Raw genomic sequence first — 57,671 nt, 5'->3', positions numbered from 1 at the left:
CTGTAGCCATTAGATCCCAGAAAACCGGCAGAAGCGCCTCGTTCTTTCTGTAATTCATGCACCAACAAGCTACTCACAGCGGAGAATTCAACGAATTCCAATGCTCGCTTTGCGTCAGTGGTTTGATTACTTAAATCAACAATTTTTGAAATAGCAAAGTACAATACTACGGTGAGAGTTGGCACCATTACCATCAGCATTTTTTGCTTAACACTCAGCTTCATGACAATCGACCGTTGCGCTAAATGGAAAATTTAATGAATTATCGAAGGGACAATCTCTTATAGAATAGACTATAAAAAATTGTTAGAAACTGAACCAAACACGGAATTGATAATAATAGCTTCGGCTAATAAACCGTAAATTACCTAAGAAATTCAGCACACAAATACATTGTTTAAAGTGCGTAGGTAATCCGACTCTAACGTGTTGCTCCAGAGAATATCATGGCTAACACCAATCCCTTTAGCGTTAGTAAAGTCAATAATGGTGCAGTGATCATTGCTCGCTAAAGAACTGTTTCCCAGGCGAGTTCGAGCTTGGCTGTACTTGAATCGATTGTTGCATAATCCTGAAAAATACAGCGCGTAATCGTTTCTATTGATGGTAATGTACTTTTGTTTTACCAGCTTACAGCTTGAGATCCATTCAGCTCCTTCATTAAACTCAATATCACCTTGATGAAATAATCCGTTATCGAACTGAAAACCCGCATATTTTTCTTTGGGCGCAAATGTCTGCGTCAATAAATAGTGACCTAAGCTGTGCACCAATAAGTTACAAGATACGGATTTTTTCTCTAACTTTGAAAATAAATGATTAACTAATAACTGGTAGGCGTCTGTTAGCTGTTGAGTCGTTTTTATGGCTAACTTTCTGGCAACTCTGTATTGGCGATAGCGCTCATAAACCGCTTTGATTAATGACATCCGAGACAATATTCTCGTTGCCGGATGCACCATAGTGATGGCGGAAAATAACAGATGTGCAAGCGATTTTGGATTATAAGACCGAGAAGGCCAGGCAAAAAGAACAATGTTAACGGGAAACGTTTTTTGAAAGGTAAAGCAAGTTTCTAGGCTAGCTTCCAAAGTTTGGTTATTTCCGTGAATCCAAAACAGCCAAGAAAGCCCATTTGCGTCTTGCTCATCAATTACTTGAGACAGATACTGTTGATGATTTTCAGTTTCAATAATGTCGACTTCAAAATCATCTATCTTTTTTACGGCTTTTACATAACGAGAATTTTTTAACGATTGGTAATAACGATTAATTTCACGTTTAAAAGACTTGCTCTCTTTATCGTCATTATTATTCGTTATCGACTCTAGCTCAGGGTCTAGCGCTTTGTTATCGAACACTTCCGCCAGTTGTAATTCAGGACTGATTTCTTCACCAAGCTTAGATCTTTTTTTATTTTTTTCAGGCAACAGAACTCTGTTCGAAACGAGTATGATTCTAGGCAAATCAACACGGTTCAAACTTTTTGATTGCTTTGGGTAATTGCTATCTAAGTGGGAATCTGACTCCATAAACGACTCAATGTTACTCGGATTAATTGTTGCGATTAATAGTCGAGTTTATTGATACCAGTTTTTGGCCAATTCAGATGATTAGAACATTTACAGAACTGAATGATAAACCCATTGTTACTGCGAAAGGAGTTTTTTCACCGGACCATAAGACGTTCGATGAATAGGACAAATACCCAAATCAGTGATGGCTTGCAGATGCTTTTTGGTAGGGTAACCTTTGTGTCCAGCAAAACCATAACCCGGATAGACCTTATCAAACTCGACCATTTCTCGATCGCGGGTAACTTTCGCAATAATTGAAGCCGCAGCAATACATTCAACTCGGGCATCGCCACTCACTACAGCTTCGCTGGAATAGTTCCATTTCGGAATTTTATTGCCATCCACCAAGACATGCTCAGGTCGTACGGACAATCCATCAACGGCTCTGTGCATTGCGACTAAACTGGCTTGCAAGATATTCAGCTCATCAATTTCATCAATGCTGGCACGCGCGATACTGACGGATTTGGCTTTTGCCATAATTTCATCAAACAACAGCTCGCGTTTTTTCTCGCTTAATTTTTTGGAATCGGCCAAGCCAGCAATTGGGTTATTAGCATCTAAAATCACGGCCGCAGTTACTACGTCTCCCGCCAGAGGCCCTCGACCTACTTCATCAACCCCTGCCAACAATTCACCGCGATAACTTGATACAAAAGGTTCATGCTTCATGATTTTGCCTCAATTAAATCAAACACTGCGTTGGCGGCCTGTAAGCTGGCGTTTTGTCTGAGTTGTGAAGAAAGCTCTGAGAACTCTTTTTTTATAGATGCGCAGTAGGCATCATCGTCCAAGATTTTTAAGACTGCTTCGGCCAGATCATCAGCAATGAGTTTGTCTTGGATGAATTCCGGCATAAGTGCTTTGTTAGCCAGCAAATTCGGCAAACCGATGTACTTAATCTTTGCTAGCGATGACATAATTTTAAAACTTAACCATGCCATTTTGTAACCAATGATGGTTGGCTTTCCAAGCAGCATGGCTTCTAAACTGGTTGTACCAGAAGCAATCAGAAGAATATCTGATGCGGTCATTACCGTCTTAGAATCACCCAAAACCAAGGTGATTGGTAGATTTGGGTAATTTTTTAGTAACTCGGTAAGTTGTTTGTAGCGCTTTTCGTTTGCCGCAGGAACAATAAATTGTAGATCTGATCGCTGCTCAGCAAGTGTTTGCGCACAATCAAGAAATGCCGGAGCAATTAACCTAACTTCGCTCTCGCGGCTGCCCGGCATAATCGCCAGTGTTTGTTTGTTGGGGTCTAAACCGAGAAGAGAACACGCTGCTTTCGTGTCCTGGTCGTCAGATAATTCGTTAGCTAACGGGTGCCCAACAAACTTTACGGCAACATTATGTTCACGGTAAAAATCCGCTTCGAACGGAAATAACGTCAGCATTAAATCGCAAGCTCGAACAATCTTTTTAATTCGACCTTGTCGCCAAGCCCACACAGAAGGACTGACGTAATGCACGGTTTTAATACCAGATGATTTTAATTTTTCTTCAATGGTGAGATTAAAATCGGGAGAATCAATACCAATAAAAACATCCGGTGGATCAGCTTGAAATCGCTCAATAATGCTTTTGCGGATATTCAACAATTCAGGCAGGCGCTTAAATGGTTCAACAAACCCCATTACCGCCAAACGTTCTTGGTCGAAATGACTGTTGAATCCCTTGGCAATCATCTTAGGGCCGCCAATACCTTCAAAAGTCGCATTCGGATTTCTAAGCTTTATCTCGCGCATTAATCCTGCACCGAGAATATCGCCAGATGCCTCGCCAACCACCATTCCAATCCGTAAAGGTCTGGACATGATTAACGCAGAATTCCTCTGCTGGAGGTTTTCAAGGATTCAATGAGAGGATTGATAACAGAAAAGGATTCGGCCAAAACTGATAGTTCTTTCAGAGACTCATCAACAGTGAGACCTCTTCGATAAATCAATTTAAAGCCTTTATTGATTGCGGCAATTTCTTCTTTGCTGAAACCACGGCGCTTAAGGCCTTCTGCATTGATACTTTTAGCACCCGCTGGATTACCGTTAGCCATGACGTAAGCTGGAAGGTCTTTACCAATGGCGCTGCCCATACCAGTAAAGCAGTGAGAACCAATGGTGCAAAATTGATGAACCAGGGTAAACCCACCCAGAATTGCCCAGTCTTCAATCACTACGTGACCGGCAAGGGCTGCGTTATTCACCAAAATACAGTGATTGCCAATCACGCTGTCATGACCGATATGGGCATAAGCCATGATCAGGTTGTTGTTGCCAATACGGGTATCACCACGATCTTGAACAGTACCACGGTGAATGGTCACGCCCTCACGGATGATGTTGTTATCACCAATGGTTAGCGTGGTCGGTTCGCCTTTGTATTTTAAATCTGGCGTATCTTCACCGAGGGTTGAGAATTGGTAGACCCGATTGTTCTTACCAATGGTGGTCGGGCCTTTAATAATGACATGCGATTCGATAATGGTCCCGGTTCCAAGCACAACATCGGGTCCAATGATGGACCAAGGACCTATCGTAACGTTTTCGCCAATTACTGCACGAGGATCAATAATGGCTCGTGGGTCGATTAAACTCACAGGAATTTCCGAATAATAACTATGGTTTATGAAACTCTACGATCAGCACACATGATAACGCATGAACACGCAAGTTCATTATCGACAGTTGCCTGACAATCAAATTTCCAAATCCCACGTTTAACCGAAACAACTTTTGATTCAAGCTGTAAGCGATCACCTGGTGTTACTTGGCGACGGAAGCGCACGTTATCAACACCAGCAAACAAGTAGAGGGAGCCATCATCTGGGGTTTTTTCCAATGATTTAAAACCCAACACACCAGAAGCTTGAGCGAGCGCTTCGATGATCATGACGCCAGGAAAGATTGGTAATTGAGGGAAGTGGCCATTAAAAATATCTTCATTGGCAGAAATATTTTTATAAGCGATGATCGACTCGTTAGGTACCAATTCTACCACTCGGTCAACGAGCAAGAATGGGTAGCGGTGCGGCAAGTATTTACGAATTTCAATTACGTCCATCATCTCTTTTTGGCCTTACTGTTTTAACAATGGTGATTACCATTGGTTGTATCTTTAATCGTTTAATTTTTTCGCTAATCGATTTAGCACTCGAACGTACTCATCCAGCTTGCCTAAGCGAATGGCATTTTTTCGCCAAACATTAGCCGGTTGAAGCGGTACACCGGAAGAATAGACACCTGGTTCTAAAACGTCTGATGAAACCATGGTTTTTCCAGTAAAGTGGACGTTATCCACAATAGTCAGATGCCCGGCGAAGCCAACCATCCCCGCAACCGTACAATTAGCACCAATTTTTGTACTTCCTGCAACGCCTGACATTGCCGCAAATGCAGTATTTTTCCCAATAGAAACATTGTGAGCAATATGCACGTGGTTATCGAGTTTTACCCCGTCTTCTAAAACGGTGTCTCCTAAGGCGCCACGATCAACCGCAGTTGCTGATCCGATTTCTACATCATCTCCAATGCTCACGCCACCGAGTTGATGTATTTTCACCCAACCCTCTGAGCTGGGAGCAAAGCCGAATCCGTCAGCACCGATAACCGCAAAACTGTGTAATATGACTCGATCACCAATATCAACGTCATGGTAAACACTGACATTAGAATGGAGTAAACAATTTTTTCCAAGGGTTGTTCCTTGACCAATAAAACAACCCGAACCAATTTGAGTTTCGTCACCGACGACAACATGGTCCTCAATGACGGTATTCGCACCGATATAAACACGCTCACCAATGGTTGCGTTTGGTGCAACCGTTGCACTAGGGTGAATAAACGCTTCGGCTTTGGATGGAAAAGGATCAAAAAAACGCGTTGCTTTAGCGTAAGCCAAATAAGGATTATCGCTAATCAGTTTATTACCTACGTATTGCGAACTGTCAGCGACTTCTCTGGTTAAGATGACAGCCGCTGCCGATGTTGTAGATAACTGATCGATAAACGCTTTACGAGCAATGAATGCGATCTGCGTTTTATTGGCTGTTGCTAAAGGCGCGATCCCGGTGATCTCTATATTGTCATCACCTTCAACTGCCGCGCCGATAGACTGCGCAAGTTTACCAAGTAACATTAATCGTATTTGACCCAATCAATACAACAGCTTTTAGTTCGACTTATTTAATTTATCAGTCACTTTAGCTGTAATATCTGCATTAGCATCTGCGTAATACGCTTGAGATGCGTTAAGAACGATTGAAATACCTTCAGATGCGATAACTTCGTTCAAAGCAGCTTTTGTTTTTTCTTCAAATTCTTGCAGTAAACCGCGTACCGCAGCGTTTTGCTCAGCTTGTAATTTCTTTTGAGCAAGCTCTAAATCCGCACGCTTGTATTCTACTTGTTTGCGATGCTCGGTTTGTTGCTCTGCATTCCAAGTAATTCCTTTGGTTTGTTGCTCTTCGCGCAAACCTTGCAGCTCAGCCACTAAACCTTCGTAGCGCGCTTGCAAAGCGGCAAATTCAGGATCCGCGTTTAATGCAGCGCTCGCTTTTTTAGCAGCTTCAGTACTTAAAATGGCTCTTTCAAAGTTAAATACAGCCACTTTATCTTGGGCATTTACCCAAGCAGACATGAATGCACAAATGACAAAAGCAGAAACAGTTTTCAAATTCAACACAAGTAAAGCTCCTAGTTTTACGCCAGTTAAAAGTTATAGTAAAAACTCTTAACGCCAGTATTTATCTGATTCTTTTCTTACGACAGCGTTCAACCTTTCTCAGATACCTTCCATTGTTTGGCATCTTATTAAACAAAGATTTTACAAGCTGATTACCAACTTACGAGCACAGCGTCGATTACACATTAGGAGTAATCTTGTCATGCAACAAAACTGTTGGATTGAGCGTGTATTGGAATGCCGTATTCAAAGGCATAAAGCCGGGCGGCATTATGACCTTTGAAGCATGCAAGTTTCCACTCTTTATTGAAATTTATTCATAAAATTTCGAATAACGAGTGGTTTTGCTATGAAGACCACCTATTTTTAAAACAACTGCGTGACCGCTACTGTTCAAAACCCAGTGATTACCAGGCTTTGAATTCGGTAGAAGCCACAAAGGCTTTTAGAACGTGTTACCCAAAGAGAACTGGAAGAACTCGGTTTCATCGCCTTCTTGTTCTTGAATAGGCTTGGCGATACTGAACGTTAACGGACCAAAGCCTGTAATCCAAGTTAGGCCTATACCTACAGAAGCACTCAACTTGTCTAGGTCAACGTTGGAGCAGTTTTCTTGCAGTGGACCACAATCGGTATCAAAGATGTTACCGGCATCAACAAAGAACGCAGATTGCAAGGTTCTCTGATCTTTAATGAAAGGCAGTGGGAATAAGATTTCCGCGCCGAACTCAACTTTTACGTTACCACCGAAGGCATCGTCATCACGGGTGATTTGGGTATTTGCTAATTGCCCGGTTTCTTCATCGAGGATGTAAGCAAAATTATCGAGATCATCTGCGTCGCCATCACCGTCTAGATCAACACCAGTTAGAGCAACTGTGTCGTATCGGAAGGCAGGCGAACTTCGCGGTCCTAAGCTGTTGCGTTCGAATCCACGAACGGAGCCAAAACCACCGGCAAAGAAGTGCTCAAAAAACGGCAAATCTGAGGTATTGCCATAGGCATCGCCATAGCCTAATTCGGTGCGTAAACGCAGGGTTAAATCACGCGTTAGTGGTTTGAAGTATTGGGCGTTATAGGTGAGTTTAAAAAACTCTAGATCACTGCCCGGCGCAGTAACTTCAAACGAGAGTTGTTGAGAAGCACCACGAGTCGCCAATCGGCCTCGGTTAAGGGTTGATTGTCTCCAGCCCAACGTGAACGAAAACATATTGAAGTCATCGCCGTTTTGATCGACAAAACCCTCTGGGCTATCAACAAGAACATCGTCGCCCAATTGGAAGCTGATGGCTTCACCGAGATAGTCGTAGGGATCGACAACCCCGTTGGTTGTTTCACTGCCTGAATCAAACGCCGCTTGCTCACTGGCATCAATGATTCCGTCACCGTTTAAATCATCGACGAGGTCATCTTGAATATCGTTAATTTGGTCGAGCTGTTCTTGCGTGATGTAGGCTTGAACAAAGTCATCGTTTTCAAACAATCGAGGGCTTGCCTGAATCTCCTGAACCGCGAAGCTTCCGGTTTCGATGGAAATATTACTGAAACCAAAGCCATAGCTGATGCGAGAAATTTCAGAGGTTGGATAACCAAAGTTGACGGTTGCACCGTAGGAATCGGTGGTGAAGCTCGAAACGTTGAACTCGTTAAAGTCACGCTCACGCAAAAAGATACTGAAACCACGGCTAACACCGTCGGCGGTGAAGTATGGATCGTTGTAGTTAAAGCTGTATAACGTTTGGAACGTGCTTCGACTTAGAGAGAAGCCAACGGATTTACCCGATCCAAACCAGTTGTCTTGTTGCACATTGGCACCGAGCGTTAAACCTGTGCCTTGAGCAAAACCGAGGCTTGCACCAACGCTGCCTGAAGGCTGTTCTTCAACGGTGTATTCAACATCAACCAAATCAGCGCTGCCCGGAACCTCTTGGGTGTCAACGTCTACTTGCTTGAAAAACCCGAGACGCTCCAATCGAACTTTAGATTGCTCGATTGCAGCCGTGGAAGCAGAGCCGCCTTCCATCTGACGCATTTCTCGGCGAAGTACTTCATCGGATGTTCTGGTGTTGCCCCTAAACTCAATGCGACGAACATAGGCTCGCTGGCCAGGATCAACAAAAAAGGTAACTTTAACGGTGTTATCTTCGTCATCTCGCTCTGGAATTCCGCGAACTTCCGCAAAGGTATAACCCTCGTTGCCCAGTCGACGAGTGATGTACTCTGAAGTTGTGGTCATTAGGACTTGCGAGAAGCTCTGACCTTCTCTCATTAAAATCAAACGACGAATGATATTTTCGTCAACGACCAAATCACCCGCTAAATCAACTTCGCTGACGGTGTAGACATCACCTTCGGTGATATTTACCGTGATATAAACGGATTCTTTATCGGGGCTCAGTGATACTTGCGTGGAGTCGACACTAAACTTGAGATAACCGCGGTCAAGGTAATAGCTTTCTAGTCGCTCCAAGTCACCGGCCAGGCGCTCTTTTGCGTATTTGTTCTTGCTGGTAAACCAGTCAAATCGTCCTGCTGGGCCGAGTTCAAATAATTCCAACAGCTCTTTATCTGAAAACTTCTCGTTGCCAACAATATTTACGTGCTTAATTTTCGCAACTTTACCTTCATCAACATTGATGATCAGTTGAACTTGGTTGCGTGGCAATTCGATAACATCTGCGTCAACGCTGGCGCTGTATCTACCCTGAGCGACGTATTGACGCTCCAACTCTTGGGTTAAACCTTCTAGGGTTGCACGCTTAAAAATTTGTCCTTCAGAAAGGCCGTTATCGTTCAAACCAACGAGTAAGTCTTCGGTTTTGATGGCCTTGTTGCCTTCGATCGTAATGGAACTGATGGCAGGTCGTTCTTGGACGGCAATCACCAGTACGTTGCCGTCTTTGCCAATGGCAATGTCTTCGAAGAAACCTGTTCTAAACAGTGAACGACTCAGCTCTTGGATGTCGAGTTCTTCGACTGTATCGCCTACTTGAACCGGAAGCGCTGAGAAAACTGTTCCAGCGGAAACACGCTGCAGTCCTTGTACTCGAATATCATCAACACGAAATGTTTCGGCAAACACAGAGGCCGAAAACATGGAAACACAAACAGCGACAGGAAAAATAGAACGATTCATATACGACTTAATTAGGAAATAATTAATTTAAAATTGGGCATCTGTTGCGCAATTTATCACTATAGAAGCCCTTAAATTATAAAGAACTTATCCAAAATAACGGTTTTAAACGGGAAGATTAAACAATTGACCTTGAAACAGACGAACTAAATCGTTGTAGAAAGCCAAAATCATTACACCAGCAACAACAAATAACCCCAAGCGGTAACCAATGGCTTGGACACGCTCAGACAGAGGTTTGCCCTTTATCGCTTCGATGATGTAGTAAGTAAGGTGGCCGCCATCTAAAACTGGAATTGGCAACAGGTTAAATATCGCCAAGCTCACGCTCAATAAACCGAGCATTTTCAAAAAGTAGACAAAACCCGCTTCTGCCGAATCACCCGCCACTTTAGCAATGGTTAACGGACCACTCAGACTCTTGGTGGATATCTCGCCAACAATCAGCTTTTTCAAAGACAATAAAACAACGCCACTGGTTTCCCAGGTTTTTACCACACCTTCGACAAATGCTTCACCCACCGAAAAAGAGCGCTTTCTGACAGTGCCTTCGGGCCAAGATGGCGCATAGGGTGAAAAGCCGATACGGCCAATGGTCTTACCTTGATCATTGACAGCTTCAGGTTCGATGTCTAGATCGATCAACTGACCATCTCGCTCAACGGTAAAGCGAATCAATTCATTAGGACGGGTGGAAACGTATTCCACAAAAGCATTCCAATCACTGATAGGCTCTCCATCCAAAGCGACAAAGCGGTCGTCAATTTCGATTCCTGCTTTAAATGCGGGAGAATTCTCTTGAACGCTACCGACTACAGGTTCAACCTGCGGTCGAAAAATTTCGATACCCACCCCTGCAATTGGGTCGGGATCACTGGCACCTTTGAGCCATTCGTTCAGATAAGTGCTGGACTGATATTCCAAGTCTGAGTCTGAGTACTTGGTCTCAAACACAATTTCGCCCGACTCACCCAAACGTCGTACAAGCGCATGATTGACCGCTTCCCAGGTGGGTGTCGGTTCGCCATCGATGGAAATAATCTCTTGACCTGATTCTAGACGAGCACTCTCTGCAACACTGCTTGGCGTGACATCACCGATAATTGGCGCCAGGTAGGTTTGAGGAGTTAAGAAGACAGCCCAAAATAAAATGATTGCTAAAATCAGGTTGGCTATGGGACCGGCAGCAACAATTGCGATTCTTGCCCAAACCGACTTCTGTGTGAAAGCGTTTGACAGCTCCGCCGCTTCGACGGGCCCTTGGCGTTCATCCAACATTTTGACATAGCCACCCAATGGAATGGCCGCAATCGCGTATTCTGTACCGAGTTTGTCGTACCAGCGAATTAAAGGCTTACCAAAACCTATAGAAAATCGCTCTACTTTGACGCCACAACGCCGGGCAATGTAAAAATGGCCGAATTCGTGGAAAGTAACTAATACCCCTAATGCAACTAAAAACCAAAAGAGTGTCATTACAAATTTATTCTCAATTCCAATTTAATGGGTTGTACGTTTTAATAAATTGTACGTTGTTATCCCGGATACAAGCGCTGTCGAGTTCTTTGATTAAAACCCGCAGATTATTTTCAATGTTGCCCGAGCAAAAGGCGCTCCATCAAGCACTGTCTATTTCAGCACCTACTATGTGGCTGCGTAATTGCCTGAAAGTTTCTTACTTTCCGCTTTCAGCTTCCTATCCTCGTTAGCTAGCGTAGTTAGCGCCTTCTACGCCAACACTCTTAATCATAGCCATGCTTGGTACGCGCCTGATATCTAAAAAGCCCATCACGGGCCCTTAAGTGTCAATAGTCGCTGCACTCACCGCAATGACGTTGGCGGCTCGCTTACCTAGTATTGCACCAGAAAAATTAACTTACTATTAATCAACGCGTGATTAAACTCTTAGCAACCACTCGAGCTTCGGAATCAATCGCCACAATCTCTTCAAGGTCGGTAGTTACCGGTGACGCCACCTTCGACATTGTATTCTCTACAACCGTCGCTATTTCAGTAAAACGGATGGCATTATTCAAAAATGCATCCACCGCTATTTCATTGGCTGCGTTCATGACCGCAGCAAGTGTCGAATCTTCTCTTGCAGCCGTCATCGCTAAGCGCAAACACGGAAATCGCTCAAAATCTGGTTCTTCAAAATCTAATCGCGCCACAGAGAAAAGGTCGAGCGGTTTTACACCCGATTGTACACGTTGTGGCCACGCTAATGCATGCGCAATTGGCGTGCGCATGTCAGGATTTCCCATCTGAGCCAACGTAGAACCATCTGCGTACTGGACCATGGAATGAATCACACTCTGAGGATGTATAACCACCTGAATTTGATCGACTTGCGCATCGAACATCCAGCGCGCTTCGATGAACTCTAAACCTTTGTTCATCATTGAGGCACTATCCACCGAAATTTTTCGCCCCATAGACCAATTTGGGTGCGCACAAGCTTGATCAGGGGTCACAAATTTAAGCTCGTCGACAGGGTATGAACGGAAAGGTCCGCCAGACGCGGTTAGGAGTATTTTCTCAACACCCGCACCGTGAAGAGTTTGATAGCTCTGCGGCAGGCATTGAAAAATGGCGTTGTGCTCACTGTCGAGAGGCAGCAAGGTTGCGTTATGGTCTTTAACAGCGTCCATAAACGCTTTACCAGCCATAACTAAAGATTCTTTATTGGCTAAGAGGATCTTTTTGCCAGACTTAACGGCGGCCATCGTCGGAAACAAACCGACAGAGCCAACAATGGCAGAGACAATAGTGTCGACGTCTTCATGCCGAGAGACAAACACCAACCCGTCAAGGCCGGCCAACGCTTGAGAACCGCAACCACTCGCCGATAACTTAGCTTGTAGTTCATCGAGACGGGTGCCGTCACTGATGACTGCGTATTGAGGTTTAAACTCAACACATTGTTTAACCAACGCATCGACACTTGAGTGAGCTGTTAGTGCGAAAACTTGATACCGCTGTTCATGTCGCTTGATGACATCTAGCGTGCTGCAGCCGATGGAACCTGTTGAACCTAAAACTGTAATCTGCTGCATAATGCAAAACCTTAAATGACTTACTTAAACATTCGATCAACGCATCCTTGGTTTAATCTTTACACACTCAATGTAACTTTTGGTGCTTAACAACAGCAGTAAACTCGCATTCCATCCATGATTCAACCACAGTCGCCTCGACTCAATAATTGTCTGCCGAATCACTTTCAGCAAATCAAAAGAGTCAGAGATGATGGTTTAGAGTGCCGAAATACCGATACCTAACACCAGTATCATCAACGTAAATACCGGTACAGCAGCAGTGATTCCGTCAACTCTATCTAAGACACCGCCATGACCAGGGAAAAGCAAGCCACTATCCTTAACGCCTCGGTGCCTTTTCACCATACTTTCGAGCAAATCTCCCAACACAGAGATACACGCCGTTGGTATGGCCAGCAGAAGCAGAGAGAATCGCTGATCTGGCAACCACAACTGACCAACAATCAAAGCCAGCAAGATCGCAGCAGCAAGCCCACCGAAAACGCCTTCCCAAGATTTAGCGGGGCTGACGGTCTCAGCCAAGCGGGTTTTGCCGAACTTTCTGCCGACAAAATAGGCGCCAATGTCGGCGCTGGCAACGATAGACACCAGAAGAAGGATCAACCAGCTGCCGTATTCTTGAGATCGTAAAAATATTAATCCGATCCAAGTCGGCACAAGAACAAAGACGCCGATCAATAGAATTGTCCAGGATCGCCCCCAAAAACTGGTGCTTGCGGGGTAACCTTTGACCATGGCCAACGCGACCAGCCACCAAGCCATCGCTATGACCACAAAGTAACTGAGCTTCGAGTGGGCAATGCCTTCGAGATTGTCGTCCATGCCGACAAGCACCGCACAGAGCGACACCACGACAAACAAAAAACATACGTAGGAAAATTTTCGATGACGGCGGGTTAAACCTGCCAATGCAGCCCATTCCCAAGCAGCTACCGCTGTCCCGAGAGTCACGAAAATCATAAACCCAACTTTCGAAAATAAGGCCGCAATAAAGACTAGTGCCATTATGATTGCACTAGTTACTCGCTCTTTAAGCACTAGCTATCCCTGAATTATTTTTATTTTCGGGTTCTCGCCCACCAAATCGGCGCTGGCGACAATAGAAATTGGCAACCGCCTTTTTCAGCTCCACACCGTCAAAGTCAGGCCAAAAAACGTCGGTAAAGTAGAACTCGGCGTAGGCACTTTGCCAAAGCAAGAAATTGCTTATTCGGTACTCACCACCGGTACGAATCAATAGATCCAATGGCGGCAAATCCGATAACGCCGTGTAGGGTTCAATCATGGAGGAATCGATTGAGTCGGGATCAATCTCGCCAGCCACCGCTTTTTGGGCTAAAGACTTTGCCGCTTGAGCAATATCCCATTTGCCGCCGTAGTCGGCCGCGATGACTAGGGTTCTTTCGCCACCGTCGGTTATCGACTCAGCCTCAGCCATCGCTTGTTGAATTCGAGGACTGAAGCGGTCGCGACTGCCGATGATACGCACCGAAACGTTTTCATCGCGCAGCTTTCGAGCTTCTTTGCGCAGATAGCCTAAGAATAAGCTCATCAGCGCATTCACTTCCGAAGGAGGTCTGCGCCAGTTTTCACTGCTAAAAGCAAAGACGGTTAAAACCTCAACGCCCTCTTCTACGCATGCGCGCAGTACATCCCTGATACGTTCAACTCCCGCTTTGTGACCAGAAGCAGCCAGCATTCCTCGCTGCTTAGCCCAACGGCTGTTGCCATCCATAATTATGGCGATGTGTTTTAACGTTTCGCTCGTCACGCGGACCCCAAACTGTGAGCTGACAACTCAGTCAATTAAATTTCCATTAAGTCCTTTTCTTTATCTGCTAAAGCACTATCCACTTGAGCGATAAATTTATCGGTAATTTTTTGAACGTCATCTGCACCTTTACGCTCTTCATCTTCACCGATTTCTTTTTCTTTTTGCAGACTTTTTAATTCACTGATGGAATCACGACGAATATTTCGAATCGAAACACGCGCTTGTTCTGCCTCTGCACGCGCAGTCTTGATAAAACCTTTACGGGTTTCTTCCGTCAGCGGTGGCATAGGTAAACGAATCAATTCACCCGTCGTGGACGGATTCAAGCCCAGGTCGGATTTCATGATGGCTTTTTCAATCTCAGGAACCAATGACTTGTCCCAAGCTGAAATTGACAAGGTTCTTGCATCCAATACAGAAACATTAGCCGCCTGTGATAAAGGCGTATCTGAGCCGTAATAATTGACGGTAATACCATCCAATAAACTTGGGTGAGCACGACCGGTACGAATCTTGTTGAAATTGTGGCCTAGTGCTTCAATAGACTTCGCCATGCGAGTCTCTGCGTCTTGTAAAATCTCACTGATCATTTTTGAACTCTCTATTTAGAAGACAGTAATCTACTCAGCTGGTCGACTTTGCTCAACCAGGGTACCTTCACTACCTCCAGTCATAATATTTAGTAGCGCACCGGCCTTGTCCATTTGGAAAACACGCAAAGGCAGGTTTTGCTCTTGGCACAAACAAATTGCGGTTAAATCCATAACGCCAAGTTTTTTCGTTAACACTTCATCGAAGCTCAGACGATCGTATTTAACGGCCGTTGGATCTTTCATTGGATCAGCGGTATAGACACCATCTACTTTGGTTGCTTTTAGAACCAAATCAGCTTCAACTTCAATGCCACGCAGGCAAGCGGCTGAATCTGTGGTGAAAAATGGGTTGCCGGTACCGGCTGAGAAAATAACGACTTCGCCTGACTCTAATAGACGAATGGCTTTTCGACGATCGTAATGTTCGACAACACCACTCATAGGAATCGCTGACATCACGCTACAATTAATATTGGAACGCTCCAGCGCATCACGCATCGCCAAGGCATTCATTACCGTTGCGAGCATACCCATGTGGTCGCCGGTGACACGATCAAGACCCGCAGCACTCAGCGCTGCGCCTCGAAACAAATTACCACCACCGATTACAAGTCCAACTTGAACGCCAATACCGACAAGTTGACCAATTTCAAGAGCCATTTTATCGAGAACTTTAGGGTCAATTCCAAACCCCTCATCTCCCATCAATTGCTCACCGCTTAACTTCAATAAAATCCGTTTGTATTTTTTGTCCCGGGCTGTTGCCATGGTATCGCTCCGTTCCACCAAAAAAATTTGCGCGAAGTTTACCAGGAAGACTGATAAATTTCACAAGTCAATTTCTTGATTGGACATTCGCTTTATAAATGTAAATATTACTCGCAATATTTCTTGAGACTTAAAGACACATATCAACCAACACGATTGTCCAGGCAAAAAAAAAGCCGGAGAAAATCTCCAGCTTTTTTTCGATAGCTAAAACAACTTATTTAGTTGCATCGCTAACCTGTGCAGCAACTTCTGCAGCGAAATCGACTTCTTCTTTCTCGATGCCTTCGCCTACTTCTAAGCGAATGAACGCAGCAACTTCACCGCCAGCGTCTTTGGCCAATTGACCAACAGTAACATCTGGGTTTTTTACAAAAGGTTGTTGAGTCAAGCTGTTCTCTTTCAAGAACTTGTTGATACGACCAACCATCATTTTCTCAACGATTTGCTCTGGCTTACCCGCCATATCTGGTTGAGCTTTGATGATTTCTTTTTCTTTCTCTAACAAATCAGCAGGCATGTCTTCTGGTTTGTTAACACGAGGGTTAACAGCAGCAACGTGCATAGCGATGTCTTTTGCAACTTCGCCGTTTGCAGCAGTCAACTGAACCAACGCAGCAATGCGGTTGTTTGAGTGAACGTACACACCAACAGTGCCAGCGTCGCCAGTGATTTCAGAGGCGCGACGAACAGTGATGTTTTCACCAATCTTTTGAACAAGCTTCTCACGAGCATCTTCAAGGTCACCCGCCATAAGAGCAGCGATGTCGGTTTGCTTTTCAGAGAATGCTTTGTCTAAGACTGTGTTACAGAAAGCTAGGAAGCCTTCATCGCGAGCAACGAAGTCAGTTTCACTGTTAACTTCTAATACTAATGCGTAGCTGCCATCTTCACTTGCTTTAGCAAGAACAACACCGTCAGCAGCGGTACGATCAGCTTTCTTAGCAGCCTTCAAACCACTCGCTTTACGCAAGTTTTCGATGGCTAGATCGATGTCACCATCCGCTTCTTTAAGGGCTTTTTTACATTCCATCATACCGAGACCGGTACGCTCACGTAGATCTTTTACCAAAGATGCAGAAATCGCTGCCATCTTCCTAATCCTCACACAGATTCGATAATTAATTTTAAAAAAGGGGCCTACGCCCCTTTTTGGATACAGTCTGTCGCAGCCGTCTATCTAATGATGCGGGTTTATACCCTGCATATATTCCAAGAATATGACGGACCGACAACAAGCAATAAAACGTTATTTATTGCGCTGCTGCGTCAGACGCTTCTTCTACATATTCGTCTTTTGCAGGTGCTTGAGAAGTTGAATGACCTTCTAGGCAAGCATCAGCAATAGCGCTGGTGTACAACTTGATGGCACGGATTGCATCGTCGTTACCAGGAATTACGTAGTCAACACCTTCAGGGCTGCTGTTGGTATCAACGATTCCGATGACAGGAATACCAAGCTTGTTAGCTTCTTGAATAGCAATACGCTCGTGTTCAACGTCGATTACGAACAATGCATCTGGAAGACCGCCCATGTCTTTGATACCACCGATAGAACGATCTAGCTTGTCCATCATGCGAGTACGCATCAAAGCTTCTTTTTTGGTTAGCTTCTCGAAAGTACCGTCTTGGCTTTGAGCTTCTAGCTCACGATAGCGCTTGATTGAAGCACGAATGGTTTTGTAGTTGGTAAGCATACCACCCAACCAACGGTGACTTACGAACGGCTGGCCAGCGCGTTCTGCTTGCTCACGAATACTCTTTTGAGCTGCGCGCTTAGTACCAACAAACAGGATTTTCTTCTTAGAAGAAGCCATTTTGCGCACGATTTCCAATGCTTCGTTAAAAGCAGGAACGGTGTGCTCAAGGTTAATGATGTGAATTTTGTTACGAGCGCCGAAAATGAATTGATTCATTTTTGGGTTCCAGTAACGGGTTTGGTGACCAAAGTGGACACCGGCTTGCAACATATCGCGCATGCTTACTTGTGGCATAACTATTTCCTAGCTTATGGGTTAGGCCTCCATAAACCCCAATTTCCAACCTCGTAAGGCACCCAGGAAACCGTGTCGGTTTATGTGTGACATTGAATTTTTAAGGATTAAGCTCGATTGAGAACCTCAGCCCTTATCGAGCGCGGCTTTATACCACAAACAACCCTCAATAACCACTTATAATTGTTTTATACTGCGATGAATACGGTAGAAAAGAGATTTGAACGTAATCTCAAGGCATGAACAACAAGCCAAAGAGAACGCAGCAGGAAGACAAAAAACTACAATACTGAAACGACAGCCCTCTGATCATCGGTTTTTGCTACCGACACCTGAAGGGTTGGTTTATAATTCGTCGTTTTTAGACGCAAATCTGAGCAGAGAACACGCGTTAGGTTAATAGCAAACCATTCATCGACCAAACCCATGTTTGGTGGACATGAACCGATAAACCTAATAGTTGTAATACAGCGTATATCCGAGTTTGAGCCCAGATTAAACAACCAGTTTTAACCGGAAACAGCCAAAGGCAGCTTATGACTAATATAACCATCAAAACCCCTGAAGACATTGAAAAAATGCGCGTAGCCGGAAGAATGGCGGCAGAGGTTTTGGAAATGATCGGAGATTATGTCAAACCCGGCGTTTCAACAGGTGAGCTTGATCAAATCTGTCACGATTATATTGTTGAAGAACAAAAAGCGATACCGGCGTGCTTGGGCTACAAAGGCTTCCCAAAATCCATTTGTACGTCAGTTAACCATGTTATTTGTCACGGTATTCCTTCGGAGAAAAAAATTCTCAAAGACGGCGACATCATCAACATCGACGTTACCGTTATTTATGAAGGTTATCACGGCGACACCAGCAAAATGTTCTGTGTTGGCAAAGTAGCGCCGCACGCTGAGCGTTTAGTACAAGTCACTCAAGAGTGCATGTACAAAGGTATTGAGTTAGTTAAACCAGGCGCTCGCTTGGGCGATATTGGCCACGTCATTCAACGCCACGCGGAAAAAAACTACTACTCCGTTGTTCGTGAGTACTGTGGCCACGGCATCGGTAAACAATTCCACGAAGAACCTCAGATCCTCCATTACGGCCGCCCAGATACCGGAATGGAGCTGGTAGAAGGTATGGTGTTCACCATCGAGCCAATGATCAACGCCGGTAAACCTCAAACCAAACTGAAGAAAGACGGCTGGACTGTCGAGACAAAAGACGGTCGCTTATCCGCCCAGTGGGAACACACCATGGCTGTTACTGCCAACGGTGTCGAAGTGTTAACAGCCCGGTCTGAGGAACGGTTTTAGTGCTTGCTCCATATTTTGAAGAGCCGCTGGTTTTTTTCGATCAAGAAAAATTCAGAAAAAACCTAGCATCAAGCCCCAATTGCATCTCAGTATTCAAAGATGCGATTGCGCAAAACAATGCTCATTTTGATCACCGATTTCACGAAGGCGAACCCATTCGGCGCCTAATTCATGAACGAGCGTTGTTTATTGACTGCCTATTGCACTACGCTTGGCATCAGTTCGATTGGTCGGATCAAATCGGCTTACTCGCCGTTGGCGGTTATGGTCGAGGCGAACTGCACCCCCACTCCGACATCGATATTCTAATTCTCTTCGAAGAAGACACCATCGCCGATTTTTCCCAAAGTATTGAGCGCTTTGTTATGTTGCTTTGGGATATCGGTCTGGACATTGGTCACAGCGTTCGAACGGTTAAGCAATGCACCGAATTGGCAGCTGGTGATATCACTATCGTTACCAATTTGATGGAATCGCGCACCATTGTTGGCGTTCCTTACATGTGTCGAATGCTCAAAGACGCCATTGGTCCCGATAAAATCTGGTCGGCAAAAGAGTTCTTTAAAGCCAAACTCGAAGAACAAGAAAAGCGCCATCAGAAGTTTAACTTCACCGAATACAACCTCGAACCTAACATCAAAAATGCCCCCGGTGGCCTGAGAGATATTCAGACCCTCACCTGGGTCGTGCAACGGTTCTTTGGCATCAAGTCAATGAATCAGCTGGAAGGTCGTGAAGTTATTACCCCGAGAGAACTCGCCATTCTTAATGGCGGCGAAGAGTTTCTCTGGAAAGTCCGTTACGGCCTGCACATTCTTGCCGGCCGTCCCGAAGAGCGTCTACTGTTTAATTACCAGACCGAACTCGCGACCATGTTTGGTTACAGCAATTCGGAAAAACGACTCGCCGTTGAGCAGTTTATGCAATGGTACTATCGTGTTGTGTTATCACTTCGCGAACTCAATGATGTTCTGCTGCAATTTTTAAGTGAAGCCATTTTAGAAAAAGATGCACGCCAAGAAATTGTTCCTATTAACGAACGCTTTCAGCTGTGCAATAACTTTATTGAGGTCACCCACAACCGAGTGTTTGAGCAGTACCCTTCGGCACTGATTGAAATATTCGTACAAATGGGCAACAACCCCAATATCGAAGGAGTACGAGCAAGTACCATCCGCTTGATTCGCGAAAGTCGCAACTTAATCGATGATCAATTCCGAGCTACACCTCTACACCAGAGCTTGTTCGTTGCGTTATTAAAAGCCCCATTCGATTTATTCACTGTATTGCGTCGAATGATACGCTACGGAGTTCTCGGTCGTTACCTGCCAGAGTTCGGTCGAATCACCGGTCAAATGCAGCACGATTTGTTTCACATTTACACCGTTGACGCCCACACCCTCGAACTGGTAAAGATGCTGCAGCATTTTGCCCAGGCTGAAAGTCGCGAAACCTACCCAATTGCTCACTACATTTATCGCAATTTGCGCAAGCCCGAGCTTCTGTATATGGCAGGCTTGTACCACGATATAGGCAAAGGCCGCGGCGGCGATCACTCCACACTCGGAGCAAAAGACGCGTACCAATTCTGCAAACAACACAGTGTCAATCGCCGAGACACCAACTTAATTGTGTGGCTCGTAGAAAATCATTTACTGATGTCGTCGGTGTCACAAAAAGAAGATATTTCTGATCCAGGCGTTATCCATAACTTTGCCTTAAAAGTAGGTGATCAAAACCGTTTGGATTATCTCTACACCTTAACGGCGGCGGATATGACCGCGACCAATCCGAACATCTGGAATAATTGGCGCGCAAGCTTAATGCGACAACTCTACATGGAGACAAAACGTCTGTTACGTAGAGGTTTAGAGAATCCTGTCGACAAGCAAGACCTGATCGAAGAAACACAAATGTCGGCCATTTTAAAATTGGCAGACAAAGGTTTGAGTGAAGAAAACATTCGTAAGGTTTGGTCCGACATCAGCGAGGATTATTTTGTCCGCGAAACCCACATCGACATCGCGTGGCAAACTTTGGCAGTAGCAGAAGCAGACGATCCATCGTTAGTCGTTGCTTTCAGCCAAACCAATACATTCCACGATGAAGATGCGACTCAAATATTTATTCAAACCAGTAATCGCACCAACGTATTCGCCACAGCGGCACTTACCCTAGATTCTTTAAATCTAGATATTCAAGAAGCGCGGATTTACAACGCAAAATCCGGCATCACCATTAACAACTATTATGTGTTGGATCAAAACGGTAATCCGATCCAGCGCGACGATGAAACTCTCAACAACATCCAAGAAGCTTTAGTACGGGAAATTAGTCTCGCAACTGAAGACTCGAAAAGTATTCATCGCCGCACGCCTCGGGTTCTTAAACATTTCCGAATGCCGACACAAACCTCCATTAACAACGACTTGGTGAGCGGTCAAACGCTGCTTGAGGTTATTTCTCCTGACCGTCCCGGACTGCTGGCGCGAATCGGAGGAATTTTTATCGACCTAAAAATTCATCTTAACAGCGCCCGCATTTCCACTTTAGGCGAACGGGTTGAAGACGTTTTTTTATTGTCCGATGAGCAGGGAGAACCTTTAAGTGATCCGACCCTATGCGCAAAATTGCAGGAAGAAATTCAAAAGCAATTAGACGAGCAAAACCAAGAACAAGACGCCAAAGCGCTTGCATAAGTCCGTTATTTTTAGGCACTGCCAATGAATCCCAACATTGAATCACTCCACAGCTACCCATTTCAAAAGCTTGCCAAACTGAAAGAAGGAATTACGCCACCGGCGGAGCTAAATCCTATCTTTTTGTCTATCGGCGAGCCGAAACACGCGCCGCCCAAATTCGCCTTAGAAACCCTGAAAAATAATCTAGCATTTTTGAGCAACTACCCCGTAACCTCCGGTACACCAGAGCTGCGCGAAACCGCCGCACGCTGGTGTGAAAAACGGTACAGGCTGAACGAAAGCCAAGTTTCTGTGGATCAGGTGCTTTCTGTTAACGGAACCCGAGAAGCTCTATTTAGCATCGCTCAAGCAGTGATAGATCACGGTAAAACCACTGAAAAACCCGTGGTTATTTCTCCAAATCCGTTCTATCAAATTTATGAGGGTGCCGCGTTATTAGCAAACGCAGAGCCGTACTATTTAAATTGTGATCGCGACAACCATTTTCTTCCAGACTTAAATTCTGTCCCTGATGACATCTGGGAGCGCTGCCAATTATTTTATTTTTGTAATCCGGGCAATCCAACCGGATCGGTTGCGCCGTTAGATTACTTACAACAGTTAATTAAATTATCAGAGAAGCACGATTTCATAATCGCCAGCGATGAGTGTTATTCAGAAATTTATTTTGATGAACCACCCGTTGGAATCTTAGAAGCGTGTAATACCTTAGGTAATACAGAGTTTAAACGCTGTATTGTTTTTCAAAGTCTTTCCAAGCGCTCTAACCTTCCTGGTTTACGCTCGGGATTTGTTGTCGGCGACAAACAACTGATTAGCAGTTATTTAAAATATCGGACGTATCACGGCTGTGCGATGCCAGTGCCGTCTCAACTGGCCAGCATTGACGCCTGGAACGATGAACGTCACGTAGAAGCCAACCGAAAAGCCTACAAAGAAAAATTCGATAAAGTTATTCCAATATTGAAACAAGCTTTTGACGTCATCAAACCCGATGCCGCTTTTTTTCTGTGGTTACCGGTACCTATTGACGAAGAAACTTTCACGCGTGAATTGTTTGCAAAGCAAAATGTAACGGTTTTGCCAGGCAGCTATTTAGCGCGTGACAGCAAAGGCCAAAACCCCGGTAAAAACTTTGTTCGCATCGCTTTAGTTGCCGAACTTGATGAATGTATCGAAGCAGCAAATCGCCTCGTCGAATTTGCTCAAGAACACTTGTAGTATTCATTAATCAAATGCCCTACGATGTTGGCTGCTTACCTAGTAGAGCACCCAACATCGCCTCGCCTATTTCAGCAAATATCAGATCATGACTGCTAACCTCGACGTTCAAACCGCCATTAAAAACTTAACCAAACCCGAGCGGGTCTCTTACATTCTGGAAAAACTCACCAGCTTGTATCCTGAGCCACCCATTCCGTTAGATCACAAAGATCCCTACACCTTATTGGTTGCGGTATTGCTGTCGGCTCAATGCACGGACGAACGAGTTAACAAGGTAACGCCTGGACTGTGGAAGCTGGCTGACAACCCGTTTGATATGGCCAAGCAATCGGTGGAAGACATTCAAGCAATCATAAGACCCTGTGGATTGTCACCACAAAAAAGCAAAGCGATTGCCAAGTTGTCACAGATTTTGGTAGAGAAATACGACGGTGAAGTTCCAGAAGATATGGACCTGTTGGAAGAATTGCCCGGCGTCGGCCATAAAACAGCGGGCGTTGTTATGTCCCAAGCATTTGGCGTTCCGGCTTTCCCTGTAGATACACACATTCACCGTTTAGCTCAACGATGGGGATTAACCAACGGCAAAAGTGTTGCCCAAACTGAAAAAGATTTAAAACGCGTTTTTCCCAAAGAATCTTGGAATAAACTACATTTGCAAATTATTTATTACGGACGAGAGTTTTGCAGTGCACGCGGCTGCGATGGTCGAGTCTGTGAAATATGCACAACCTGCTATCCCAATCGAAAACACCCTAAAAAAACATTAAAAGCGTAATGTCGGTTATCAAAACTTAGTCAAAGATGTGTGCGGCATTGAATTTTGCTATTCTAGCGCCCCTTTTTAACTGGCAAGTAATCGACAGTCATAGAATACAAGGCAGCTTGGTCCATGATAACTTTATATGGCATAAAAAATTGCGATACCGTAAAAAAAGCCCGCAAATGGCTTGATGAGCGCAATATCGACTATACGTTCCACGATTTTCGTGTGGATGGATTAGACACTGAGCAAGTTGAAAGCTGGTTAAGTGAACTCGGTGCCGACGCAGTGGTGAACAAACGCAGCACAACCTGGAAACAACTGACAGAAAGCCAAAAAGAACAAGCTCTCAGTGACGATGCTGCTGCATTAATCTGCGAAAATCCAACTTTAATAAAACGACCACTATTGGATACTGGCGAAAGTCGCCACCTCGGCTTCAAAGCAGACAATTACCAGCTGTGGCTTCAATCTTAACGAAAACTTAGACAGGAACGATCATGACAACGTTATACAGCTTAGGTCTCGGTGTAGGCACACAAAACTCCAAAGGCGATTGGTTAGAAGTTTTTTATCCAAAGCCCCTTCTGGCGCCTAATAGCGAAATCACATCAGCAGTGGCCCAAGTGTTGGAATATCAAGGCGGTAATGTTGCTGTCGAACTGACCAGTGATCAAATTAAAGCACTGGCGGATGCAATTGATAATGCAGGTGACACCGAGCTTTCTCAAATGGTCCGAACCTTTGATCAAGGGGACAAACCTGCTGTTGCCGTATTACTCGACTCCGACGCAGAACCCACTTCTGTTCCAGAAGCTTACTTAAAGCTGCACTTACTGTCGCATCGCTTAGTGAAGCCTCACGGTGTTAATCTTTCAGGCATGTTTGCCGTATTGCCAAACGTAGCGTGGACCAACGAAGGCGCTGTAGACCTTAATGAATTGACTGAACGTCAATTGAAAGCACGCTTAAAGGGTCAAATCCTCGATGTAGATTGTGTGGATAAATTCCCGAAAATGACCAACTACGTGGTTCCTACCGGTGTTCGCATCGCACACACCGCCCGTGTACGCCTTGGCGCCTATGTTGGCGAAGGCACCACTATCATGCACGAAGGCTTCGTTAACTTTAATGCTGGAACCGCTGGCAAGAGCATGATCGAGGGCCGCATTTCTGCAGGAGTTATGATTGGTGAAGGCTCCGATCTAGGCGGTGGCTGCTCAACCATGGGAACACTTTCAGGCGGCGGCAACATCGTTATTTCTGTCGGTGAAGGCTGCCTATTGGGCGCAAACGCAGGTATCGGTATTCCGTTGGGTGATCGCTGCACTGTGGAAGCGGGCCTTTACATTACTGCCGGCTCAAGAATCGCAGTTTTAGACGACAAAGGTGAAGTCGTCGAAACCGTTAAAGCACGTGATCTCGCCAATAAAAATGACTTGTTGTTCCGCAGAAACTCTCAATCAGGCGCCGTTGAATGCAAGACCAATAAATCGGCCATCGAATTGAACGAAGAGCTTCACGCACACAACTAATCATCTGAAGCACTCTTATCGTCTGCTGCGGCATCCATGTGCCACAGCAGACAACTTCATAGTGATCACTCACATACAAAAAGTTTGTTAATTCAATCCCAAACTGCACTATTCCGCCTTACTCAATCGTATCTATTAATTTTCATCTTCAGGAATCTCCAATGACCGCACACTCCGCTACCGTAGAACTCGCTCAAGAGCTTATTCGTCGTCCATCGGTAACACCCGAAGATGCTGGTTGCCAAGAGCTGATGGCCGAACGCCTAAAAGCGATTGGTTTCAACTGTGAATTCTTAGAATGGGGGGAGGGCTCGGAAAAGGTCATTAACCTTTGGGCAGTTCGAGGTGAAAGCGGCCCTATCTTTGCGTTTGCAGGCCACACAGACGTGGTGCCGACTGGCCCGGAAGAAGCTTGGCTTTTCCCACCGTTTGAAGCGGCTATTCACGAAGAGAAAGTATATGGCCGTGGCGCGGCCGATATGAAAGGCTCACTCGCAGCCATGGTAACCGCCTGTGAACGATTTATTGCCAATCACAGTGATCACAAAGGTCGTATCGCATTTTTGATTACCAGTGACGAGGAAGGTCCAGCAGAGTTCGGTACGGTCAAGGTCGTTGAATGGTTAGAAGAGCGCGGTGAAAAAATAACCTGGTGTCTTGTGGGAGAGCCATCGAGCACTGCAGAAGCAGGCGATGTAATTAAAAACGGACGCCGAGGCAGTATTGGTGGCTGGTTAACCATCAAAGGCAAACAGGGCCATGTTGCCTACCCTCATCTTGCTAAAAATCCAATTCACTTAGCTGCACCGGCTTTGGCGGAGCTCGCACAAGAACAATGGGACCAAGGCAATGAATATTTTCCAGCAACCAGCTTCCAAATTTCCAATATTAACGGTGGAACTGGGGCGACGAATGTGGTTCCCGGACATCTCAAAGTAATTTTTAACTTTAGATTTTCGACTGAATCAACTCATGAAAGCCTAATTGAAAGAACCGAATCTATTTTAAATAAATACGGATTAGACTTTGATATTGACTGGCATTTGAGCGGAGAAGCATTTTTAACTGCGCCTGGCGATTTGGTGAATGCTATTGTTTCTTCCATAAAAACGGTATCGGGAATTGATACGGAATTATCAACCGCTGGCGGCACATCTGACGGTAGATTTATTGCACCCACAGGTGCTCAGGTTGTTGAGTTAGGACCTATTAACAAAACAATCCACCAGATCAATGAATGTGTGAGCATCAAAGACTTAGACAATACGTCTGCTTATTACGAAGGCATTTTAGAAAACTTACTCACACAAAAATAAAGAAAATTGTTAAATAATCTTAACTGGCTAAAAATAAATTTAATTTATTTTTCACGCCGATAGCAACTTACTATCATTGATACCTCCACTCAGCAAGGTGTTAAAATACACCTTGCTTTTCTCAAACAAACCATTTTTTACCCTCAATCTTTTCGACCTTTAAATTTATATACTCGTCTCGCAAGTCGACAGAAATTCAATCAAGAATTTTTCATCTCACTACTTACCGAATACATTTATAACCTAAACATTAAAAAATCAAAAAGTTACAAATAATTATTCATAAAAATAATACCGACACGAAGAAAGCACAGTATTTATTTTAAGATTAATTATTGCAGTGAACTTAAAAAACAATTCCTTAGATTTATAAAAAAACTCGACAAAGCACAAAAAGATCAAATAACAATCAAAAAATCGCTTAATTTTATTCTTTAGGAATAAAACATTTCTTAATCACCATAACGGCGCATTTTAGATCTTTGCTAAAAAGCTTCAATTAATACAAAATAGTTTTAAATACAACATCCTGTTAGAAGCAACCTGCCAAATCCACCTATTTCCTGTCTAGTAAAGATTTATATAATTAAAGCTTTTCTGACTAATTTATGGACTAAATTGTGAGGAATTCCCACAGTGAGCTCAGTAAAGGACACTATACCTCGCCGTGACTATCAATCCGAACTTGACGGTATTCGTGCACTCGCTTTAATCATTGTGCTGATTTACCACACAGGTTTCGAATTATTCAGCGGTGGCTATCTAGGTGTAGATGTATTTTTTGTGCTAAGTGGGTACTTAATAACTAACATCGTCATCTCACAGTTTGACAATAAAAAATTCGACTACGCAGATTTTTTCGAACGCAGAGCGCGCCGAATTTTTCCAGCCTTGTATATTGTTTTGCTGGTATCCACCATTCCCGCTTGGTTTTTATTGGTTCCACCAGATATGGTGAGCTTTGTAAACAGCCAATCCAGTGCGGCAGCGTTTCTTTCAAATATCTTTTTTTGGCGTGAAAGTAATTACTTTGACACCTCATCAGAATTAAAGCCACTACTTCACACTTGGAGCTTGGGAGTCGAGTTTCAATTCTATTTAATCTATCCCATTTACATAGGATTGGCTTACCGTCTATTCCCTAAATATATCTTCCAGACAACAGCATTTTTATTTTTAATGAGCTTAGCCCTGTCTCACTGGGGTGCCATGGTAAAGCCAACGCCTAATTACTATTTGCTTCCTACACGTGCCTGGGAATTATTGTACGGCGCATTAGTGGCTTTATGGCATATAAAGCACAGAGACAGAAAAGACTTCACAATCAGCAAATCAAAAGCTGACTTAATTACATTAATCGGCTTACTTCTAATAATCATACCAGTATTTTATTTCACCACAGAAACACTGTTTCCTTCGGCGTACGCGTTGATTCCAACAACCGGCACTGCGCTGATTATCATCTTTTCAAAGCACGCCTCCATTTTCTATAAAGTGCTAACACTAAAGCCACTGACCTATTTGGGTTTAGTGAGCTACAGCGCTTATCTATGGCATCAACCCATCTACGCGTTCATCCGCCAACTGGAAGATTACCTATCCGGGCTCGGCGTTTGGGTTGCGGCATTTTTTGCAACGATAATCTTGGCGTCTTTGACGTACCACTTAATAGAAAACCCTTTTAGAAGTCGCTCTAAAATAAGTACGCGCTCATTCTACTCAACCACCGCAACTGCTCTGGTTGGTCTTTTTGGTTTTAGCATATTCACTAATACCACCAATGGCTTCGAAAACCGTTTCCATCTACCCGAAAACCTACAAGCTCAATATGAACTTCCAACCTCTGATAATGGATGGTGCTTCTACAGCATAGACACCAATCGAGAATTGCCACTCGGTGCAGCTGGTACTCAATGCTCAATCGGTAAAAAGCAAGGGTTTGAGTACCAAGGTCTTTTAGTGGGTGACTCTACCGCTGGCCATTTTGAACCATTTTGGGATGAAGTCGGTGAGCAAATAAATGCGAAAATAAGCTCTATCACCACTAACTGGTGCTACCCATCGCTAACGGATAATTTCACTTGGAGCAAAGATACACCAGCCTTTGATCAGTGTTTGTTCAATAGACAATATGTAAAAGAGCACGCAAAGGATTTTGATTTTATTGTGCTATCTGGCTTGTGGATGCAACTGAAAAGTGAAAACCGCTTATCCGAAGTTGACGAATTACTAAACTATCTGATTAAAGATCTTAATAAGAAAGTCATAATCATGGCACAAGCACCCATGTTCGATCGTGTCAGCATTCTAAAAAGCATTTACATGCAACATAATCCGAAAATTATCGACAAAGATATTGACGCTCAAGAGATCAACAAAAACTTTAATTTACTCGCCGATAACAACACAAATTTATATTTTATCACTCGAGAAGAACTCTTTGCGGACAACTCTCAGGATATACCCAAACTGACAAGAGAAGGATTGCCCTATTCTCTAGACGGAATTCATCTAAGTATCTATGGCTCAGTAAAAGCTGCGGAGACATTTTTGGGAAACCATCGTCAATCTAACTTAGAAAAATTCATTTCAGAACAAATTATAAACTAAGCATCAGCAGTGCATATCGTACTAACTTGCTAATTAATTCGTTTGAAGTTAGCTAACACTTTAAAAATTACGTATTCGTAAATTAGACCAAATATTCGTTTTGGTATTTATTTCCAATTTCACTTGGTGTTTTATAGGTCAACTTCCCAACTTTTAACGACCTATAAAAGACCATGAAAAAGAACGGATTTACTTTAATAGAATTACTTATCACTCTTTCTATTTCCAGCATTTTAGTTACCCTTTCAACGCCATTGTTTTCCGAATTTTATAAAAAACACAAAGCAAGCCAAGAAATTAACAACCACTTTAGCCTTTTTAAATACGCTCGTTACAGCGCCGCATCAAGCGCGAGTTATGTTTCGGTTTGCGCAATGGCGATGGATAATCTCTGTGGTGACAATTGGTCTAACGGCTTAATTATATTTGAAGACAACAATGTGAATGGCGTGATCGATGATCAAGAAAAGGTATTAAGAGTCTATAAACGCACACCAACGAATTCCACAATTACCCTAAGAGCAAGTTTAAATACAAAATTTATAAACTACACACCCACCGGCACCAGCTTTCGCCGTAATGCCAGTGGTAACCTTGTATATTGTGAAAACGAAGGTGATACAACCAATGCCAAAGCTCTGGTCTTTTCCCGCTCAGGAAGAGCGTATTTAGCAATCGATAAAAATAACAATGGGATTCCTGAAAACGGTAGCGGTAAAGACGTCACTTGCTAGGTGTAATCAATACTAATGCAAGCAGCGAATTTGCAACCAGTTTTAACACCACACTCCTTATTTTAGAAAAACGCTTAACTAAGTTTTAAATTTAATTATTAAATATTTCAAGCCAAGCTCTTCTGCCCAACCCGGTCGCATTTTCTGGACAAACAGCCTGAAAACTAACACTGCCATCCGACGTCGAATAAGCCTGCAAATAACCATTAGAATCACACGGCGTATTGGCACTTGGGGAACCAATAAATGCCGAACCATTGGGAACACCATTTACAATAGCCTGGGACAAGAAACCACGATCGTCGTCATTAATAACACCATCATCATTAAAATCAATAATGGGTGTTCTTGTCGCTAGCCCATCTACACCGACCGCATTAATAAATCCTGTTCCGCCAGCAGAACACACAGACGTTGAAGGTACTGAACTTGAGAAGAAAATAATTCCCGACAACAACGTTGCTTCGGTAACGACTCGTTCACCTTCAACCGGCAAATCAATAAACCAACCATACTCTGCGAGATTGGTACCTTCACTGAACCATTCAATAGGATCACCGAAAGGCGATTGCGTATCCTGCATTCGCGTTAATCCGTCGTTAGACACAACCAATCTTCGTTCATGTAAGTCACGACGGTCCAATCTGTTATCCCCACGATCCCAAACCGCGTAAAAGGATTGTGTTTCAACACGGGGCAAGTCATCGGCCTCAAGTATTCGACCAGAGCCAAAAAATATCAGTAAATTCGGCTCGTTACCTACTGTGTTGGTATCACCATTTCGAGCAATCAGTGGCGCTGTTGTAATCGCTTGGCGATTATCATTGCCAACGCCTCTACCTCTGGAAGTAGAGAACAGCGGACGATTACCAACAGTACTCCAGTCATTAGTATTGCGGCTGGAGACATCAAATGCCCACATGTTTCCACGTATATCACCTGCGTAGACTCGGTCAATCACACGATCACCATCGAGATCTACAAGCGCCGGTTCTGACAAACCGTTATCGGAATCATTATTGGCGGACAGCTCTACATAATCACTTGGCGCCCACCGGCCGTCCGCACCAGCTTCAATGAAAACAATAAATAGCTTCGCTTCGCCATTTGTTGAGTTGTAGCCATTACCCACAACAACCGCGAATTCACCGTTATTCATTAATGCAATTTGAGGCGTCGCGAATATATGCCCCATATCTTCATCACCAAAATGATCATCGAACTCCCACAGCACGACATCGTCTGCATCGCTAGCACTTAAATTGGAAGGATCGGTAACATCTAACGCGTAAAGGCCTTTCCCGCCTGAGCGAAGTCCGCCGACAAGCACGGTTCGCCACTGGGGTGAATTACCACCGACTGGATCAATAAAAACATCAGACGCCGCCTGGTTACCGTCGACGTAAAATTTATGCTGATAATTTCTATCGGTAAGATAATAAAGGCCCTCTTGGGTGGACTCACCGTCGAACACTTGCGAAGGAATATAAGCAAATAGCTCATCGCCCGTTTCGGAATCAAAACCGTGAAGCATACCGTCATTCGCCCCCACATAAACGACAGATTGCCTATTGGAAAATCGATTTGCGAAATCTGAGTAATTTCCACCAAGAGCTGACGAACCAAAAGGAACATTGGCACTCACACTAAAATCAGGGAAACCTAAATTAGGCGAGCCAACCACAATTGGAGAGGAATTTACGATATCACCTAAAACTTCAAACTCACCCGATAAACGGTCACGAAACAAAGGGTTGTTTTCACCGCGAATGTAATTAATGACTTCTTCAATGTTGTCAGTATCATCGGCAGACAAGTCATCTATTTGATTAGCAGTAAACAAGGACCCTTCAAAACTGCTAAATTCAAATGAAATTCCATCTCGGGCAACACTCGACGATAATACTCCGACCTCAGACATCGTATAAATATTGCGATCTTCATGTCCGAACTGCTCCAGTCGGCGCGTTAATAATTCAGCAGCACTCCAATTGGAATCCGCTTCAAAGGTTGACACAACATTATCAATAGAAGAATTATCTAAGTCGAAGGACCGTAAATCTCCGGACCACAAATTACCAGAGAACCGAAACGAAGACTGAAATATCGAGGTCGAATCCGTGATCGCTCCGGAGCTAAACGCAGCGGTGGAAAAGCTACCTTGGGAAGAAACAATTTCTCCAAAAATTTCATCAAAGGCCAGAATTAATTCATCAGCATCTAATGCCGAATAAACTTGACCCTCACCCTCGACACCATTATTTGCAGCCTCAAATAGTTCTCGATTTGACGCCAAATTCTGATCGAAACCAGCAACGTAATAAGTTTCGATGCCATTACGAACGTTCTCGCCGCGTAAATTATTGAGATCTGGTCGCAAATCAATTTCTTGCAACGCTAAAGTTACATCGTCGAGCACACCCGAGTTTACCAACCTCTCACCGACGAACCTTATGCTATTCACATCATTTTCGTCATCAATACTCTCAAGGTCGCTGTAGCCTCTAAAATCATCACCGACGGCATTACCACCGACAATAAATCGATTGAGTAGCGCTAGCTCGTTAGGTTGCCCATCTGTCAAAGCAACAATAAAATTACTCTGGCAAAATTCTTCAATAATTGGATTATCTTGATTAGGAGGCAACACACCCTCAGCGTAACTCGGAACTGCGGATAATATTTCTTCAGCGCGAATTACTTGCTCGTTTTCGGAATTTGGATGAATGGTAATAAGTTGATCTTCATAACCTTCAATAAAGTATCGTCCAATATCGAGCACAGCTTCTGCAACTGGGGTAAACCCTCGAACATTAATACCAGACAGAGAATCCAGTATATTTTGCCTGTGACTGGTACTTTCAGAATCCAAATTGTCTAACGGTAAAATTGGCTGGAGTATCTCAGCTCCTGTGTTGGGGTTAGTGGCATTCGTAATGGTTGAAAATTTGGATAATCCAAGCCGAACCCCAGTTAAATTCCGGACCAATAAATTGGCTGCCTCTTCTGCCACATCAATTCTGGTACCAACACCTGTTTTTTCAATGCCATCTTCAAAAATATCCGAGCTGCTTTGGTCTTGATTAGAAAAATAGAAATTCCAAAAATTCCCTCCTTCAATCGCACTGTTGCCGTCCGTAGAATAGGTAATATTATAAGATGGGTTTGGGTTTCTGATGTTCGGTATTCTCTCGTCCCTAAAGCATCGAGTTTGCCTACCGGTAGCGCCGAGACCAGGCACTACTCCCCAATCGAATTCGACTCCATTGTAGGAGAAAAAGACTCGATTCTGTCCATCCAAAAAAACCTCAATATTGGGTATATTCGGAATATAAGTCTCATCTAACTGAATAGGCGGGATGGTTATACTTGCCGGACAATCGGCGTAATCAAATCGTTCATCGAAATTTCCTGCGACTATACTGCTCATTGAAAAAGAGCTATCAATAAGCAACATAACATTGGGCTCGACACTGGCCGACGTTAACAGCGGGCGATCAGGAAATTCAATCGAATAGCTCGACTGAGCCGTCATGAGAGTTACAACACCAAAACATAAATTAAAAGCTGTTTTAAATAAGAGAGAACATTTCCTTTTTGAAGCAAAATATTTCACATTTTCTCCTCAAGCTTGCATTCAATCGTCAATCAAGCGTTGTTATAAATTTTATTTCAGCAACAAGAATTACAGTGTTACGGTGTAATAACTGGAAACAACCTTCGAAAAATTCGTATCGTTTAAATTAGCTCGCACAACAATACGAAATATTACTGTTGATACAATAGCCTCAACTTGACCGTAGGAATTATTGACCTGTACCTCGTTTGCAACAACATCTAGCTGTTGCTCGCCTATCAACTCAATGAAGTATCGAGCATTGATACCGGGAATAATTTCTTGCGCTAAAACACTCGAATTACCTTCCCAAGTATCACCACTAAAATAGTCGGATGGAGCCAATCCGGTATCAAAAACACCAGTCTCAACACCAACAATGGAGAGATCGTCAATTTCCGAAACTCTGGTTTCAGCTTCGCGCAAAGCGGATTCTGCCACTTGGAACAGTTGTGATGATCGTCGCATTGAACCCGTCATATTTTCCTGCAATATAGCATTGGAACTAGAGCCTAATACGATTAACGTAAGCACCAATAAAATTACCAAACTGATTATTAGTACGGCTCCGTTCTCACGACCAGGTTTTCTCAAACTCAGTTGATTCATTGCATTTAATACCTAGGGTTCGGAAGCTAATGTTAAGGAGTACGCAGGAGCCATTCGATTTCTGATATTTACAGAGGTAGCGTAAATTCTGTTAATTTCATTGTCGGTATCGGTGGCTAAGATTTCTAGTGTAACCGACACTATACGTCGAGGGCTGTAAGCACTTAACTCGTCGGTTGTTACGGTCAGATTTGCGGTTCCGTTTGAATCGGTATCTATTCCAAATTCATAATTTAAATTAGAGATATTGGAGACCAATTCAAAATTTCTACCATCTTCTCTAAGATGCAGCGCATCATTACCATTTAAACCTTCGGCAATAAAATACGTTCTTACATAGGGCCGCATTAAAGTTGCGTCGGCGCTAAACACCTCGGTGAATCTTTCTTGGTTATTTTGCAAACCTTCAACACTAACGGAATTATGACCAATCAAATTGCCTACACCGTCCGTCTTTACAAAAATATTACCGGATCGACAATTAGCTACTAACAAAACCGTACCATCATCGATATCACAACCTTCTCGGAGAGTTAACGGAGCAAGTGTATCCGTATTCACACTCAATTCGCTGTTCGCCGGACATGCCGGTTCAGCGCTTACAACCTGAATGACATCGGAATCTGGTTTAATAATTTTGCCTCCTAACAAATTGGATTCGTCGGCAACATAGGCATTGATACCTCCCAGGGAGAAATACTCATGCACTGACGGGTCGTAATTTCCAACGGGAGACAAGAGGTTAGTAATTTCTGATTTATCACTCAAACATCCAGTAAAGTCGGCATTTTTTATATCTCGAACCAAAAATTCTATGGCAACTCTAGCGCTATCCTGAATATCGGAGAATCTATTTTGAGTAATAATTGCGTCTCGACTGGAAGAAAAAACTTGGAGAACACCAAGCAATAACACGGAAGTTAATAGCAATGAAACTAACAGCTCAATCAAGGTAAAACCTTGATGGTTAAGTTTTATTTTTTTAGCAGGTAAACGAATTAAAACACCAGATTTTTTCATATTCTTATTCGCACGCTGTATTGTTCGATTTCATTTTCCTCAACACCTGAATAATCTGTCCAGAAAACAGTTATTTCGAACGTACCATCACCTTCGTCGTAATTAACAATTCCTGCTCCGTTTGGTAAACCGCCGTCAACAGATGAATTATTTATCAGTCTGTTCCACTCAACAAATTCTCTTTGCAATAATTGAGTTGAAGTGCAGTTAACATCGCAAGTAATTTCAGAACCGTTATCCAACCCATTTAATGCAGTAAATACCAACCCTTCTTGAAGAGATCTAATTCGATCCGCCATATTTTCAACATATAAGATCGCCAGCGTTCGTTCATGACTAGCACTTAAGTTTTGTGCACTTAACAACTGTGTACCAGCCAAACCCAAGAAACCAATTGTCAGCAACAACACAGAAACCAACACTTCGATTAATGAAACACCGAGCTGATATTTTATTTTCATGATCAAGAAACTGAGCTCATAGGCCCCAAAAAAGTACATCGGTTTTTATTTAGAAATGAAAATGCGGTATTGGAAGAGCAAAAAATTACGAAAATCTAAATATCCAATGGAGTTTAAAATATAACATTCCCAATAAATTAAATATAAGGATGTATTTATAGACGACAAGCAGGGATGTTCGGTACTAAATATGAGACAAACGGTATGAAAACATCTAAAAAAACCGATATAACCAGCATTTTCTAGATCATTAGTTTATTTAAAAATCAACCTGATAAAATAATTACTCATATATAAATAAAAATACCCAGAAATGAAAAACAGAGAACTAATGCGTTAGTACTTTTTATTTATTAAAAATAGTGAGTTTTATAAAGAATCAAAATTCACTTTGAATCTGAAATTAAAATCAAAAAACTTTCTTCCATTCATCAATAGTGAACACTGTATTTTTAAATTGCGGGCATTTAATAATTAAAGAACAAACCACAAAAAATCTTATGAAAATCGAAAGCTAGGTTTTACCACCAATAAAAAGTATTAAAAGCTTGACAAGCAAGAATTAAGGATTAAACCGAAATTATTAAAAGAGAGGGCAAGAAATAACTGAGGATAAAAACTGGGAAAGAGAGGGAAAAACAGAGCTGCAAATACAGCTCTGTTGTAAGAGAAGAATTTATATCAATATTATTGGGCGAGCATTTCTTGCCATGATAGGCGCCCGAGTGCATCTGGACCAGGCGGACAAAGTAATCGAAATGTAACTTCACCATTCGAGGTTGTGTTTGCTTGCAGAATACCTGAAGTTCCATCTGGACACTGGCCACCAAGACCGCCACCGCCACCGCCGCCACCGCCGCCACCGCCGATAAATGCAGAACCAGAGGGCAACCCACCTAACACCGCTTCAGCCACGAAACCGCGATCATTGTCATTTATGCTTCCATCTCCATCCGTATCAAATATTGGTGTTCTTTGTGCAAGGCCAGTAGTAGAAATACTGTTTAGGAACCCACTCCCACCATTAGAACAAGCAGATGTTGTAGGTATTGAACTAGCAAAAAACAAAGTACCTCTAAGAATCGTGGGCTCTACTACAACACGTTCACCTGGCTCAGGAAAATCCATAAACCATCCCCACTCACCATCGGTACCATTAAACCATCGGACTTCATCACCATCGACGGTTCGAGTAGTCACCTGGTTGCCTTGAGCATTTGTAATTTCTACGGAATTGAGAATTCTAGGCTCCAGATCATTACGATCTAACCCATCGTCTCCACGATCCCATACAGCGTAAAATGATTGATCATTAGTATTTGTATAATCACTAACTTCAATAAACTGGCCAGTACCGAAAAACACTAATACATTTGCGCCATTACCCGATGTAACGGTTTCGTTATTTCTAACAATAATTGGGACTGTTGTGATTGACTGTTCATCGCCATTGTCATTCAGGGCAGTAAATAAAGGTCTAGGTGCACCACCCGAAGCTGTATACGCGGACTCCCAGTTTCTCTGATCTGGATCGGAGACATCAAATACCCACATGTTACCGCGTAAATCTCCTGCATAAATACGATCAGGAATAAAATCACCGTCTAAATCTCCCAAAACAGGAGTAGACATCCCATTATCACCGCCAACGCCAGTATCTAACTCAACCCAATCACCGGTTGTAAAGCTTCCATCAGCGCCCTCTTCAAAGAAAATAATAAAAACTTTAGCTTCACGACTGGCGCTGTTATAACCATTACCCAAAATTGCAGCCCACTTACCGTTAGCCATTTTCGCAACCCGGATATCGCCATAAACATGGCCCATATCGTCGTCGTCAACGCCACTGAATTCCCATAGCACAAGGTCTTGCGCATTCTCTTCGTTAATAGAAGATGGGTTCGTTATATCAAGTGCGTAAATACCTTTACCGCCAGCCCTGAGGGCCCCGAGTAACACTGTACGCCAAGATTTATTAGTTCCGCCGTTAGGATCGATGAAGACATCAGAAGCTGTCAGTGCACCGTCGACATAAAAACGGTGCTCGTATTCAGTATCAGTTAGATAAAATAATCCTTCTTCCGTCGATGAATCATCGAAGACCATAGACGGAATAAACGCAAATGACTCTTGACCACCGTTATCAGGGTCACCTCTAAATGCATGTAACATCCCATCATTGGAACCGGTATATACCATAGATTCACGGTTAGCTTGAGCAGCACGAAATGAGGAGTAAGGCTGAGTTGCAGAACCAAACTCACTAACAGAACCATCACCGACAACAGCCCCGAATTCTGGGATATTAATTTCTGGCTCACCAACTTCAACTGGAGAGGAATTTACAATGTCACCCAACAAGCCCAATCGGTTATCAAAAGTAGTTCTATCTCGAAATAAGGGATTGGACTCTCCACGAATATAATTGAGTACGTCAATTCCTAAACTGCTATTTCCGGTTCCCCCAGATAAATCATTCCTTTGCATAGCACTCAACGCACCATAATTTGCTTCAGTGAAAGCAATACCGTCGCCATTAGCACCCATAGTAATAATATCTCGGTCAAGGTGACCGTTGGGAAGCGATGCTACACGGTCATCCAAAACCTCAGCAGCATTCCACATAGGCTCAGATGAGAAAACTTGGTTTGAATCATCAAATGGGAACGCAAATAAATTACCTTGCCATAAGAATTCGGATCGAGAAAAAGTCGCTTGGTAAAGGGCTGTGTCTATCTCCAGGGAACCCGAATTAAATGTAACGGAGGTAAGCGAACCTGCATTCGAAAAAATTTCTTCAAAAATATCATCAAACGCATCAACCAAGCCGACACCACTGTTCGCTTGATACAAAATCCCAGGTTCAGCGCCTGGATCAACCCCAAGGCCAACACCATTATTAACAACATTTCGAATAACTGTCTGCTCACCTAATCCGAAGCCTGCAATCACGTATGTAGACATATTATTGCGAACAAAAGTACCGTCAAATTCATTTAAATCAGGGCGCAAATCAATGTCGTAAACAGCCAAAGCAATATCGTCAAATACACCAGTTGCACCATCGGAATCATAGTTTCTCAAACCATTACTAATAGTATTATCTTGTGTAGGAGCGCCATCGGTAAGTAAAACAGTAAAATTTTCCTGGCAGAACGCTTGTATAACCGGGTCAGAAGCAGTAGGCGCTTGAACACCAAATTCGTACCTAGGTCGATTTGGTAGCAAACTTCCAAGATTAGCAGAGGATTCTGCACCAGTAATGTTGTCGGGGTGAACCACAACTTGCTGATTGGTAAACCCTTCAACGAAATAACGGGATACTTCAGCAAGGGTTTCACCTAAAGGTGTCGCACCATTTGCATTAATTGTATTGATTCGATCAATAATGAGCTGGCGATGTGTATCATCATCAGCAGAGCTAAATCGTCTGTCTATTGAGTCGATACCTGCCAAAATTCGGCCCCCCTCAGAGCCGTCAAATCCGGCTAAACCAATACGGACACCATCCAAATTACGCATTAAAATTTTTGCGGCATCCTGGGCAAGTTCAATACGCTCACCTACGCCGAACTTTTGATCTTCCTCTCCCCAATTATCGCCGTCAGTCTGATCTTCATTGGAGAAATAGAAATTCCAAAAGTTACCTTCCGCGGCTCTAAAAGCCGTGAAATTACCGCTATTAATTAACGCGCTCCGATTATCAAAATCATCTGAATATTGAACACGATAAGAACCACCTCGTCTAAAACAGCGCTGAGGTAGCCCTGTTCGAGTATCTAATCCAGAAGTAAAACCCCAGGCATAATCAACACCACGATAGGTAAAAAACGCATTACCGTCAGAATCTGTCCGCGCTTCGATTTCTTCAGCACCAGCAATATTAAAAGCAGTTAAATCATTGCCAACAGTTGGAATTTCTAAAGAAGGCGGACAATTCCCATAGTTTATACTGGGGTCGTAGCTACCAAAGGAAAAACCAAATACCATAGAACCCGAATCGTCAAGAACAACCATAACATTGGGTTCAATACTTGCCTCAGTCAAAAGAGGGCGATCAGGTAGATCTACTGCAACTGCACTGTGGCAGACAGCAAAAGTCATAGCAGCAGTGACGACAAACTGTGATGTGTTTGGTAAAAGCTTTTTTATCAACTGATTCATTTAATTCACCAGCATATTCATGTTTATTTTTACAACGTAAAATCGAGGTATTTCAACCTCAATTACGATTCTTTAAAAGAACTGTAGTAACCCGCAATAATTCGTTCCGGCTGTCCATTTGGCCCTACTGATCGAACCACCACTCGAAAAACTTGCACGATCATGACAACTTGGGCTTGTCCATAACTAAAATCCACACTAATTTCTTCAGCACCTTCTATCTCTGCTTGGCCTATATATTCAACAAAATAACGTGTTTCATAACCTGGAGAAGTTTCAGTAGCTAGCTGAGTAATTCCAGGGACCCAAATTGCTGGATCACTGTAGTCTGCCGGACCGCTATTTTGTGAGTAGAGTCCGTCCACCCCCGCGTCACTTAGAACACCCAAACCAGGTATAGCGTCGACAAAAGCCTCAGCTTCGACTAAACCAGACTCAGCAGCTTGGAAAGTTATATTGGATTCACGAATAGCAGATGTCATTCTTTCTTGAACTACAACGCCCCTATTTGCAGAGAGAACAACAATAGTTAACACCGTCAAAACAACAAGGCTAATAATTAAAACAGCGCCGCGTTGGTTTCTTTTTTGAACAGGTGAGCGTACAAACACCATAACGATTACCTTGTTTTAATTTATTTTCAATTCAATATATTCAGGGCTCAACCGCAATAATTGAAGACTGAACGATACGGTTACGTATTCCGGTTGTGCTTGAGTAAGTTCGGGTGATGGGTCGACTTTCCGCATCTCCAGGCTCACGTATCAAAGCTTCATCACTACGCACAGTTAGAGAAACACGAGCTGAAACAACCCGTGTCATGTCTGCGAAATTATCTCCAAACAGATCTGCGGCTCCATCACCATCTAAGGCTGGCATGGAATCTTGGCCATAGATCACCTGAAAGTCAGTAACATTAGTAATCAACTCTCGAACACTTCCATTATCTCTGCGATATAAAGAGTTATTGCCGTTTGAGCCTTCAGCGACAAAATATTCCCGCATAAAAGGCACTAGGATCTGAGCATCTGCTTTATAGATTTCAGTGAAGGTGTTACCAAGATTTGAAAAGCCTCCGACAGGAGCTGCTGTATGCTCAATTTGTGTACCACCAGCGGGGTTCGTTTTTACAAAAATATCACCTTGATTACAGTCACTCACAAGAAGTACAGTGCCCGCATCAATATCACAGGCCGCTCTTAAGTTTAGAGGGTCATCTTCATCGGCAGCAGAAGCATCGAGTACAGAAATACCATCACAAGCTGGAAGGGCGCCCACAATGGATATGGTGCTAGTACCGTCAATAACATCATAAGTTTCTAGAACTGCTCCGTTTTCTGGATCTATATTATCAATGGTCATTCCGTTGGCTTCGGCAACACCATTGATACCCCCAAGTGCAAAAAAATCATGTATGCCTGCCACATAAGCAGCAGATGCAGGATTCAAATTGTTTGTGATTAATGTCGGGTCAGTAACACAGCCACTAAAATCTGCATTACGAATATCTCTCGACAAAAACTCCATCGCTAACCTACCTCCGTCCTGAATAGACGACATGGCATTCTGAACCCTTGCGCCCTCGCGGCTGCTGTCAAATACTTGGATTGCTCCAAGGAGCAAAACAGCACCAAGGAGCAAGGCAACCAAGAGCTCAATAATTGTGTAGCCTGTTTGGTTTCGATCCAAAAAGGTTGGCCTCATATGCTTGTACCTAGAAAAGTTTCTTAAATCATTTAACAACTAAAGCCTAACTACCAGAGAGTAGTTTTGATTAACGGTCTCAGGGCCGTTATCCTCTCGAACATTCTCAGACCAAGTAATAGTAATCGTGTATTCCCTATTACCTCCGTCAAAATCTATTGCACCAGAACCATTCGGTAACCCACCATTCAATGCATTTTCTTCCAGCAGACTGCCCCACTCAAACAAATCTAGTTGAGCTCGTTCAGCAGTACCACACGGACTGCAACCAGGGTCTACAGCATTTAGTGTACTTACGCCTTGATAGTCACCACTTTCAACACCAACCTGATTAGCACGCATTCGTTCAACCATATCGTAAGCATAAATAGTTGCTAACGAACGAAAGCTACTGTTCGATACGTTTCTGGTTCCCAATAACTGAACACTGGCAAGCCCTAAAAAACCAATGGACAAGATAATTAATGTCACCAGAATTTCGATGAGTGTAATTCCAGATTGAGATTTCTTTTTCATATTCAAGATCAAAACAATCACTCGTTTTTAGTTACAATCATCAGCATCAGCAAGAAATACTGAGCCAGAAACTAATAGGTTAATATTGCGTCCTATTTCCGCAGGGCGGTCATCACACAATTGTAGCGTTTCTTCTGCCGGGGGAGCGCCAGCGCCATTGGAAGTAGCAAAACCCCTAGCATCAAACAAAACGTTGGTAGACACCCCTCGAGCAACCAATGTTGTGCCGTTACCGGAGAAGTTATCAAAAAAACGAATTTCTTCACCGTCATCGTAAACACCGTCGGCACCGCCTGCGGCATCAACATAAACGACAATTCCATTACCCCAATCAGCTCCATCAATCGGGCCTAATGAAACATTACCAGAGCGACGCAACGCTTCTGTTCGAGCAAACTGCAGTGAATTAAGGATCTCATTAGCACTCGCGGCTAAACGGTTTCTACCTGCAGTTTCAGTGAAATTTGGTACGGCGAACATAACCAATATAGAAACAATGGTTAAAGTGACCAGTAGTTCTATTAAGGTAAAACCCGATGTTTGTTTCACATTCACACCTATAAAATGTTGATAATTCTATGATAGTTAAGCTTAACTGGAGATTCAGTAATCAGCAGACCAGCGGTTAGGTCAACAGCGTTAGTGGGGACTCATTAGCTGGGGTATATATTACGATTTACTCAAATAAATTAGTTAATATTTGTCAGCTTTTTGAGTATCAGAATTAATCCCAATGACTTAGATATTGAAAGCAATTTGTAGATATCAAAACACGCCTACTTCAATGAGATAAACTCAAGATCATCGGAAGTATGAAGGGTTGGGAGCAGGAAAGAGTAACAACGATTATAAAGTGTCACTCTTTGCAAGGAGAAAGGGCTCTTCTTGTTTAAAAGCTAGGCTTTATATAAGCCTAGCCTGTATTCGATTTAGCTACTAACTAACACTCTTTTTTCCAGCAGGTTTCATTAGCTTCGAAGGGATCGCCGTTATTGTTGCGGTCCCAACCCCGTCGGCCAGTAGATTGCAGGCCGAAGATTCCATCGCCCGCCATTCGAGCATCTGCTCTTGGAGTTGCGTAGACCGTGTAATTGGTCGCCGTTGCCTGAGCAATAAATAGGTTGTAACTTGGATTACCACCGTCAAGTGGTGCTTGCGTTGGGAACACTCTCGGAGGGGCCGGAGGATCACCTAAATTGATCGGAGCTCCTGCAGGATCACCGCCCATTTCAGCCCCAACATAGGTACCATTGGCGGTATAGTATCGCTCCATCGCTTGCGCAAAACCGGTCAAGGCTCCTTGCGCTTCGGCTCTGTAGCCCCTGTCCACCTGACTTACGTATGATGGAAAAGCTACCGCCGCAAGAATCCCGACAATTGCCACAACAATGATTACTTCAATCAAAGTAAAACCAGAAACTCGTTTACTAACACTCATGAATTTTAACCTTGACGCTTGAATTATATTAGATGAAGAACTTCACCCAAGGCGAACTGAACTGTATTTAAAATAGCACTTCCAAAAGCCTATTTTCCATATGCCAGGGGTGCCTTTATCGGAATAATTTACAAAGAAAGGAAAATATGAGAATTGGCACGGGCCTTTTATACCATTCACTCAAGTACATTTCGTTTTTATAACTAAATATGCTTAATGAGAATGGTCAAGGTTGACTGAAAAGCTGCCCAAACGACAGCTTATCGGAGTTCTACAGGAAGGGAGAAACGGACATTTTCTTCCTGCCCAGCAATTTCAATCGGTGATTTTGCGCCCATCTGCACCAAACGATCGACGACTCCTTTCACTAACACTTCTGGTGCTGAAGCACCGGCGGTAATACCGACTGTTTTTACAGAATCAAACCAAGTGGAGTCTAAAGCTTTCGAATCATCAATGAGGTAAGCCGCTGACCCACAACGTTCTGCAAGTTCACGCAACCGATTAGAGTTAGAAGAATTTACCGAGCCCACCACCAGTACAAGGTCACACTCCAGAGCCAATTGTCTCACTGCATCTTGGCGGTTTTGGGTGGCGTAACAAATATCATCTTTTTTAGGGCCGCGAATTTTGGGAAACACCTGCTTAAGCGCGTCGATGACACGAGAAGTGTCGTCAACTGACAAAGTGGTTTGGGTTACGTAGGACAAATTCTCAGGATTCTTGACCGTCGCAGCCAGCGCTTGCGCATCTTGCTCATTTTCAACAAGGTACATCTCACCACCAGCCGCATGATCATACTGACCCATGGTCCCCTCCACCTCAGGGTGACCAGAATGACCAATCAACACACACTCTTGACCATTCCGGCTGAACCTGAGTACTTCCATATGCACTTTGGTAACCAATGGACAGGTAGCGTCAAATACTTTCAAGCCACGACGTTCGGCTTCCTTTTGGACGGCTTTCGATACCCCGTGGGCACTGAAAATTACCAAGGCTTCATCAGGTACCTGGTGAAGTTCATCGACAAAAACAGCGCCTCGATTGCGAAGTGAGTCAACCACAAATTTGTTGTGAACAACCTCATGGCGCACATATATAGGAGCCCCAAAAACATCCAGTGCCCGATTAACAATATCAATTGCGCGATCTACGCCAGCACAAAATCCACGAGGGTTAGCAAGTTTAATTTCCATACAACAAATGTAATTAGGCCGTATTAATGCGTGGTAACAGGAGCGATATCAATAATTTCAACTTCGAAATGGATATCGCGACCTGATAACGGGTGGTTAAAATCAATTTTTACGGTTTGCTCATCAAAACTGCTGACAACACCCGGTAACTCAGTATTTTGTGCATCGGCAAATGACAACATCAACCCCTCTGACATCTCAATCGCGGGATCGAATTCAGAGCGAGGAATCTCTTGAATGTTTTGCGGATTTCGTTGACCAAATCCGTTTTCAGGCTTGATGACTAAGGTTTCTTTGTTTCCCGATGACATACCAAATAATGCCCGCTCGAAGCCTTCGAGCAAATTACCGTCGCCCACATCAAAGGTGGCAGGCTCTCCCCCAAACGTCGAATCCACAACTTCACCGTTGTCCAATTTGAGAGCAAAATGTAAGGTCACTCGCGTGCCAGGACCAATCGTTAAATCACCCATAGATATCATCACTGTTTATTCAATTTTTTTCAGGCGATGGCTTTTCTGTGTTAGGACTCACTAAAGCATCAATTAAAAGCATTATAGCGCCAATACTGATCGCGGAATCAGCCACATTAAATGCAGGCCAATAATAGTCATTGTAATGAACCACTATAAAATCAACGACATACCCCAATGTTACCCGATCGTATAAATTGCCAATCGCACCACCGAGCACAAGCGCTAACGCTATCGGCTCCCAACGTTTCTCCGCTGGGATTCTGGCAAGCCAAATTACCAGTCCAATACTCACTACCGCTGCCAAGCCAGAAAATAAATAACGCTGCCAACCACCGGCATCACTGAGGAAGCTGAAAGCAGCCCCATGATTATGCATCAGTGTAAAATTAAAAAATGACGTAAAAATCACAGGAGAATGCATTTCCAAATTTGCACTAACGGCATGTTTAGAAACCTGATCCAGTAATATCACGATGCCAGCGAGGAGATACCACAACCACGCTGTTTTTGAAATTTTAATCAAGCTACTCACCCACTCCTGAAGACCAACGGCAACAAAACCCAGCGTTCAATTTCTTACGGTTAGGCAAATTCTCGTACCTCACCGCCTTGCTCAATATTGGTCACACATCGAGGACAAATTTCAGGGTGAGCATCGACACTACCAACACTGTCAAGAACGTGGTAACAACGAACACATTTACTGCCGGATGCTTTCGCAACAGCCACTTTGAGTTCATTTAGATCAGTCTCGCAAGCGTCATCGGTCGCTTGGTCCAATTTTTCAACTCGGGCACCAGAGGTAATCAAAACAAAGCGCAATTCATCGCCTAATTTTTCAGCTGCATCGTAGAATTCATTATCTGCATAAAGAACTACATTGGCAGACAAACCACCACCAATCGCACCAGCAGCTCTTTGATCTTCAATAACTTTGTTTACGGAAGATTTAATTTTGGAGATGAGTTTCCAGTATTCCAAATCAGCTGAAACTTCAGGTAACGCCAACCATTCAGCCGTGAAGACGGTTTCTTCTCGATCGGACTTTGGCAGTGCCGCCCAAATTTCTTCTGCAGTAAAACTCAAGATAGGTGCAATCCAGCGAACCAACGCTTCAATAATCCAATAAACCGCAGTTTGCGCGGATCGTCTGGCTTTGCTGTCTGCAGAGGTGGTGTAAAGGCGATCTTTAATAATATCGAGATAAAAACCACCCAACTCAACACTGCAGAAATTATGCAACTTGTGATACAGCAAATGCAGTTGATAACTGTCGTAATCTTTTTTCAAGGCTTCTTGCAGCTCTGCGGTTCTCGCAATTGCCCAAGCGTCCAAAGACAAAAGCTCCTCAGGAGGCAATAAATCTTTCGACGGATCAAAATCAGGAATATTACTTAACAAGAAGCGCGCCGTATTTCGAATTCTTCGATACGAATCTGCGGTACGTTTTAGGATCTCTTGAGAAGCGCTCATTTCACCGCTAAAGTCGGTAGCACTTACCCATAAGCGCAAAATGTCTGCACCCAGCTCCTGTAAAACTTTTTGTGGTGGAATGGCGTTATCACCCGATTTGGATAACTTGTGACCGTTGGAATCGACCAGGAATCCATGCGTCAAAACCGCTTTATAAGGCGGCTGCTCATTAATTGCCAAACTCGTTTTTAATGAAGATTGGAACCAACCCCGATGCTGATCTGAACCTTCAAGATAGAGGTCAGCAGGAAAACTTAAGTTTTCTCTGCGATTTACAACCGCATGATGAGACACACCCGAGTCGAACCAAACATCCAACGTATCGGTAACTTTTTGGTAGTCATTAGCTTCTTCACCCAACAGAGATTCGGGCTCTAAATCAAACCAAGCATCCATACCTTCTTTTTCAACAAGCTTAGCAACCTCTTCAATCAGTTCCGGCGTACGAGGGTGAAGCTCTTCTGTTTGCTTGTGCACAAACAATGCAATAGGAGCACCCCAGGTGCGCTGACGAGAGATACACCAATCAGGACTGTTTGCTAGCATGGATTCAATACGAGCTTTACCCCAGCCAGGAATCCAATCAACCTTGTCAACCGAATCCAAAACTCTAGATTGCAAATTGCTCTTAGTGAGGCTGATAAACCATTGAGGCGTGGCGCGGAAAATTAATGGTGTCTTTGTTCTCCAGCAATGCGGGAAGCTATGAACAATTTTTCCTTCGCACAGAAGCGCTTCGCGCTCCTTTAAAACTGCAATGACTTTTTCATCAACTTTGTAAACATGCTCACCCGCAAATAACGGAACGTTTTCACGGTAAATTCCGGAATCATCTAAATAATTCAATGTCGCGATGTTGTATTTTTGAGAGACCGCGAAATCCTCACCGCCGTGATCAGGCGCGGTATGCACACAACCGGTACCAGCGTCAGTGGTGACGTGATCACCCAAAATTAATGGCACCTGGCGGTCGTCATAGAATGGATGTTGAAGTTTTTGAAGCTCCAGTTCGGAACCTTTGCAACGACCGACAATTTCGTACTCTTCAATTTCAGATCGCTGCATGACAGATTCTGCGAGCGCTTCGGCCAATACGTACAGTTCATTGCCAGCAGAAACAAGAACGTAATCAAGTTCTTCATTCAAACTTACAGCTTGGTTTGCAGGTAAAGTCCACGGAGTTGTGGTCCAGATAACAACAAACACATTGCCGGCAACGGAATCAGCACCAAATTTCGCTTTGACAGCGGCTTGATCCACAGCCTGGAATTTAACGTCAATTGAAAAAGACGTTTTATCTTGATATTCAACCTCAGCTTCCGCTAACGCTGAGCCACCAACTACCGACCAATAAACGGGCTTATAACCCTTTTGTAAATGGCCGTTTTCGATGATTTTGCCAAGCGCACGAATGATGTCAGCTTCGTATTGTTTATCCATGGTTAAGTAAGGATTATCCCACTCACCCAGAACACCCAAACGAATAAAATCTTTCTTCTGTCCTTCAACTTGCTTTGCTGCGTAATCACGACATTTTTGACGGAAGGTTTTGAAATCTACCTTAACACCAGCCTTGCCGATTTTTTTCTCAACACGGTGTTCAATAGGCAAACCGTGACAGTCCCACCCGGGAACATAAGGAGCATCAAATCCAGAGAGTGTTTTTGACTTTACAATAATATCTTTCAGTATTTTATTAACTGCATGGCCTAGGTGAATGTCACCATTTGCGTAGGGAGGTCCATCGTGAAGAATAAACTTTTCTCGACCAGCGCGTGCTTTACGAATAGCAGAATAAACGTCATTTTCCTGCCATTGTTTAACGAACCCTGGCTCACGCTGAGCCAAGTTAGCTTTCATAGCAAAGCTGGTTTGAGGCAAATTAAGTGTCTTCTTGTAGTCAGTCATAACAATACTGCTTAATTATCGAACAAAAATGCTCTATTAAAGTTTCAAATTAAAGTTAATTCGGATCTAAAAAATCCGCAGGCTTAAACTCGTTTAACTCAGATTAAAAATTCGTTTTGCGCAAGCGATATCGGATTCGATGTTTTCCTTGAGGATATCCAACGACTCGAATTTTTTTTCATCTCGAATCTTTTGGCAAAACTCAACATCGATCCTACTTCCATATAGGTTGCCGCTGAAATCAAATAGGTGCACTTCCAAAATAGGTTTGGCAATTCCATCCACTGACGGCCTAACACCTACATTCGCTACACCAAAACACTCCGCAGAGTTTGGCAGTTTGACCTTTACAGCAAACACACCACTTAACGGAGTGCGATGCCGCCTCAGCCCAACGTTTGCTGTTGGAACACCCAGTTTACGGCCAATTTGGTTGCCATAGACAACACGTCCAGACATAGAATAAGGTCGACCTAGCAATTTCCCTGCTTCTTCGACATCACCTTTGGCTAAGCAGCCTCGAATTCGAGTACTGCTTACCCTTTCACCGGAATGCTGATGTGTTTTGGTATCAGAAACCCCGAAATCAAACAGCTCGCCCTGGCAGCATAAAAATTCAAAATCGCCTTTGCGGTCATGACCGAATCGGAAATCGTCACCCACCACGAGGTACTTCGTTCCAAGTCCATCGATCAGTACTTTACGACAAAAATCTTCAGCGCTTAAAGCACTTAAATACTGATCAAAGTGCAAACAAAATACACGATCAACTCCCGCGTCAAAAAGTGCATTCACCTTTTCCCGAAAGCGCATTAAGCGCGCTGGCGCGCGTTCAGGAGCTAGAAATTCCAGAGGTTGTGGTTCAAAAATCACCACCACCGATGGAACACCGTACTCATTTGACTTATCGATCAAGTGATTTATAACGTGCTGATGTCCGAGATGAACGCCGTCAAACGACCCCAGAGTCACGACATTACCACGATGCCGGTCGCGAATATTATGTAATCCGCGAATGAGCTCAGATTTTGACTTTCCCTTCTTATCCACCACAATCATGATCCGCTGACGGAGTTAAAAAGGCGACGATTATAACCGATGACTTTCAACTTGTGTGTTTTTACTCATGCTTTATGCGATAAACGCAAGTGTTGCAGCCTCAAACCAGTAACAAACAATGCCAGCAAGTAGGTGCCAGCGCCGGCCAAGCAAAGGATTAAAAGCCATACAATGCGCGCCAATACTGTTTGCTCAACCCAACTAGGTAATAAAAACAGTCCAACTACCAATACAATGGCCATTAAAGTATTAGCGCTTAGCATTCTAAAAAACATAAGCCGCCAACCCGGCTGAGGTTGGTAAACTTCACCCTTAACGAGCCCCCAGTAGAGCCATCCTGCGTTCAAAAATGCGGACAGAGACGTCGCTAACGCCAAACCGACATGACCAATGTTGAACAGGTAATACAACGGCACAACCAGCAAAATATTGAAAATCATGTTCGCCGCCATTGCTTTAATACCGATCTTCACTGGTGTTTTCATATCTTGGCGCGCGTAATAGCCAGGAGCCAACACTTTAATCAGCATGAATGCCAGTAATCCAAGAGAGTATGCGCGTAAGCTGAGCGAAGACATCTCAATATCAAAGGCTGTCGTTTTACCGTAGTGAAACAAGGTCGTTAATATTGGGTTGGCCAGTATAAACAGTGCGATAGCGGCAGGAAGCGCAATTAGGGTCACCATCTTAATGGCCCAATCTAGGGTAATACTGAAGGTTTTTGGATTCTCTCCAGCGTGTAATCTCGACAAGCTAGGAAGAATCACCGTAGCAATGGCAACACCAAATACACCAAGAGGAAGCTCGGACAGTCGATCGGAATAATACAACCAAGACACACTTCCTGTGGGAAGCAGTGACGCCAAAACGGTATCGAGCAACAAGTTAAGCTGACTGACCGAAACGCCAAAGATCGCTGGAGCCATCAGCATCAATACCTTAGTTACCCCCTCATGGCGCCAATTCAGCTTCGGTCTTGGCATGAGCTGCAATCTTGCTAAAAACGGCAACTGAAATAATAACTGAACAATTCCTGCAACCAGCACTCCCCAAGCTAATGCGTAAACCGGTTGGTCGAAATAAGGGGCTACAAAAACCGCCGAAACTATCAAACAAACATTTAGCCAAATTGGCGTTAATGCCGGAATAGCGAATCGGTCATAGCTGTTAAGTATCGCTCCAGCAAATCCTGTCATCGAGATTAAAAACAAATATGGGAAAGTAAGCTTAAGCAGCTCAGAGGCGAGAGTGAATTTTTCTTTATCAGCAGTAAACCCTGGAGCAAATAGCGTCGCTACAACAGGAGAGCCAACGATTGCTAGCACTGTAAAAACGAGCAGAACGGATCCGAGTACTCCGCAGATGTTATCAATAAGAAGTCGAACTGCTTTGTGACTGCCATTATTGCGGTATTCACTGAGGACAGGAACGAAAGCTTGAGCGAAGGCACCCTCAGCGAACAGTCGCCGAAAAAAATTCGGAACCTTAAAAGCAACATAAAACGCATCGGCGCCAGCTTGTGCACCGATAAAGCGAGCAAAACAAATATCCCTTACTAGACCAAGAACACGGGAACTCATCGTCATAGCGCTGACGATTGAACTTGAACGAAACAGGCTCTTTTTCTGCGAACCTTTTTGATTATCTGTCAAGTTCATTTCCCCCGATTAAAACGCCGCAGTTTAACTCACCATAGTTACAAATAGCGAATGCTACATCAGTGAATACCTCTGTTTAATGTACTGAGTGACGAAAAAGTACTTGACCCAGAACGCAAGTTAAAATACTGTACACACATACAGTATTTAACAAGGAGACACTGATGGCAGTTGTAACCGTTTGGAAATGTGATCGAGATGGCGCTATGTTTGACAACAAAAAAGACGCAGAAGAACACGACAGCATGCTTGAGCTGGCAGCTAACATCACCAGCTTAATTGAAAACCAAGTTGATGGTCTTGATGAGGAATCCGCCGAAAAAATTGGCCTCGTATTGGCAAAACGTCGAGATGCACTTGCCAAAGCGTGTAAAGGCAAACCAGACGTTCTACTCGAAGAACTCACTCAACCTAATGAGCCCTCCGACTCCCACTCTAATGCAGACAATCTAACTCAACTCAGTGAAGTTTCTTAAACTTTTTAAGTTTGATTCATTTTCTACAAAATAATTTTATTTCGTTACCCCTAGCGATTGATACCAAGGACACATTATTAAACTCACGGAAACAGTAAAGGATTTACTGAGAGATTTAGCGCGAGAATTTGATTACACGGATTAAAATCAAAGTTTAAAAACAATTTAGGGAAATCATTTTGGAAAGGATTCCATATTTTTTAGCGCAACCAATTCCATGTCGTATTTTAAACCCACAATTCCTCTCTCATTTTTACGTGTAAGAAAATTCAGAAAATACTTAATTAAAATTTAATAATAATTAATTTTCTGAAATCCCAATCTTGCACAAACACTCGCTTATAGTATCAACTCCTAACATTTAGTTTTTATCTATTATTCAAAATAAAAATACGTTTTCTAATTTCTAAAAATTCAAATAAAAAGAGAAACTAATATTAGGATTACCTAGGTTGGTTTATTCCATTTAAATTGGCACGACATTCTTATAAATATCATTGGTAAAAATAACTTCGTCAAAAAACTGACATCTTTGATGTATTTTTAAATTTACTGTGGACTAAATCACACTTTTACATTGAACAATTCTAGTCTTATAATAATCGTATGAGATAAGTCAAAGTTTAACTACACATTAGTTTTAAAAACCCAAAGAAATTAAGTTAGATAAGCCAATAACACTCTATATTTTTGAATAATCGTTACCTCTGGTTTTATTATTTTTAAATTAGCCATTTAAACCACAGGAAAACGTTACTGTTTTTCCATTATTTTAAACACACGATGCTATGAATACTTATAAAGTTGTATTTTGGGGCGAAACCTGCCCTGGAAAGAGTAAAGAAGCCGCAATGATTGCCTTTGCTGACCGCTTCGGTATCAAGTGTGGAAAGCAATTACGAAGCTTGTTCTCTGGACAAGCTAATACAATCAAACACGGACTCGATAAAACCTACGCTCGAAGATTAGCTCTAGCTATTGAGGAAATCGGCTGTAGAAGCCGAATAGAATGCGAAAAAACAGCATCTAGAGGAACATACCAAACCGCTCCCGACAAAGGCATTCAGTTGAACTACGCGGTAATACCGAGCACCTATCCTCAAGGTCTAGACAAAAAGCTAGCACAAGCACTCGCTAAAGAGCCAAAGAGGCTTTCAGTGAACTTAGGGCAGAATCGCTCTCGATCCAGCTTCTAGATTCACTCCGAGCCACTCTACCGGGATTACTGGAGTAATCCCGTGCTCATCTCACCCAATACTCCCTTCCTCAAGGCCCGAATTCACGAGTATTTCGAGAATGGTGAGAAAAACTTATCATTAGGAATTGACACAGCCCAAAAAAAACGCATAATGCTGCGTCCTTAGTTTTAACAGCCCATTCACAGGAGCAACACGGTGGCAAATTCACCTCAAGCAAAAAAACGTGCTCGCCAAAACGATAAAGCGCGTCAGCACAACGCCAGCCTGCGCTCAATGGTGCGTACTTATATTAAAAAAGTTAATGCAGCCATTGCAGCCGGTGACCAAGAAGCAGCTAAAGCAGCGTACGCGGCTGCGGTACCTGTTATTGATCGAATTGCAGACAAAGGCATTATTCATAAGAATAAAGCCGCTCGTCACAAGAGCCGTTTGAATGCACAAGTTAAAGCTCTAAGCGCTGCTTAAGCTTACTTGCTTCAAACACTAAAAAGGTCGCATTAAGCGGCCTTTTTTGTTTTTACACTTTCATTATCCAGCCAAACGCCCTCACTCCGTAAAAATTAATTAACTGCCATAATTCGCCATATTTCCTCTCAGTATTGCCAGAACTCTCCCACGTCAGCGCCTACTTCCCTGTGTTTAATAACCTCATCGAAGCAATAAACACCAACAAATTCAAAACTCAGGGAAAAGACTATGAAAAAGTTCGCAGCTATAACCACCTTATCACTCGCATTGATTGCACACTCAAACCAAAGCTTGGCTGCTACTACCGTGACGGAAGCAAAACAAGGCGCAACATTCGCTACCACCACCATCGTCGGCACTATTATCGGCGGTCCAGTAGGCTTTGTAGTCGGTGCTCTAGCGGGCGGTTATTTGGGAGAAGAAATTAAACAAGCTGATGAGGCTACAACATCATTAACACTTGCCGAGGAGAAAATCACGGCGCTAGAAGAGGAACTTGTTGTGAATCAAGCATTATTGGTAGAACAAACCAACCAATCTGAACCCTATAAACTTCAGCTCGAAAGCCTACCGATGCGAGTTTTCTTTTCGACCAATTCAGATCAACTCAACACTGATGCCTCTTCAGTAGTAGATTCAATTGCAGAAGTTTTACTGAATAACCCAGATATCTCAATTGAGCTAACAGGCCATACAGACCCTAGAGGTAACGACGATTACAACAATGTCCTATCTCAATACCGAGCAAAAGCAGTGAAAGACAAATTAATCGAAATGGGTGTAGAGGAGTATCGAATCGACACCCGTGGTGAAGGCGAGAACTACTCGCAAGCCCCTAAGGGTGATCGGGAAGCTTATGCGCTAGAGCGCCGAGTCGATATAGACTTTTTGACTGACGGCAACAGTTTTGTTTCGCGCTTTTAAGTTTGGAGAATACCACTGACCTTTTAATTAACTAACTACCCATTAACCTATTTTCGGTTGGCTCAAAATAGAGTCAGCCTACTCCCTCTCCAACTAGCACTCGCCATACCTTACCCGGCTATATGCCGGGCTTTTTAAACCCCTCTCAGCCCTGTATAGAACATTAAGTAACGCCTAAGTCTATAACCCTATTACAACACCAACAGCCAATTTACATTTAGAGTCAAGTATAAAAGCAAAAGATAGATGGATCAGATCTGTAAGATAAACTTAGAAAAACCTAGTCAAGAACTGAAAAAATGAAGTGAATGATGAGCTCTGCCTCAACCATATTTTGTTAGAGCTAAGGTTTTCGGAACTAAGCATCCACTAGCAAGAAGGTTAGCGTGCCGGGATAGAAGTTGGGACAGAAGAAAGAGAAGAATCAGAATCAGGCAATGAGTAACCCATCACTGCATAACCCCTGAACCATAAACATGAACCATAAAAAAAGGGCCATCCGCTTAGGATGGCCCTTTTAGATTTAAGAGCTTGACGATGACCTACTCTCACATGGGGAATCCCCACACTACCATCGGCGATGTATCGTTTCACTACTGAGTTCGGGATGGATTCAGGTGGTTCCAATACTCTATGGTCGTCAAGCAATTCTGTAGGTGTTTGTGCTTTTCTGTTTTCTTAAGCTTTTATGTCCAGTTACCTCTTTCCTTTTCAGGCATTAGTAACGACGCTCAAGTGTCAACACAATCACGCAATAGGGTGGCGGAAGTTTAGAAGTAATTAGCTTACTTCTCAAGTAATAGTGTTACTGCTTTGTTTGAATCGATCGTTCGATCTGAGTCTGTTCACTCTGTCGATGTATCGTTTGCTTAATGTAAGTTTTGGTTACATCAAGTCTTGTCGCTCAACCAATGTCTTCAGTTATATGGTCAAGCCTCACGGGCAATTAGTACTGGTTAGCTCAACGCCTCACAACGCTTCCACACCCAGCCTATCAACGTCGTAGTCTTCAACGGCCCTTCAGGGGATTCAAGATCCCAGGGAAAGCTTATCTTGAAGGAGGCTTCCCGCTTAGATGCTTTCAGCGGTTATCCCGTCCGAACATAGCTACCGGGCAATGCCATTGGCATGACAACCCGAACACCAGAGGTTCGTTCACTCCGGTCCTCTCGTACTAGGAGCAACTCTTCTCAACTTTCCAACGCCCACGGCAGATAGGGACCGAACTGTCTCACGACGTTCTAAACCCAGCTCGCGTACCACTTTAAATGGCGAACAGCCATACCCTTGGGACCGGCTTCAGCCCCAGGATGTGATGAGCCGACATCGAGGTGCCAAACACCGCCGTCGATGTGAACTCTTGGGCGGTATCAGCCTGTTATCCCCGGAGTACCTTTTATCCGTTGAGCGATGGCCCTTCCATACAGAACCACCGGATCACTATGACCTACTTTCGTACCTGATCGACGTGTCAGTCTCTCAGTCAAGCTGGCTTGTGCCATTACACTAACCTCATGATTTCCGACCATGATTAGCCAACCTTCGTGCTCCTCCGTTACTCTTTGGGAGGAGACCGCCCCAGTCAAACTACCCACCAGACACTGTCCGCAACCCAGATAATGGGCCGGCGTTAGAACCCCAAACATACCAGGCTGGTATTTCAAGATTGGCTCCACTGCAACTGGCGTCACAGTTTCAAAGCCTCCCAGCTATCCTACACAAGTAGGCTCAGAGTTCAGTGTCAAGCTATAGTAAAGGTTCACGGGGTCTTTCCGTCTAGCCGCGGGAACGCAGCATCTTAACTGCGAATTCAATTTCACTGAGTCTCGGGTGGAGACAGCGTGGCCATCATTACGCCATTCGTGCAGGTCGGAACTTACCCGACAAGGAATTTCGCTACCTTAGGACCGTTATAGTTACGGCCGCCGTTTACCGGGGCTTCGATCAAGAGCTTCGCTAATGCTAACCCCATCAATTAACCTTCCGGCACCGGGCAGGCGTCACACCCTATACGTCCACTTACGTGTTTGCAGAGTGCTATGTTTTTAATAAACAGTTGCAGCCACCGGGTCACTTCGACCACCCTCAGCTTAGGGAGCAAGTCCCATCACCAAAAGCGGCGTACCTTCTCCCGAAGTTACGGTACCATTTTGCCTAGTTCCTTCACCCGAGTTCTCTCAAGCGCCTTGGTATTCTCTACCTGACCACCTGTGTCGGTTTAGAGTACGGTTCTTTATTACCTATGCTTAGAAGCTTTTCCTGGAAGCAGGGCATCAACTACTTCACTCACAAGTGAGCTCGTCATAACGTCTCAGCCTTAAGGACCCGGATTTGCCTAAGTCCTCAGCCTACGCGCTTAAACACGGACAACCAACGCCGTGCTAGCCTAGCCTTCTCCGTCCCTCCATCGCAGTAATAAAAAGTGCAGGAATATTAACCTGCTTCCCATCGACTACGCCTTTCAGCCTCGCCTTAGGGGCCGACTAACCCTGTCCCGATTAACGTTGGACAGGAAACCTTGGTCTTCCGGCGAGGGAGTTTTTCACTCCCTTTATCGTTACTCATGTCAGCATTCGCACTTCTGATACCTCCAGCAAGCTTTACAACTCACCTTCAGCGGCTTACAGAACGCTCCCCTACCATGCTAAAAGCATCCGCAGCTTCGGTTTACAGTTTGAGCCCCGTTAAATCTTCCGCGCAGGCCGACTCGACTAGTGAGCTATTACGCTTTCTTTAAAGGATGGCTGCTTCTAAGCCAACCTCCTAGCTGTCTAAGCCTTCCCACATCGTTTCCCACTTAACTGTAATTTGGGACCTTAGCTGGCGGTCTGGGTTGTTGCCCTCTCGACGATGGACGTTAGCACCCACCGTCTGTCTGCCATGATTGCACTCCTCGGTATTCGGAGTTTGCATGGGGTTGGTAAGTCGGGATGACCCCCTAGCCCAAACAGTGCTCTACCCCCGAGGGTGAGACATGACGCACTACCTAAATAGTTTTCGGGGAGAACCAGCTATCTCCCGGCTTGATTAGCCTTTCACTCCGACCCACAGCTCATCCGAGCATTTTTCAACATACGACGGTTCGGTCCTCCAGTGCCTGTTACGGCACCTTCAACCTGGCCATGGGTAGATCGCCGGGTTTCGGGTCTATTGCCTGCAACTGTCGCCCTATTAAGACTCGATTTCTCTACGGCTCCCCTAATTGGTTAACCTTGCTACAGACAATAAGTCGCTGACCCATTATACAAAAGGTACGCCGTCACAGAACAAGTCTGCTCCGACTGCTTGTACGCACACGGTTTCAGGATCTATTTCACTCCCCTCACAGGGGTTCTTTTCGCCTTTCCCTCACGGTACTGGTTCACTATCGGTCAGTTAGGAGTATTTAGCCTTGGAGGATGGTCCCCCCATCTTCAGTCAAGATAACACGTGTCCCGACCTACTTAATATGTTACTACTGTGTCTTCGTGTACGGGACTATCACCCTGTATCGTCCAACTTTCCAGAAGGTTCCACTAACACAACAAT

Annotated in this window: 46 protein-coding genes and 2 rRNA genes (2 of these 48 cut by a window edge); 13 read left to right on the top strand and 35 right to left on the bottom strand. The window is 43.8% G+C overall.

Annotated elements, in window-relative coordinates; genetic code table 11:
• The 17 genes from LU361_RS08775 to rpsB all read right to left on the bottom strand — a co-directional run.
• On the bottom strand, positions 1 to 224 hold the 5' end (the start) of the coding sequence (locus tag LU361_RS08775) for a methyl-accepting chemotaxis protein (RefSeq protein ID WP_233088477.1). The gene continues 1,747 nt to the left of window position 1, outside the view; only the first 224 of its 1,971 coding nucleotides appear in the window; it begins with the start codon at positions 222 to 224; its stop codon lies off the left edge, out of view.
• 153 nt (positions 225 to 377) lie between these two features.
• A complete protein-coding gene (locus tag LU361_RS08770) occupies positions 378 to 1,430 on the bottom strand; it encodes an alpha/beta hydrolase (protein WP_233088476.1) in 1,053 nt (350 codons plus the stop codon).
• 219 nt (positions 1,431 to 1,649) lie between these two features.
• Entirely contained in the window at positions 1,650 to 2,249 is a 600-nt protein-coding gene (gene rnhB / locus LU361_RS08765; RefSeq protein WP_233088475.1) for a ribonuclease HII, read from the bottom strand.
• Entirely contained in the window at positions 2,246 to 3,394 is a 1,149-nt protein-coding gene (gene lpxB / locus LU361_RS08760) for a lipid-A-disaccharide synthase (protein ID WP_233088474.1), read from the bottom strand. Before lpxB ends, rnhB begins: the two co-directional genes overlap by 4 nt.
• A gap of 2 nt (positions 3,395 to 3,396) precedes the next feature.
• The gene (gene lpxA, locus LU361_RS08755) at positions 3,397 to 4,179 is read right to left on the bottom strand and encodes an acyl-ACP--UDP-N-acetylglucosamine O-acyltransferase (RefSeq protein WP_233089515.1); all 783 of its coding nucleotides are present in this window, start codon (positions 4,177 to 4,179) and stop codon (positions 3,397 to 3,399) included.
• Positions 4,180 to 4,199: 20 nt separating this feature from the next.
• A complete protein-coding gene (gene fabZ / locus LU361_RS08750; protein ID WP_233088473.1) occupies positions 4,200 to 4,640 on the bottom strand; it encodes a 3-hydroxyacyl-ACP dehydratase FabZ in 441 nt (146 codons plus the stop codon).
• Between the two features lie 51 nt (positions 4,641 to 4,691).
• Positions 4,692 to 5,711: a UDP-3-O-(3-hydroxymyristoyl)glucosamine N-acyltransferase gene (lpxD, locus tag LU361_RS08745; protein ID WP_233088472.1), complete on the bottom strand. Its 1,020-nt coding sequence runs from the start codon at positions 5,709 to 5,711 to the stop codon at positions 4,692 to 4,694.
• A 33-nt stretch (positions 5,712 to 5,744) separates the two neighbouring features.
• The gene (locus LU361_RS08740) at positions 5,745 to 6,257 is read right to left on the bottom strand and encodes an OmpH/Skp family outer membrane protein (RefSeq protein WP_233088471.1); all 513 of its coding nucleotides are present in this window, start codon (positions 6,255 to 6,257) and stop codon (positions 5,745 to 5,747) included.
• A gap of 445 nt (positions 6,258 to 6,702) precedes the next feature.
• Positions 6,703 to 9,393 carry an outer membrane protein assembly factor BamA gene (gene bamA / locus LU361_RS08735; RefSeq protein ID WP_233088470.1) on the bottom strand — a complete coding sequence of 897 codons (2,691 nt, stop codon included), beginning with the start codon at positions 9,391 to 9,393 and terminating at the stop codon, positions 6,703 to 6,705.
• Between the two features lie 105 nt (positions 9,394 to 9,498).
• The gene (rseP, locus tag LU361_RS08730) at positions 9,499 to 10,869 is read right to left on the bottom strand and encodes an RIP metalloprotease RseP (RefSeq protein ID WP_233088469.1); all 1,371 of its coding nucleotides are present in this window, start codon (positions 10,867 to 10,869) and stop codon (positions 9,499 to 9,501) included.
• A 410-nt stretch (positions 10,870 to 11,279) separates the two neighbouring features.
• Positions 11,280 to 12,449, bottom strand: a complete 1,170-nt coding sequence (gene ispC, locus LU361_RS08725) for a 1-deoxy-D-xylulose-5-phosphate reductoisomerase (RefSeq protein ID WP_233088468.1) — start codon at positions 12,447 to 12,449, stop codon at positions 11,280 to 11,282.
• A 198-nt stretch (positions 12,450 to 12,647) separates the two neighbouring features.
• Positions 12,648 to 13,490, bottom strand: a complete 843-nt coding sequence (locus LU361_RS08720; protein ID WP_350338007.1) for a phosphatidate cytidylyltransferase — start codon at positions 13,488 to 13,490, stop codon at positions 12,648 to 12,650.
• Positions 13,483 to 14,223, bottom strand: coding sequence for a polyprenyl diphosphate synthase (uppS, locus tag LU361_RS08715; RefSeq protein ID WP_350338006.1), 741 nt, complete (start codon positions 14,221 to 14,223; stop codon positions 13,483 to 13,485). Before uppS ends, LU361_RS08720 begins: the two co-directional genes overlap by 8 nt.
• 35 nt (positions 14,224 to 14,258) lie before the next feature.
• Complete coding sequence (frr, locus tag LU361_RS08710) at positions 14,259 to 14,816, bottom strand: ribosome recycling factor (protein ID WP_233088466.1); 558 nt, start codon at positions 14,814 to 14,816, stop codon at positions 14,259 to 14,261.
• 30 nt (positions 14,817 to 14,846) lie between these two features.
• Complete coding sequence (gene pyrH / locus LU361_RS08705) at positions 14,847 to 15,587, bottom strand: UMP kinase (protein ID WP_233088465.1); 741 nt, start codon at positions 15,585 to 15,587, stop codon at positions 14,847 to 14,849.
• A 217-nt stretch (positions 15,588 to 15,804) separates the two neighbouring features.
• Positions 15,805 to 16,680: a translation elongation factor Ts gene (tsf, locus tag LU361_RS08700; protein ID WP_233088464.1), complete on the bottom strand. Its 876-nt coding sequence runs from the start codon at positions 16,678 to 16,680 to the stop codon at positions 15,805 to 15,807.
• Between the two features lie 160 nt (positions 16,681 to 16,840).
• Positions 16,841 to 17,581: a 30S ribosomal protein S2 gene (rpsB, locus tag LU361_RS08695; RefSeq protein WP_233088463.1), complete on the bottom strand. Its 741-nt coding sequence runs from the start codon at positions 17,579 to 17,581 to the stop codon at positions 16,841 to 16,843.
• Positions 17,582 to 18,117: 536 nt separating this feature from the next.
• Here rpsB and map point away from each other — a divergent pair.
• The 9 genes from map to LU361_RS08650 all read left to right on the top strand — a co-directional run bounded on the left by map (position 18,118) and on the right by LU361_RS08650 (position 29,775).
• Positions 18,118 to 18,891 carry a type I methionyl aminopeptidase gene (gene map / locus LU361_RS08690; protein WP_233088462.1) on the top strand — a complete coding sequence of 258 codons (774 nt, stop codon included), beginning with the start codon at positions 18,118 to 18,120 and terminating at the stop codon, positions 18,889 to 18,891.
• Entirely contained in the window at positions 18,891 to 21,590 is a 2,700-nt protein-coding gene (locus LU361_RS08685; RefSeq protein ID WP_233088461.1) for a [protein-PII] uridylyltransferase, read from the top strand. Before map ends, LU361_RS08685 begins: the two co-directional genes overlap by 1 nt.
• A gap of 24 nt (positions 21,591 to 21,614) precedes the next feature.
• The gene (gene dapC, locus LU361_RS08680) at positions 21,615 to 22,814 is read left to right on the top strand and encodes a succinyldiaminopimelate transaminase (RefSeq protein ID WP_233088460.1); all 1,200 of its coding nucleotides are present in this window, start codon (positions 21,615 to 21,617) and stop codon (positions 22,812 to 22,814) included.
• 88 nt (positions 22,815 to 22,902) lie between these two features.
• Positions 22,903 to 23,595, top strand: coding sequence for an endonuclease III (gene nth, locus LU361_RS08675; protein ID WP_233088459.1), 693 nt, complete (start codon positions 22,903 to 22,905; stop codon positions 23,593 to 23,595).
• A gap of 114 nt (positions 23,596 to 23,709) precedes the next feature.
• A complete protein-coding gene (locus LU361_RS08670; RefSeq protein ID WP_233088458.1) occupies positions 23,710 to 24,057 on the top strand; it encodes an ArsC family reductase in 348 nt (115 codons plus the stop codon).
• A 23-nt stretch (positions 24,058 to 24,080) separates the two neighbouring features.
• On the top strand, positions 24,081 to 25,115 hold the full coding sequence (gene dapD / locus LU361_RS08665; RefSeq protein WP_233088457.1) for a 2,3,4,5-tetrahydropyridine-2,6-dicarboxylate N-succinyltransferase: 1,035 nt from the start codon (positions 24,081 to 24,083) through the stop codon (positions 25,113 to 25,115).
• Between the two features lie 161 nt (positions 25,116 to 25,276).
• Positions 25,277 to 26,431: a succinyl-diaminopimelate desuccinylase gene (gene dapE / locus LU361_RS08660; protein WP_233088456.1), complete on the top strand. Its 1,155-nt coding sequence runs from the start codon at positions 25,277 to 25,279 to the stop codon at positions 26,429 to 26,431.
• 636 nt (positions 26,432 to 27,067) lie between these two features.
• The gene (locus tag LU361_RS20300; RefSeq protein ID WP_233088455.1) at positions 27,068 to 29,041 is read left to right on the top strand and encodes an acyltransferase family protein; all 1,974 of its coding nucleotides are present in this window, start codon (positions 27,068 to 27,070) and stop codon (positions 29,039 to 29,041) included.
• A 173-nt stretch (positions 29,042 to 29,214) separates the two neighbouring features.
• A complete protein-coding gene (locus tag LU361_RS08650) occupies positions 29,215 to 29,775 on the top strand; it encodes a GspH/FimT family pseudopilin (protein ID WP_233088454.1) in 561 nt (186 codons plus the stop codon).
• 91 nt (positions 29,776 to 29,866) lie between these two features.
• Here the strand turns inward: LU361_RS08650 and LU361_RS08645 are convergent, their stop codons facing one another.
• The 16 genes from LU361_RS08645 to murJ all read right to left on the bottom strand — a co-directional run bounded on the left by LU361_RS08645 (position 29,867) and on the right by murJ (position 51,076).
• Positions 29,867 to 33,310, bottom strand: a complete 3,444-nt coding sequence (locus tag LU361_RS08645) for a pilus assembly protein (RefSeq protein ID WP_233088453.1) — start codon at positions 33,308 to 33,310, stop codon at positions 29,867 to 29,869.
• A 150-nt stretch (positions 33,311 to 33,460) separates the two neighbouring features.
• Positions 33,461 to 34,000 (bottom strand): pilus assembly PilX family protein, encoded by a 540-nt coding sequence (locus LU361_RS08640; RefSeq protein WP_233088452.1) that lies wholly within the window; start codon positions 33,998 to 34,000, stop codon positions 33,461 to 33,463.
• 12 nt (positions 34,001 to 34,012) lie between these two features.
• Positions 34,013 to 35,020 carry a prepilin-type N-terminal cleavage/methylation domain-containing protein gene (locus tag LU361_RS08635; RefSeq protein WP_233088451.1) on the bottom strand — a complete coding sequence of 336 codons (1,008 nt, stop codon included), beginning with the start codon at positions 35,018 to 35,020 and terminating at the stop codon, positions 34,013 to 34,015.
• Positions 35,017 to 35,481, bottom strand: coding sequence for a type IV pilus modification protein PilV (gene pilV, locus LU361_RS08630; RefSeq protein ID WP_233088450.1), 465 nt, complete (start codon positions 35,479 to 35,481; stop codon positions 35,017 to 35,019). The genes LU361_RS08635 and pilV (LU361_RS08630) overlap by 4 nt, the downstream gene beginning before the upstream one ends.
• A 687-nt stretch (positions 35,482 to 36,168) precedes the next feature.
• On the bottom strand, positions 36,169 to 39,645 hold the full coding sequence (locus LU361_RS08625; RefSeq protein WP_233088449.1) for a pilus assembly protein: 3,477 nt from the start codon (positions 39,643 to 39,645) through the stop codon (positions 36,169 to 36,171).
• Between the two features lie 62 nt (positions 39,646 to 39,707).
• Positions 39,708 to 40,259, bottom strand: coding sequence for a pilus assembly PilX family protein (locus LU361_RS08620; RefSeq protein WP_233088448.1), 552 nt, complete (start codon positions 40,257 to 40,259; stop codon positions 39,708 to 39,710).
• 40 nt (positions 40,260 to 40,299) lie between these two features.
• On the bottom strand, positions 40,300 to 41,334 hold the full coding sequence (locus LU361_RS08615) for a PilW family protein (RefSeq protein ID WP_233088447.1): 1,035 nt from the start codon (positions 41,332 to 41,334) through the stop codon (positions 40,300 to 40,302).
• Between the two features lie 54 nt (positions 41,335 to 41,388).
• On the bottom strand, positions 41,389 to 41,865 hold the full coding sequence (gene pilV / locus LU361_RS08610) for a type IV pilus modification protein PilV (protein WP_233088446.1): 477 nt from the start codon (positions 41,863 to 41,865) through the stop codon (positions 41,389 to 41,391).
• Between the two features lie 27 nt (positions 41,866 to 41,892).
• Complete coding sequence (locus LU361_RS08605; RefSeq protein WP_233088445.1) at positions 41,893 to 42,414, bottom strand: GspH/FimT family pseudopilin; 522 nt, start codon at positions 42,412 to 42,414, stop codon at positions 41,893 to 41,895.
• 391 nt (positions 42,415 to 42,805) lie between these two features.
• Entirely contained in the window at positions 42,806 to 43,303 is a 498-nt protein-coding gene (locus LU361_RS08600) for a type IV pilin protein (protein ID WP_286206464.1), read from the bottom strand.
• A 260-nt stretch (positions 43,304 to 43,563) separates the two neighbouring features.
• Positions 43,564 to 44,502, bottom strand: a complete 939-nt coding sequence (gene ispH, locus LU361_RS08590) for a 4-hydroxy-3-methylbut-2-enyl diphosphate reductase (protein ID WP_233088444.1) — start codon at positions 44,500 to 44,502, stop codon at positions 43,564 to 43,566.
• A gap of 23 nt (positions 44,503 to 44,525) precedes the next feature.
• The gene (locus tag LU361_RS08585) at positions 44,526 to 44,975 is read right to left on the bottom strand and encodes an FKBP-type peptidyl-prolyl cis-trans isomerase (RefSeq protein ID WP_233088443.1); all 450 of its coding nucleotides are present in this window, start codon (positions 44,973 to 44,975) and stop codon (positions 44,526 to 44,528) included.
• Positions 44,976 to 44,994: 19 nt separating this feature from the next.
• Complete coding sequence (lspA, locus tag LU361_RS08580) at positions 44,995 to 45,501, bottom strand: signal peptidase II (RefSeq protein ID WP_233088442.1); 507 nt, start codon at positions 45,499 to 45,501, stop codon at positions 44,995 to 44,997.
• Positions 45,502 to 45,560: 59 nt separating this feature from the next.
• The gene (gene ileS / locus LU361_RS08575; protein WP_233088441.1) at positions 45,561 to 48,359 is read right to left on the bottom strand and encodes an isoleucine--tRNA ligase; all 2,799 of its coding nucleotides are present in this window, start codon (positions 48,357 to 48,359) and stop codon (positions 45,561 to 45,563) included.
• 93 nt (positions 48,360 to 48,452) lie between these two features.
• Complete coding sequence (gene ribF / locus LU361_RS08570) at positions 48,453 to 49,412, bottom strand: bifunctional riboflavin kinase/FAD synthetase (protein WP_233088440.1); 960 nt, start codon at positions 49,410 to 49,412, stop codon at positions 48,453 to 48,455.
• A 71-nt stretch (positions 49,413 to 49,483) separates the two neighbouring features.
• On the bottom strand, positions 49,484 to 51,076 hold the full coding sequence (murJ, locus tag LU361_RS08565) for a murein biosynthesis integral membrane protein MurJ (protein ID WP_434064662.1): 1,593 nt from the start codon (positions 51,074 to 51,076) through the stop codon (positions 49,484 to 49,486).
• A 164-nt stretch (positions 51,077 to 51,240) separates the two neighbouring features.
• On the opposite strand from murJ, the gene LU361_RS08560 reads away from it, so the two are divergent.
• From LU361_RS08560 to LU361_RS08545, 4 genes are all read left to right on the top strand, one after another.
• Positions 51,241 to 51,552 carry a YebG family protein gene (locus tag LU361_RS08560; protein WP_233088439.1) on the top strand — a complete coding sequence of 104 codons (312 nt, stop codon included), beginning with the start codon at positions 51,241 to 51,243 and terminating at the stop codon, positions 51,550 to 51,552.
• Between the two features lie 788 nt (positions 51,553 to 52,340).
• Entirely contained in the window at positions 52,341 to 52,748 is a 408-nt protein-coding gene (locus LU361_RS08555; protein ID WP_233088438.1) for a hypothetical protein, read from the top strand.
• A gap of 198 nt (positions 52,749 to 52,946) precedes the next feature.
• Positions 52,947 to 53,216: a 30S ribosomal protein S20 gene (gene rpsT / locus LU361_RS08550; RefSeq protein ID WP_233088437.1), complete on the top strand. Its 270-nt coding sequence runs from the start codon at positions 52,947 to 52,949 to the stop codon at positions 53,214 to 53,216.
• Between the two features lie 231 nt (positions 53,217 to 53,447).
• The gene (locus tag LU361_RS08545; RefSeq protein WP_233088436.1) at positions 53,448 to 54,143 is read left to right on the top strand and encodes an OmpA family protein; all 696 of its coding nucleotides are present in this window, start codon (positions 53,448 to 53,450) and stop codon (positions 54,141 to 54,143) included.
• A gap of 529 nt (positions 54,144 to 54,672) precedes the next feature.
• On the opposite strand, the gene rrf is transcribed toward LU361_RS08545, so the two are convergent.
• Both rrf and LU361_RS08535 read right to left on the bottom strand, forming a co-directional pair.
• Positions 54,673 to 54,788: ribosomal RNA gene (gene rrf, locus LU361_RS08540) — 5S ribosomal RNA — on the bottom strand.
• 280 nt (positions 54,789 to 55,068) lie between these two features.
• Positions 55,069 to 57,671 (bottom strand): 23S ribosomal RNA (locus LU361_RS08535) (it continues 266 nt past the right edge of the window).

Origin of the sequence: Sessilibacter corallicola (assembly GCF_021290925.1) — a bacterium.
GTDB classification, from domain to species: domain Bacteria; phylum Pseudomonadota; class Gammaproteobacteria; order Pseudomonadales; family Cellvibrionaceae; genus Sessilibacter; species Sessilibacter corallicola.
Note: the sequence above shows the minus strand (reverse complement) of the source record. Positions and strands in the feature narration are given on the sequence as shown.

What these genes read in the sequence shown, in the direction of transcription:
- rnhB (WP_233088475.1), bottom strand. Translation starts at nt 2,249, where the DNA reads ATGAAGCATGAACCTTTTGTATCAAGTTATCGCGGTGAATTGTTGGCA.
- lpxB (WP_233088474.1), bottom strand. Translation starts at nt 3,394, where the DNA reads ATGTCCAGACCTTTACGGATTGGAATGGTGGTTGGCGAGGCATCTGGC.
- fabZ (WP_233088473.1), bottom strand. Translation starts at nt 4,640, where the DNA reads ATGATGGACGTAATTGAAATTCGTAAATACTTGCCGCACCGCTACCCA.
- lpxD (WP_233088472.1), bottom strand. Translation starts at nt 5,711, where the DNA reads ATGTTACTTGGTAAACTTGCGCAGTCTATCGGCGCGGCAGTTGAAGGT.
- bamA (WP_233088470.1), bottom strand. Translation starts at nt 9,393, where the DNA reads ATGAATCGTTCTATTTTTCCTGTCGCTGTTTGTGTTTCCATGTTTTCG.
- rseP (WP_233088469.1), bottom strand. Translation starts at nt 10,869, where the DNA reads ATGACACTCTTTTGGTTTTTAGTTGCATTAGGGGTATTAGTTACTTTC.
- ispC (WP_233088468.1), bottom strand. Translation starts at nt 12,449, where the DNA reads ATGCAGCAGATTACAGTTTTAGGTTCAACAGGTTCCATCGGCTGCAGC.
- frr (WP_233088466.1), bottom strand. Translation starts at nt 14,816, where the DNA reads ATGATCAGTGAGATTTTACAAGACGCAGAGACTCGCATGGCGAAGTCT.
- pyrH (WP_233088465.1), bottom strand. Translation starts at nt 15,587, where the DNA reads ATGGCAACAGCCCGGGACAAAAAATACAAACGGATTTTATTGAAGTTA.
- tsf (WP_233088464.1), bottom strand. Translation starts at nt 16,680, where the DNA reads ATGGCAGCGATTTCTGCATCTTTGGTAAAAGATCTACGTGAGCGTACC.
- rpsB (WP_233088463.1), bottom strand. Translation starts at nt 17,581, where the DNA reads ATGCCACAAGTAAGCATGCGCGATATGTTGCAAGCCGGTGTCCACTTT.
- map (WP_233088462.1), top strand. Translation starts at nt 18,118, where the DNA reads ATGACTAATATAACCATCAAAACCCCTGAAGACATTGAAAAAATGCGC.
- dapC (WP_233088460.1), top strand. Translation starts at nt 21,615, where the DNA reads ATGAATCCCAACATTGAATCACTCCACAGCTACCCATTTCAAAAGCTT.
- nth (WP_233088459.1), top strand. Translation starts at nt 22,903, where the DNA reads ATGACTGCTAACCTCGACGTTCAAACCGCCATTAAAAACTTAACCAAA.
- LU361_RS08670 (WP_233088458.1), top strand. Translation starts at nt 23,710, where the DNA reads ATGATAACTTTATATGGCATAAAAAATTGCGATACCGTAAAAAAAGCC.
- dapD (WP_233088457.1), top strand. Translation starts at nt 24,081, where the DNA reads ATGACAACGTTATACAGCTTAGGTCTCGGTGTAGGCACACAAAACTCC.
- dapE (WP_233088456.1), top strand. Translation starts at nt 25,277, where the DNA reads ATGACCGCACACTCCGCTACCGTAGAACTCGCTCAAGAGCTTATTCGT.
- LU361_RS08650 (WP_233088454.1), top strand. Translation starts at nt 29,215, where the DNA reads ATGAAAAAGAACGGATTTACTTTAATAGAATTACTTATCACTCTTTCT.
- LU361_RS08645 (WP_233088453.1), bottom strand. Translation starts at nt 33,310, where the DNA reads ATGACGGCTCAGTCGAGCTATTCGATTGAATTTCCTGATCGCCCGCTG.
- LU361_RS08640 (WP_233088452.1), bottom strand. Translation starts at nt 34,000, where the DNA reads ATGAATCAACTGAGTTTGAGAAAACCTGGTCGTGAGAACGGAGCCGTA.
- LU361_RS08635 (WP_233088451.1), bottom strand. Translation starts at nt 35,020, where the DNA reads ATGAAAAAATCTGGTGTTTTAATTCGTTTACCTGCTAAAAAAATAAAA.
- pilV (WP_233088450.1), bottom strand. Translation starts at nt 35,481, where the DNA reads ATGAAAATAAAATATCAGCTCGGTGTTTCATTAATCGAAGTGTTGGTT.
- LU361_RS08625 (WP_233088449.1), bottom strand. Translation starts at nt 39,645, where the DNA reads ATGAATCAGTTGATAAAAAAGCTTTTACCAAACACATCACAGTTTGTC.
- LU361_RS08620 (WP_233088448.1), bottom strand. Translation starts at nt 40,259, where the DNA reads ATGGTGTTTGTACGCTCACCTGTTCAAAAAAGAAACCAACGCGGCGCT.
- pilV (WP_233088446.1), bottom strand. Translation starts at nt 41,865, where the DNA reads ATGAAAAAGAAATCTCAATCTGGAATTACACTCATCGAAATTCTGGTG.
- LU361_RS08600 (WP_286206464.1), bottom strand. Translation starts at nt 43,303, where the DNA reads ATGAGTGTTAGTAAACGAGTTTCTGGTTTTACTTTGATTGAAGTAATC.
- ispH (WP_233088444.1), bottom strand. Translation starts at nt 44,502, where the DNA reads ATGGAAATTAAACTTGCTAACCCTCGTGGATTTTGTGCTGGCGTAGAT.
- LU361_RS08585 (WP_233088443.1), bottom strand. Translation starts at nt 44,975, where the DNA reads ATGGGTGATTTAACGATTGGTCCTGGCACGCGAGTGACCTTACATTTT.
- ileS (WP_233088441.1), bottom strand. Translation starts at nt 48,359, where the DNA reads ATGACTGACTACAAGAAGACACTTAATTTGCCTCAAACCAGCTTTGCT.
- murJ (WP_434064662.1), bottom strand. Translation starts at nt 51,076, where the DNA reads ATGAACTTGACAGATAATCAAAAAGGTTCGCAGAAAAAGAGCCTGTTT.
- LU361_RS08560 (WP_233088439.1), top strand. Translation starts at nt 51,241, where the DNA reads ATGGCAGTTGTAACCGTTTGGAAATGTGATCGAGATGGCGCTATGTTT.
- LU361_RS08555 (WP_233088438.1), top strand. Translation starts at nt 52,341, where the DNA reads ATGAATACTTATAAAGTTGTATTTTGGGGCGAAACCTGCCCTGGAAAG.
- LU361_RS08545 (WP_233088436.1), top strand. Translation starts at nt 53,448, where the DNA reads ATGAAAAAGTTCGCAGCTATAACCACCTTATCACTCGCATTGATTGCA.